This window comes from Stenotrophomonas nitritireducens (assembly GCF_001431425.1).
In the GTDB taxonomy this organism is placed as follows: domain Bacteria; phylum Pseudomonadota; class Gammaproteobacteria; order Xanthomonadales; family Xanthomonadaceae; genus Stenotrophomonas; species Stenotrophomonas nitritireducens.
Window position 1 is genome coordinate 1 of sequence record NZ_LDJG01000001.1, and the last position, 54597, is coordinate 54597.

General features: G+C 66.6%; 54 protein-coding genes, 12 tRNA genes and 1 other RNA gene (1 of these 67 only partly in view). 49 read left to right on the top strand and 18 right to left on the bottom strand.

The window, feature by feature from the left end; genetic code table 11:
• The 3 genes from phoR to ABB22_RS00015 form a co-directional block, all read right to left on the bottom strand.
• On the bottom strand, positions 1–1332 hold a 1332-nt coding region (phoR, locus tag ABB22_RS00005), incomplete at its 3' end, for a phosphate regulon sensor histidine kinase PhoR (RefSeq protein WP_057504993.1).
• Between the two features lie 88 nt (positions 1333–1420).
• Entirely contained in the window at positions 1421–2110 is a 690-nt protein-coding gene (gene phoB, locus ABB22_RS00010; protein WP_055767659.1) for a phosphate regulon transcriptional regulator PhoB, read from the bottom strand.
• A gap of 202 nt (positions 2111–2312) precedes the next feature.
• On the bottom strand, positions 2313–3962 hold the full coding sequence (locus tag ABB22_RS00015) for a M48 family metalloprotease (protein WP_055767662.1): 1650 nt from the start codon (positions 3960–3962) through the stop codon (positions 2313–2315).
• Between the two features lie 140 nt (positions 3963–4102).
• Between ABB22_RS00015 and grxC the strand changes: the two genes are divergently transcribed.
• The 3 genes from grxC to ABB22_RS00030 all read left to right on the top strand — a co-directional run bounded on the left by grxC (position 4103) and on the right by ABB22_RS00030 (position 5911).
• Positions 4103–4390, top strand: coding sequence for a glutaredoxin 3 (gene grxC, locus ABB22_RS00020; RefSeq protein ID WP_425477757.1), 288 nt, complete (start codon positions 4103–4105; stop codon positions 4388–4390).
• On the top strand, positions 4387–4776 hold the full coding sequence (locus tag ABB22_RS00025) for a carboxymuconolactone decarboxylase family protein (protein ID WP_055767666.1): 390 nt from the start codon (positions 4387–4389) through the stop codon (positions 4774–4776). Before grxC ends, ABB22_RS00025 begins: the two co-directional genes overlap by 4 nt.
• 130 nt (positions 4777–4906) lie before the next feature.
• Complete coding sequence (locus tag ABB22_RS00030; RefSeq protein ID WP_055767673.1) at positions 4907–5911, top strand: isocitrate dehydrogenase; 1005 nt, start codon at positions 4907–4909, stop codon at positions 5909–5911.
• 329 nt (positions 5912–6240) lie between these two features.
• Here ABB22_RS00030 and ABB22_RS00035 read toward each other — a convergent pair whose 3' ends face one another.
• Complete coding sequence (locus ABB22_RS00035) at positions 6241–7002, bottom strand: Bax inhibitor-1/YccA family protein (protein ID WP_055767676.1); 762 nt, start codon at positions 7000–7002, stop codon at positions 6241–6243.
• A gap of 133 nt (positions 7003–7135) precedes the next feature.
• Between ABB22_RS00035 and ABB22_RS00040 the strand changes: the two genes are divergently transcribed.
• The 16 genes from ABB22_RS00040 to ABB22_RS00115 all read left to right on the top strand — a co-directional run bounded on the left by ABB22_RS00040 (position 7136) and on the right by ABB22_RS00115 (position 17444).
• Positions 7136–7212, top strand: a tRNA-Pro gene (locus ABB22_RS00040).
• A 44-nt stretch (positions 7213–7256) separates the two neighbouring features.
• Positions 7257–7333, top strand: a tRNA-Arg gene (locus ABB22_RS00045).
• A 34-nt stretch (positions 7334–7367) separates the two neighbouring features.
• Positions 7368–7444 (top strand) — tRNA-His (locus tag ABB22_RS00050).
• A gap of 82 nt (positions 7445–7526) precedes the next feature.
• Positions 7527–7602, top strand: a tRNA-Lys gene (locus ABB22_RS00055).
• Between the two features lie 111 nt (positions 7603–7713).
• A tRNA-Lys gene (locus ABB22_RS00060) sits at positions 7714–7789 on the top strand.
• Between the two features lie 192 nt (positions 7790–7981).
• Positions 7982–8066, top strand: a tRNA-Leu gene (locus ABB22_RS00065).
• A gap of 167 nt (positions 8067–8233) precedes the next feature.
• Positions 8234–9529 carry a trigger factor gene (tig, locus tag ABB22_RS00070; protein WP_055767680.1) on the top strand — a complete coding sequence of 432 codons (1296 nt, stop codon included), beginning with the start codon at positions 8234–8236 and terminating at the stop codon, positions 9527–9529.
• A 66-nt stretch (positions 9530–9595) separates the two neighbouring features.
• A complete protein-coding gene (gene clpP, locus ABB22_RS00075; protein WP_055767683.1) occupies positions 9596–10222 on the top strand; it encodes an ATP-dependent Clp endopeptidase proteolytic subunit ClpP in 627 nt (208 codons plus the stop codon).
• 127 nt (positions 10223–10349) lie between these two features.
• A complete protein-coding gene (gene clpX, locus ABB22_RS00080; RefSeq protein ID WP_055767686.1) occupies positions 10350–11630 on the top strand; it encodes an ATP-dependent Clp protease ATP-binding subunit ClpX in 1281 nt (426 codons plus the stop codon).
• 147 nt (positions 11631–11777) lie between these two features.
• On the top strand, positions 11778–14234 hold the full coding sequence (gene lon, locus ABB22_RS00085) for an endopeptidase La (protein ID WP_055767689.1): 2457 nt from the start codon (positions 11778–11780) through the stop codon (positions 14232–14234).
• Between the two features lie 208 nt (positions 14235–14442).
• A complete protein-coding gene (locus ABB22_RS00090) occupies positions 14443–14715 on the top strand; it encodes an HU family DNA-binding protein (protein ID WP_054663508.1) in 273 nt (90 codons plus the stop codon).
• Positions 14716–14727: 12 nt separating this feature from the next.
• Positions 14728–14802, top strand: a tRNA-Val gene (locus tag ABB22_RS00095).
• A gap of 31 nt (positions 14803–14833) precedes the next feature.
• Positions 14834–14910: transfer RNA gene (locus ABB22_RS00100), tRNA-Asp, on the top strand.
• Positions 14911–14991: 81 nt separating this feature from the next.
• Positions 14992–15068, top strand: a tRNA-Asp gene (locus ABB22_RS00105).
• Positions 15069–15134: 66 nt separating this feature from the next.
• Positions 15135–15211 (top strand) — tRNA-Asp (locus ABB22_RS00110).
• A 262-nt stretch (positions 15212–15473) separates the two neighbouring features.
• Positions 15474–17444, top strand: coding sequence for a peptidyl-prolyl cis-trans isomerase (locus ABB22_RS00115; protein WP_055767692.1), 1971 nt, complete (start codon positions 15474–15476; stop codon positions 17442–17444).
• A gap of 112 nt (positions 17445–17556) precedes the next feature.
• Here ABB22_RS00115 and ABB22_RS00120 read toward each other — a convergent pair whose 3' ends face one another.
• Both ABB22_RS00120 and gloB read right to left on the bottom strand, forming a co-directional pair.
• On the bottom strand, positions 17557–18768 hold the full coding sequence (locus ABB22_RS00120) for a lytic transglycosylase domain-containing protein (protein ID WP_055767695.1): 1212 nt from the start codon (positions 18766–18768) through the stop codon (positions 17557–17559).
• Complete coding sequence (gene gloB, locus ABB22_RS00125; protein ID WP_057504972.1) at positions 18765–19529, bottom strand: hydroxyacylglutathione hydrolase; 765 nt, start codon at positions 19527–19529, stop codon at positions 18765–18767. The genes ABB22_RS00120 and gloB overlap by 4 nt, the downstream gene beginning before the upstream one ends.
• Positions 19530–19786: 257 nt before the next feature.
• Here gloB and ABB22_RS00130 point away from each other — a divergent pair, with 257 nt between their 5' ends.
• Genes ABB22_RS00130 through dnaQ form a run of 3 tightly spaced genes read left to right on the top strand, consistent with a single transcriptional unit; the run spans position 19787 to position 21401 of the window.
• Positions 19787–20194: a class I SAM-dependent methyltransferase gene (locus tag ABB22_RS00130; RefSeq protein ID WP_235504273.1), complete on the top strand. Its 408-nt coding sequence runs from the start codon at positions 19787–19789 to the stop codon at positions 20192–20194.
• Positions 20195–20215: 21 nt separating this feature from the next.
• The gene (rnhA, locus tag ABB22_RS00135; protein ID WP_055767704.1) at positions 20216–20668 is read left to right on the top strand and encodes a ribonuclease HI; all 453 of its coding nucleotides are present in this window, start codon (positions 20216–20218) and stop codon (positions 20666–20668) included.
• 7 nt (positions 20669–20675) lie between these two features.
• The gene (gene dnaQ, locus ABB22_RS00140) at positions 20676–21401 is read left to right on the top strand and encodes a DNA polymerase III subunit epsilon (protein ID WP_055767708.1); all 726 of its coding nucleotides are present in this window, start codon (positions 20676–20678) and stop codon (positions 21399–21401) included.
• A gap of 85 nt (positions 21402–21486) precedes the next feature.
• On the opposite strand, the gene ABB22_RS00145 is transcribed toward dnaQ, so the two are convergent.
• Positions 21487–22191 carry a PP2C family protein-serine/threonine phosphatase gene (locus tag ABB22_RS00145; protein WP_055767711.1) on the bottom strand — a complete coding sequence of 235 codons (705 nt, stop codon included), beginning with the start codon at positions 22189–22191 and terminating at the stop codon, positions 21487–21489.
• A gap of 213 nt (positions 22192–22404) precedes the next feature.
• On the opposite strand from ABB22_RS00145, the gene ABB22_RS00150 reads away from it, so the two are divergent.
• Together ABB22_RS00150 and ABB22_RS00155 are read left to right on the top strand one after the other, a co-directional pair.
• Positions 22405–22495: transfer RNA gene (locus ABB22_RS00150), tRNA-Ser, on the top strand.
• 123 nt (positions 22496–22618) lie between these two features.
• Positions 22619–23017: a DUF6165 family protein gene (locus ABB22_RS00155; protein WP_055767714.1), complete on the top strand. Its 399-nt coding sequence runs from the start codon at positions 22619–22621 to the stop codon at positions 23015–23017.
• 109 nt (positions 23018–23126) lie between these two features.
• Here ABB22_RS00155 and ABB22_RS00160 read toward each other — a convergent pair whose 3' ends face one another.
• Complete coding sequence (locus tag ABB22_RS00160; protein WP_055767717.1) at positions 23127–24173, bottom strand: glycosyltransferase family 9 protein; 1047 nt, start codon at positions 24171–24173, stop codon at positions 23127–23129.
• Positions 24174–24195: 22 nt separating this feature from the next.
• Between ABB22_RS00160 and ABB22_RS00165 the strand changes: the two genes are divergently transcribed.
• Both ABB22_RS00165 and ABB22_RS00170 read left to right on the top strand, forming a co-directional pair.
• Positions 24196–24945, top strand: coding sequence for a 3-deoxy-D-manno-octulosonic acid kinase (locus tag ABB22_RS00165; RefSeq protein WP_055767719.1), 750 nt, complete (start codon positions 24196–24198; stop codon positions 24943–24945).
• Entirely contained in the window at positions 24945–25709 is a 765-nt protein-coding gene (locus ABB22_RS00170; RefSeq protein ID WP_055767722.1) for an MBL fold metallo-hydrolase, read from the top strand. Before ABB22_RS00165 ends, ABB22_RS00170 begins: the two co-directional genes overlap by 1 nt.
• Before the next feature lie 154 nt (positions 25710–25863).
• Here the strand turns inward: ABB22_RS00170 and ffs are convergent.
• An RNA gene (gene ffs / locus ABB22_RS17600) (signal recognition particle sRNA small type) lies at positions 25864–25960 on the bottom strand.
• A gap of 249 nt (positions 25961–26209) precedes the next feature.
• Here ffs and ABB22_RS00175 point away from each other — a divergent pair.
• The 12 genes from ABB22_RS00175 to ABB22_RS00225 all read left to right on the top strand — a co-directional run bounded on the left by ABB22_RS00175 (position 26210) and on the right by ABB22_RS00225 (position 35970).
• Positions 26210–27502, top strand: a complete 1293-nt coding sequence (locus ABB22_RS00175) for a tyrosine-type recombinase/integrase (RefSeq protein ID WP_057504973.1) — start codon at positions 26210–26212, stop codon at positions 27500–27502.
• Between the two features lie 260 nt (positions 27503–27762).
• Positions 27763–28011 carry a helix-turn-helix transcriptional regulator gene (locus ABB22_RS18660; RefSeq protein WP_057504974.1) on the top strand — a complete coding sequence of 83 codons (249 nt, stop codon included), beginning with the start codon at positions 27763–27765 and terminating at the stop codon, positions 28009–28011.
• A 41-nt stretch (positions 28012–28052) separates the two neighbouring features.
• Complete coding sequence (locus ABB22_RS00185; RefSeq protein WP_057504975.1) at positions 28053–28433, top strand: hypothetical protein; 381 nt, start codon at positions 28053–28055, stop codon at positions 28431–28433.
• A complete protein-coding gene (locus tag ABB22_RS00190) occupies positions 28430–30793 on the top strand; it encodes a primase-helicase family protein (protein ID WP_057504976.1) in 2364 nt (787 codons plus the stop codon). The genes ABB22_RS00185 and ABB22_RS00190 overlap by 4 nt, the downstream gene beginning before the upstream one ends.
• An 8-nt stretch (positions 30794–30801) precedes the next feature.
• On the top strand, positions 30802–31305 hold the full coding sequence (locus ABB22_RS00195) for a hypothetical protein (protein ID WP_057504977.1): 504 nt from the start codon (positions 30802–30804) through the stop codon (positions 31303–31305).
• Between the two features lie 535 nt (positions 31306–31840).
• Complete coding sequence (locus ABB22_RS00200; protein WP_057504978.1) at positions 31841–32443, top strand: recombinase family protein; 603 nt, start codon at positions 31841–31843, stop codon at positions 32441–32443.
• The gene (locus ABB22_RS00205) at positions 32431–32850 is read left to right on the top strand and encodes a hypothetical protein (protein ID WP_057504979.1); all 420 of its coding nucleotides are present in this window, start codon (positions 32431–32433) and stop codon (positions 32848–32850) included. Before ABB22_RS00200 ends, ABB22_RS00205 begins: the two co-directional genes overlap by 13 nt.
• On the top strand, positions 32840–34228 hold the full coding sequence (locus ABB22_RS00210; RefSeq protein ID WP_057504980.1) for a phage terminase large subunit: 1389 nt from the start codon (positions 32840–32842) through the stop codon (positions 34226–34228). Before ABB22_RS00205 ends, ABB22_RS00210 begins: the two co-directional genes overlap by 11 nt.
• 14 nt (positions 34229–34242) lie before the next feature.
• The gene (locus ABB22_RS00215) at positions 34243–34545 is read left to right on the top strand and encodes a hypothetical protein (protein WP_152983970.1); all 303 of its coding nucleotides are present in this window, start codon (positions 34243–34245) and stop codon (positions 34543–34545) included.
• Positions 34546–34627: 82 nt separating this feature from the next.
• On the top strand, positions 34628–35386 hold the full coding sequence (locus ABB22_RS00220) for a hypothetical protein (RefSeq protein ID WP_057504982.1): 759 nt from the start codon (positions 34628–34630) through the stop codon (positions 35384–35386).
• Complete coding sequence (locus ABB22_RS18870; RefSeq protein ID WP_267914013.1) at positions 35383–35505, top strand: hypothetical protein; 123 nt, start codon at positions 35383–35385, stop codon at positions 35503–35505. The genes ABB22_RS00220 and ABB22_RS18870 overlap by 4 nt, the downstream gene beginning before the upstream one ends.
• A gap of 198 nt (positions 35506–35703) precedes the next feature.
• Positions 35704–35970, top strand: coding sequence for a hypothetical protein (locus ABB22_RS00225; RefSeq protein WP_057504983.1), 267 nt, complete (start codon positions 35704–35706; stop codon positions 35968–35970).
• A 4-nt stretch (positions 35971–35974) separates the two neighbouring features.
• Here ABB22_RS00225 and ABB22_RS00230 read toward each other — a convergent pair whose 3' ends face one another.
• From ABB22_RS00230 to ABB22_RS00240, 4 genes are all read right to left on the bottom strand, one after another.
• Positions 35975–36706, bottom strand: coding sequence for an NADAR family anti-phage protein (locus ABB22_RS00230; protein WP_333783563.1), 732 nt, complete (start codon positions 36704–36706; stop codon positions 35975–35977).
• A complete protein-coding gene (locus ABB22_RS17605; RefSeq protein ID WP_082592128.1) occupies positions 36615–37655 on the bottom strand; it encodes a phosphoribosyltransferase-like anti-phage protein in 1041 nt (346 codons plus the stop codon). Before ABB22_RS17605 ends, ABB22_RS00230 begins: the two co-directional genes overlap by 92 nt.
• Positions 37656–37680: 25 nt before the next feature.
• On the bottom strand, positions 37681–38508 hold the full coding sequence (locus ABB22_RS18665) for a hypothetical protein (protein ID WP_244481322.1): 828 nt from the start codon (positions 38506–38508) through the stop codon (positions 37681–37683).
• A gap of 188 nt (positions 38509–38696) precedes the next feature.
• Positions 38697–38789: transfer RNA gene (locus ABB22_RS00240), tRNA-Ser, on the bottom strand.
• A 140-nt stretch (positions 38790–38929) separates the two neighbouring features.
• On the opposite strand from ABB22_RS00240, the gene dnaX reads away from it, so the two are divergent.
• From dnaX to ABB22_RS00265, 5 genes are all read left to right on the top strand, one after another.
• Positions 38930–40846, top strand: coding sequence for a DNA polymerase III subunit gamma/tau (gene dnaX, locus ABB22_RS00245; RefSeq protein ID WP_055767725.1), 1917 nt, complete (start codon positions 38930–38932; stop codon positions 40844–40846).
• Positions 40847–40852: 6 nt separating this feature from the next.
• Positions 40853–41173, top strand: a complete 321-nt coding sequence (locus tag ABB22_RS00250; RefSeq protein ID WP_055767728.1) for a YbaB/EbfC family nucleoid-associated protein — start codon at positions 40853–40855, stop codon at positions 41171–41173.
• A 93-nt stretch (positions 41174–41266) separates the two neighbouring features.
• Entirely contained in the window at positions 41267–41866 is a 600-nt protein-coding gene (recR, locus tag ABB22_RS00255; protein WP_055767730.1) for a recombination mediator RecR, read from the top strand.
• Between the two features lie 204 nt (positions 41867–42070).
• On the top strand, positions 42071–42424 hold the full coding sequence (locus tag ABB22_RS00260) for a histidine triad nucleotide-binding protein (protein WP_055767733.1): 354 nt from the start codon (positions 42071–42073) through the stop codon (positions 42422–42424).
• Between the two features lie 97 nt (positions 42425–42521).
• A complete protein-coding gene (locus tag ABB22_RS00265) occupies positions 42522–43781 on the top strand; it encodes a hypothetical protein (protein ID WP_055767736.1) in 1260 nt (419 codons plus the stop codon).
• A gap of 122 nt (positions 43782–43903) precedes the next feature.
• Here the strand turns inward: ABB22_RS00265 and ABB22_RS00270 are convergent, their stop codons facing one another.
• The 4 genes from ABB22_RS00270 to ABB22_RS00285 all read right to left on the bottom strand — a co-directional run bounded on the left by ABB22_RS00270 (position 43904) and on the right by ABB22_RS00285 (position 48380).
• A complete protein-coding gene (locus tag ABB22_RS00270) occupies positions 43904–44431 on the bottom strand; it encodes a Slp family lipoprotein (protein WP_055767738.1) in 528 nt (175 codons plus the stop codon).
• Positions 44428–46404 carry a transglutaminase TgpA family protein gene (locus ABB22_RS00275; RefSeq protein WP_055767741.1) on the bottom strand — a complete coding sequence of 659 codons (1977 nt, stop codon included), beginning with the start codon at positions 46402–46404 and terminating at the stop codon, positions 44428–44430. Before ABB22_RS00275 ends, ABB22_RS00270 begins: the two co-directional genes overlap by 4 nt.
• 67 nt (positions 46405–46471) lie before the next feature.
• Positions 46472–47416, bottom strand: a complete 945-nt coding sequence (locus tag ABB22_RS00280) for a DUF58 domain-containing protein (protein ID WP_235504284.1) — start codon at positions 47414–47416, stop codon at positions 46472–46474.
• A 13-nt stretch (positions 47417–47429) separates the two neighbouring features.
• On the bottom strand, positions 47430–48380 hold the full coding sequence (locus ABB22_RS00285; protein ID WP_055767747.1) for an AAA family ATPase: 951 nt from the start codon (positions 48378–48380) through the stop codon (positions 47430–47432).
• A gap of 40 nt (positions 48381–48420) precedes the next feature.
• On the opposite strand from ABB22_RS00285, the gene ABB22_RS00290 reads away from it, so the two are divergent.
• Entirely contained in the window at positions 48421–50268 is a 1848-nt protein-coding gene (locus tag ABB22_RS00290) for an ArnT family glycosyltransferase (RefSeq protein WP_055767751.1), read from the top strand.
• A 48-nt stretch (positions 50269–50316) separates the two neighbouring features.
• Complete coding sequence (locus ABB22_RS00295; protein WP_152983971.1) at positions 50317–51630, top strand: hypothetical protein; 1314 nt, start codon at positions 50317–50319, stop codon at positions 51628–51630.
• Between the two features lie 19 nt (positions 51631–51649).
• On the opposite strand, the gene ABB22_RS00300 is transcribed toward ABB22_RS00295, so the two are convergent.
• Positions 51650–52222, bottom strand: a complete 573-nt coding sequence (locus ABB22_RS00300) for a Maf family protein (protein WP_055767756.1) — start codon at positions 52220–52222, stop codon at positions 51650–51652.
• A 114-nt stretch (positions 52223–52336) separates the two neighbouring features.
• Between ABB22_RS00300 and ABB22_RS00305 the strand changes: the two genes are divergently transcribed.
• From ABB22_RS00305 to ABB22_RS00320, 4 genes are all read left to right on the top strand, one after another.
• Entirely contained in the window at positions 52337–52846 is a 510-nt protein-coding gene (locus ABB22_RS00305) for a YceD family protein (RefSeq protein ID WP_055767760.1), read from the top strand.
• A gap of 106 nt (positions 52847–52952) precedes the next feature.
• Positions 52953–53147: a 50S ribosomal protein L32 gene (rpmF, locus tag ABB22_RS00310; RefSeq protein WP_055767762.1), complete on the top strand. Its 195-nt coding sequence runs from the start codon at positions 52953–52955 to the stop codon at positions 53145–53147.
• Between the two features lie 88 nt (positions 53148–53235).
• Positions 53236–54201: a beta-ketoacyl-ACP synthase III gene (locus ABB22_RS00315; protein ID WP_055767764.1), complete on the top strand. Its 966-nt coding sequence runs from the start codon at positions 53236–53238 to the stop codon at positions 54199–54201.
• Between the two features lie 71 nt (positions 54202–54272).
• Positions 54273–54597: the beginning of a BUD32 family EKC/KEOPS complex subunit gene (locus ABB22_RS00320; RefSeq protein ID WP_055767767.1), read on the top strand. It continues 458 nt past the right edge of the window; only the first 325 of its 783 coding nucleotides appear in the window; it begins with the start codon at positions 54273–54275; the stop codon falls past the right edge of the window.

Sequence of the window (54597 nt, forward strand, 5' to 3'; positions counted from 1 at the left end):
GAAGTCTTCCGTGGATGGGGGCGAGGGGAGGGCGCTGCGCGGACGCACGTGTTCGGCATCGAAATGGCAGGCGAAGGTGCTGCCCTGGCCGACTTCGCTGCGGATTTCCAGCCGCGCCTGGTGCAGGCCGAGGATGTGCTTGACGATGGACAGGCCCAGGCCGGTGCCGCCGCTCTCGCGCGAACGGCTGCTGGACACGCGGTAGAAACGTTCGGTCAGGCGCGGCAGGTGGTTGGCGGGAATGCCGTAGCCGGTATCGGTCACCGCCAGCACCGCGCCCTTGCCGTCGCGGGCGAAGGTCAGGGTGATGCGGCCGCCGGCCGGGGTGTAGCGCACCGCGTTTGTGACCAGGTTGGAGAACGCGCTGTGCAGCTCCTTGTTGGAGCCGGCCAGGTCGACGCCCGCGGTGTCTTCGACGGTGATCGTGTGGCGGCCCTGGCTGTGCGCTTCGGCCTCGCGCCGCAGCGAGGCGAGCATCGAGGTCATCGCCACGGTTTCCAGTTCGGTGTGCTGCTGCGATTCGAGCCGCGACAGGGTGAGCAGGTCTTCCACCAGCTGCGCCATGCGCTGGGACTGCTTGCGCATCTCCGCCAGCATCGGACCGGTATCGGGGAAGTCCTCCGGGTCCATCATGTCCAGGTAGCCGTGAACCACGGTCAGCGGCGTGCGCAGTTCATGCGAGACATTGGCGACGAAATCGCGGCGCACCTGTTCCAGGTGCAGCAGCTTGGTGACGTCGCGCGCCACCAGCAGCCAGTGGTGGTCCGAATACGGGATCAGGCGCAGGTGCAGGCGGATGCCCGGATCGACCGGCGAGTTGGCGTCGAGGATCGGTTCGGCGTTGCGGCCGCCGGCCAGCCAGTGTGCCAGCGGCAGCGGCAGCAGGCGTTCGACCAGCGGTGCGTCCATGTCGGCCGGATGCTGCAGGCCGAGCAACGCGGTGGCCGCTTCGTTGAACCACTGCACGCGCTGGGTGTTGCGGTCCACCACCACCACCGCGTCGGGCAGCGCCGCGGCGGCGGCGCGGTAGCTGCGCAGCATGTCGATCAGGCGCCGCTTGCGCGCGCGCATTTCCTGCTGGTTGCGGTGCAGCAGGCGATCCAGTTCATTCCATACGCCGGTGCCGCTGGCCGTTTCCCAGCGCTGGCGCGCGGTCAGGCGCAGCAGCACCTGGCGCAGCCGCCAGTAGTGCCAGGCCAGGACGCCCAGCGCCGCCAGGGCCACCACCAGCGAAGGGAAGCCTAGCAGGGTGCCGATCAGCAGGGCCGACAACAGCAGCACGGCCACGGTGGCCAGTGTCTTCAACCAGGCGGATCGGAATTGGCGGGGCATTGCGCTCTCGGGTGTTGCGGATGGATCCGTTGGAACTGTGACCGTTTGTTATAGCAGGAAGCACCGGGGCCGGCCGCGACCCCGGAATTCAGGTCGAGGCCGAAAAGCGATAGCCGGCGCCGCGCACGGTCTGCACCATGTTTTCCGCGCCGAACGGTTCCAGCGTCTTGCGCAGGCGGCGGATGTGCACGTCGATGGTGCGTTCTTCCACGTACACGCTGCCGCCCCAGACGTGGTCCAGCAGCTGCGAACGGGTATAGACCCGCTCGGGGTGGGTCATGAAGAAATGCAGCAGGCGGTATTCGGTCGGGCCGATCGAGACCGGCGCATCGCCGGCGAACACGCGGTGCGCGGCGCCGTCGATGCGGATCGGGCCGATCGCCACGCTGCCGTCCTCGTCGTCATCGCGGGTACGGCGCATCACCGCGCGGATGCGCGCCAGCAGTTCGCGCGCCGAGAACGGCTTGACCACGTAATCGTCCACGCCGGCTTCCAGCCCGCCTACACGGTCGTTCTCCTCGCCGCGGGCGGTGAGCATGATGATCGGCACGTCGCGGGTCAGCGTTTCCTTGCGCCAGCGCCGCGCCAGTTCCAGCCCGCTGGTGCCGGGCAGCATCCAGTCCAGCAGGATCATGTCCGGCACGCGGTCGGCGATGGCGGTCTGCGCCTCCAGCGCGTCGCCGGCATGCACCGGCTCGTATTCGCCCTTGCGCAGGGCGAAGGCGACCATGTCGCGGATCGCCGGTTCGTCATCGACGATAAGGATGCGTTTCTGCACGAGTTGCCTGCCGTAAAGCCCATCAGGACCGGGATGTGCCCAGTAGACTACGGTTTGATGACGGGTTTGTGACAGCGCGGGCGGTGGCGGTTGCTGGCCGGCAGCCGCGGGAATGCATCGGCGATGCAGCCTGGCCGGTCCGCCATGGCCCGGGGTGTCCCGGTGCTCCGGCATGCGGCCGTCGGGAGGGTTTGGCCCCGGCCTACCGACGCTGCATGTCCGGGTCGCGCACGCCCAGCCGGCGCATTTCCAGCACGGTGGGCATGATCGCCTCGATCCGCGCATCGACCCGCGAGCGGCTCACGTAGTCCAGGTCCGGCTGCTTGAGCAGCGCCTGGAACTGGAGCAGGGCCTGCTCCGGGCGTCCATTCAGGTAAGCCGCCTCGGCATAGGCCTCGCTGGCGCGGACGGTGTCGCCGGCCAGTTCGCAGGCGCGGGCGAAGGTGCGCTGGAATACCGGGTCGTCGCCGGCGCGGGCCAGCAGCGGGCGCAGCATGGCCTGGGCGCGCTTGCCGGCCTCCACGCCGCCCTGCTCGTTGAGTACCTGCGCATAGGTCAGCGCCACCGGCCGGCTCTGCGGCAGTTTCTGCAGCAGGGCGTCGAAGCGGCGGTTGGCCTCGGCGTGGCGGCCGCTGCGAGACTCGGCCTCGCCCAGCGCCAGGTTCACCCACAGGTTGTCCGGATGCTCGGACTGCAGCTGCTGGAGTTCCTGCAACGCCTGCTGGACCGCGTTGCCGCCGTCGCGCAGCTGGGCGATGGCCACGCCATAGCGCTGCGGGTCGCTCAGGCCGTTCTTCTGGCTACGGCGCAGGTCCTGGTATTCGCGGACCAGTTCGGACGGAGTGGGGGCGCTGAGCACGCGCAGGCGTTCGCGCGCCCAGTCGAACTGGCCGCTGGGGCCGCTGGGCAGGCCGATCGACGGCAGCGACAGCTGCATCGAGCCGGGCAGCAGCGGGTTGCCGCTGGCCTTGATCGGGTCGGTGCTGGGCTGGGTGGGGTTCACCCGCTCCTGGCGCACGCCGGTGGGCGTGGCCGTGGTCAGCAGTACCGTGTCCTTCTTCATCTGCTCGGCGCGGGACTTGGCCTCGCTGATGCGGGTGACGGTGACCGGGTGGGTGCGCAGGAAATCCGGCGTGGAATAGCCGCCCTCGTTGCCGCGCATCGCCGCCGACATGCGCTCGAAGAAGCCGGCCATCGCATCGACGTCGTAGCCGCTGCGGGCCAGGGTACGGATGCCGAGCCGGTCGGCCTCCGATTCGTTGGAGCGGGTGAAGTTGATCTGCAGCTGCTGCATCAGGCCCATGCCCGAGGTGATCGCCGCGATGGTGGCGTCGCCGGAGGAGTTGCCGCCGGCCTGCTGCGCGGCGACCACCGCCGCCAGCATGCCCAGCAGGATCGGGATCTGGTCGCGCTGGGCCTTCTCCACGCTGCGCAGCACGTGCTGCTGGGTGACGTGCGAGATCTCGTGCGACAGCACCGCCGCGACCTCGTCCTCGCGCTCGGCGGTCAGCACCAGGCCGGCGTTCATGCCGATATAGCCGCCCAGCGTGGCGAAGGCGTTGATCTGCCGGTCCTTGAGCATGAAGAAGGTGAATTTCTGCTGCGGCTGGGCGCTGTTGGAGCCCAGCCGGGTGCCCATGGCCTGCAGCCAGTCGTCGATCAGCGGGTCGTCGACCAGATAGCCGTAGTTGCGCAGCTCGCGCAGCATCATGCCGCCGTACTCGGCCTGCCGCGCCGGAGTGAGCAGTTCGCCGGCGGACGAACCGATGTCCGGCAGCTTGCTTTCCTGGGCCCGGGAAAGAGGCGTGGCCAGGGCCAGGGCGACGGCGGTGGCGAGCAGCAGGGTACGCAAGCGTTGGGGCTCCGGTGGGGCTGGGCGGAGGATGACGGGGAAGCGCGGGCGCGGTGTGAAGCACAGGTTAACCCGCAGTGTTCCAGCGGTGACCGATGCGATCCGGCGCGCCGGTACCATATAGGGACATCGTTTCCCGCGTGGAGTTTCCCGTGAGCAGCCAGACACCCGAGATCACCCTGTATTCCACCGCCGTGTGCCCGTACTGCGTGGCGGCCAAGAACTTCCTCAAGAGCAAGGGCCAGACCTGGAACGAGGTGCGCATCGACCTGGACCCGGCCGAGCGCGAAAAGATGATGGCGCGCACCCGCCGCACCAGCGTGCCGCAGATTTTCGTCGGCGACGTCCACGTCGGCGGCTACGACGACATGATGGCGCTGCACCGCGCCGGCAAGCTCGAGCCGCTGCTGGCGGGGCAGGGCGGATGAGCGGCGGCGACAAGGACCGCCTGGCCGAATTCACCGAATTCCGCCAGCGCATGAACCAGCGCATCCTCGCCGAGCCGAACCAGGTCGTGCGGCGCTTCTTCGCGCTGGATACGCAGACCTACCAGGCCGGCGCGCTGGATGTGAAGACCAAGGAGCTGCTGGGGCTGGTGGCCTCGCTGGTACTGCGCTGCGACGACTGCATCAGCTACCACGTGGCCCAGTGCAAGGACGCCGGGGTCAACCGCGAGGAGTTCTTCGAGACCTTCTCGGTGGGGCTGGTGGTCGGCGGTTCCATCGTGATCCCGCACCTGCGGCGCGCGGTGGATTTCCTGGACCAGCTGGAGTCCGGGGCCGTGCAGGCGCCGGCCGGGCACGACCACGGCTGAACCTGCGACCTTGGTCCAGTTGGGGCGGGGCGGGCGGATCGGGCATAATTGACAGCTGAAACTTTTGGATGCGCCTGATCCCGGGCAGCCGGCTGGCGCGCGCTCCCCCACACTGTTCGGAACCCAAATCATGACGCAGACAATCACCGTCATCCGCGGCGATGGCATCGGCCCGGAAATCATGGACGCCACCCTGTTCGTGCTGGACAAGCTCGGTGCCGGGCTGTCCTACGAATTCGCCGACGCCGGCCTGGCCGCGCTGGAAAAGCACGGTGAGCTGATCCCGGCCGGCACGCTGGAATCGATCAAGAAGAACAAGGTCGCCCTGAAGAGCCCGCTGACCACGCCGGTCGGTGGCGGTTTCAGCTCGATCAACGTTGCCCTGCGTCGCCAGTTCGACCTGTATGCCAACGTGCGCCCGGCCATCTCGTTCCCGAACACCAAGTCGCGCTACGAGAACATCAACATGATCACGGTGCGTGAGAATACCGAAGGCGCCTACCTGGCCGAAGGCCAGGAAGTGTCGGCCGACGGCGAGACCGCGTTCTCCGGCACCCGCATCACCCGCAAGGGCTCCGAGCGCATCGTGCGTTACGCCTTCGAGCTGGCCAAGAGCACCGGCCGCAAGAAGGTCACCGCCGTGCACAAGGCCAACATCATCAAGTCGACCTCGGGCCTGTTCCTGGACGTGGCGCGCGAAGTCGCCGCCAAGTACCCGGAAATCGAGTTCCAGGAAATGATCGTCGACAACGCCTGCATGCAGCTGGTGATGCGTCCGGAGCAGTTCGACATCATCGTCACCACCAACCTGTTCGGTGACATCATCTCCGACCTGTGTGCTGGTCTGGTCGGCGGCCTGGGCCTGGCCCCGGGTGCCAACATCGGCGTTGACGTGGCCATCTTCGAAGCCGTGCACGGCACCGCGCCGGACATTGCCGGCCAGGGCAAGGCCAACCCGGTCGCGCTGCTGCTGGGTGCTGCGCAGATGCTGGACCATGTCGGCCAGCCGGAAAACGCCGAGCGCCTGCGCAAGGCCATTGTTGCCACGATGGAAGCCAAGGATTCGCTGACCGGCGACCTCGGCGGCACCGGCACCACCATGGGCTTCGCCCAGGCCATCGCCAGCCGCCTCTGATTGCAGCTGCGGTAGTTGGTGTTGCAGAAAACGGAGCGCGAAAGCGCTCCGTTTTTGTTGATGTGGTGCCGAGCCATGCTCGGCAGGGGCATTGCCGACAATGCATCGGCCCATCGGCATCTTGTAGGGGGGGGGGCGTCAGCCGCAAAGCTGGCTGCAATGAAATCGCAGCCGGCGCTGGGTCGGATTGATCGTCGACTTCGCGGCTTATGCCGCTCCTGCAAGCTGGATCCTTGCGGAAGCCCCAGCCGAGCATGGCTCGGCACTACAAATCAGCACGGGCGCCTTCGGTTCACAAAGGCGCCCTTTTCATGCCGCCTGCAACAGCCTCAGTTGCGTGACTGCAGCTTGGACAGCAAACGCAGGAACTCGATGTACAGCCATACCAGGGTGACCATCAGCCCGAACGCGCCGTACCACTCCATGTACTTTGGCGCACCGGCTTCCACGCCGCTCTCGATGAAGTCGAAATCCAGCACCAGGTTCAACGCGGCGACCACCACCACGAACAGGCTGAAGCCGATGCCGACCAGCCCGGAATCGTGGATGAAGGGAATGCGCACGCCGAACAGGCCCAGCACGATGGTCGCCAGGTAGACCAGCGCGATGCCGCCGGTAGCCGCCACCACGCCGAGCTTGAAATTTTCGGTGGCCTTGATCAGCCCGCTGCGATAGGCGAACAACAGTGCGAACAGGGTGCCGAAGGTCAGCAGTACCGCCTGGAACACGATGCCGTGGAAGCGCGCTTCGTAGATCGCCGAGATCGTGCCCAGGAACAGGCCTTCGGCCAAGGCATACAGCGGCGCGCTCACTGGCGCCCAGTTCTTCTTGAAGACGGTGACCATCGCCAGCACGAAGCCGCCGATCATGCCGCCCCACAGGTACAGGCGCGCACCGTTGGCGAGTTCGCCGGTGCCGGTCAGGGTGTGGTTCCATGCGAAGGCGGCGGTCAGCACGGCCAACAGCAACAGCAGGCCGGTCTTGTTGACGGTGCCGTTGAGGGTCATCGCATCGGCGCCGCGGGAGACCACGGTGCCACTGCCCAGGTCGAGGAAGGTGGAGTCGGAGAGGGCGGGGTTGCCGCTGCGCATGAGGGGCTCCTGGAGAGGCGGGAATGCCGGCAGCATAACCAACCGCCGTCGCGATGAAATCCGCCGTTGACAGACTGCTCCACAGTTCCGACAATAGCCGACCTTTCGGGGGGAACCTCGGGAGATTCACCGCCGGGGTATAGCGCAGTCTGGTAGCGCGCCTGCTTTGGGAGCAGGATGTCGGGGGTTCGAATCCCTCTACCCCGACCATCCGATGCGACCAGCGCGCGTTGGAGTGCGACGATCCGGTCAGAGCGCCCGTAGCTCAACTGGATAGAGCACCGGCCTTCTAAGCCGGCGGTTACAGGTTCGATTCCTGTCGGGCGCGCCAATCGGTGCAAGCGGTAGGTTGCAGGTTTTCAGTGGTGGCTGTAGCTCAGTTGGTTAGAGTACCGGATTGTGATTCCGGTGGTCGGGGGTTCGAATCCCCTCAGCCACCCCACTGAACAACAAAGACGTCGGAATGTGTATTCCGGGGTTGAAAGAACTGAAGGGTGCGGGTAACATTCGCTCCCTGATTTTCAGGGCCGTTAGCTCAGTTGGTAGAGCAGTTGACTCTTAATCAATTGGTCCAAGGTTCGAATCCTTGACGGCCCACCAATAAGAACAGCCACCTGGTACGCCGGGTGGCTGTTTTCCTCTCAAGGTGAGGATCCTGCGTTTTCCAGCAGGAGTCCGGTGTCGCATGTGGTAACGCGCGCCGTTGTTTCAGGGCTGTTAGCTCAGTTGGTAGAGCAGTTGACTCTTAATCAATAGGTCCAAGGTTCGAATCCTTGACAGCCCACCAGACAAGGGCATCCGCTGCGGCGGGTGCCCTTTTCTTTGCCTCCTCGCTGGCGAGCCGGACCGGATCTGCAGGCGCGCTGTGCGGCAACCGGCGCCACCACTCGGGCGGGTTGTATCGCGGGCGATCGCTTGCGCGACCAGGGGCTGTTCCGGGGGTTTTTTGCCCGCAGGTCTGCAACAATGCCGGCCGGACGCGAAAGTGGCGGAATTGGTAGACGCCCTGGATTTAGGTTCCAGTGCCGCAAGGCGTGGGGGTTCGAGTCCCCCCTTTCGCACCATCCGTGAGTCGGCCGGATGGTCCTTGGGCGCGCCTGTCCGGCGGCAGGCTGGAAGCGCCAGCCGGAATCGGCGAAACTACAGGGCTGCGGCGGAATCGTGTCCGTCGGAAACCGTTCATCTTCCACATCGTACCGGGGCCTGGGCGCCACCGGTGGCAGGAGTCCACATGCAAGCTTCGATCGAATCCACCGGCAACCTGGAACGCCGCCTGACCTTCTCCCTGCCGGAGGAGCGCCTGCAGAGCCACATCAGTGGCCGGCTCGGCGAGATCGCCCGCACCGTGCGCATCAAGGGCTTCCGTCCGGGCAAGGTGCCGGCCAAGGTGGTCGAGCAGCGTTTCGGCCAGCAGGTGCGTGCCGAAGCGATGGACGGCCTGCTGCGCGAGACCTTCGATGCCGCGCTGCGCGAGCATGAGCTGCGCATCGCCGGCAACCCGCGCATCGACAAGGCTGGCGAAGGCGAGTTCGATTTCGTCGCCACCGTCGAGCTGGTGCCGGATTTCGGCGATGTCGACGTGACCAAGCTGACCGTGGTGCGCCACGCCGCCGAAGTCGCCGACACCGACATCGATCAGATGATCGAGAACCTGCGCCAGCAGCGCCGCAGCTGGAAGGCGGTCGCGCGCGGCGCGCAGGAAGGCGATCTGGTCGCGCTGGAAACCTGGTCGCAGGCCGGTGACGAGCGCCTGCCGGCCGAAGGCGTGGAGCAGGGTACGATCATTGTTGGCCAGGGCATGATGTTCGAGCAGATCGAAAAGGGTCTGGTCGGCCTGGCCAAGGGCGAAGAGAAGACGCTGGACGTCGAATTCCCGGCCGACTGGCGCGTGCCGGCGCTGGCCGGCAGGAACGTCAAGGTCACGGTCAAGGCCACCGAGGTGTCCGAGCCGGTGGTGCCGGAAGTCGACGCCGCCTTCATCAAGAGCTTCGGCGTGAAGAACGGCGGTCTGGAGCAGTTCCGCGCCGACATCCGTTCGAACCTTGAGCGTGAGCTCAAGGGCGCGCTGATGAACCGCCTGCGCCGCGAAGTGGGCGAGCAGCTGATCGCCGCCTATGCGTCGGTCGAACTGCCGCCGCGCCTGGTCGAGAGCGAAGCCCGCGCCATGCTGGCCCAGCAGATCGACGCGATCCGCCGCCAGGGCGGCAATCCCGGCAATGTGCCGGCCGATGCGCACGAAGGCTTCAAGGACGCCGCCTCCAAGCGCGTGCTGGTCGGCCTGCTGGTCGGCGAGGTTGCCCGCCGGAACGACCTGCGCCTGGACCCCAAGCGCCTGAACGAAACCATGCGCCTGATCGCCTCGACCTACGAAGAGCCGGAGCAGGTCATTGAGATGTACCGCAACGACCCCCAGCTGATGGGTAGCCTGCAGAACCGCGTGATGGAAGAGCAGGTCATCGACTGGATCGCCGAGCGTGCCCAGCACACCGAGCAGGCGCTGTCGTTCCAGGAAGCGATCCGCCAGTAAGGCGGCCGCTCCATCCGCCCCGCGCTCCGGCGCGGGGATGTTTTCCGTCAAATACAGGTGCCTCACATGGACAACCGAACCACAGCCTTGAACATGGTTCCGATGGTGGTCGAACAGACCAGCCGCGGCGAGCGCGCCTACGACATCTATTCGCGCCTGCTCAAGGAACGGATCATCTTCCTGGTCGGTCCGATCGACGACCACGTCGCCAATCTGGTGGTCGCGCAGATGCTGTTCCTCGAGGCGGAGAACCCCGAAAAGGACATTCATCTGTACATCAACTCGCCCGGCGGCGTGGTGACGGCGGGTCTGGCGATCTACGACACGATGCAGTTCATCAAGCCCGACGTCAGCACCATGTGTACCGGCCAGGCCTGCAGCATGGGGTCGTTCCTGCTGATGGCCGGCGCCAAGGGCAAGCGTTTCGCGCTGCCCAACTCGCGGGTGATGATCCACCAGCCGTCCGGTGGCGCGCAGGGGCAGGCGACCGACATCGAAATCCATGCGAAGGAAATCCTCTACCTGCGCCAGCGCCTGAATGGGCTGTATGCCCAGCACACCGGGCAGCCGCTGGAGCGGATCGAGCGCGACATGGAGCGCGACCGTTTCCTGAGCGCGGAAGCAGCGAAGGAATACGGCCTGGTCGACCAGGTCGTGGATCGTCGATCGGAAGAGTCGATCCAGCCGGCGTGACCGGTACAAGTAGCCGAAAACACGGTGTTTTCTGCAGGGTCGGAACTGGACTGGCGTCCATCCGGCCCTGTGCTATTCTCGAAATCGAACCCCCTGTTCACGGGGGGAGCAACTGGGTAAGCGAAGCATGAGCGAAGACCGGCAAGGTCGTTCCGGAGACAGCGGCAAGATTCTTTACTGCTCGTTCTGCGGCAAGAGTCAGCATGAAGTACGCAAGCTGATCGCGGGTCCGAGCGTGTTCATCTGCGATGAATGCGTGGAGCTGTGCAACGACATCATCCGCGAGGAACTCGAGGAAAAGGCGCAGTCGGCGCGCAGTTCGCTGCCCAAGCCGCGCGAGATTCTCGAGGTCCTGGACCAGTACGTGATAGGCCAGAACCGCGCCAAGCGCACGCTGGCGGTGGCCGTGTACAACCATTACAAGCGCATCGAGAGCCGCCAGAAGAGCGACGACGTCGAGCTGTCCAAGTCCAACATCCTGCTGGTCGGCCCGACTGGTTCGGGCAAGACGCTGCTGGCCGAAACGCTGGCGCGCCTGCTCAACGTGCCGTTCACCATGGCCGACGCCACCACGCTGACCGAAGCCGGTTACGTGGGCGAGGACGTGGAGAACATCATCCAGAAGCTGCTGCAGAAGTGCGACTACGATGTCGAGAAGGCGCAGCAGGGCATCGTCTACATCGACGAGATCGACAAGATCTCGCGCAAGAGCGAGAACCCGTCGATCACCCGCGACGTGTCCGGCGAAGGCGTGCAGCAGGCGCTGCTGAAGCTGATCGAGGGCACCGTGGCCAGCGTGCCGCCGCAGGGCGGGCGCAAGCATCCGCAGCAGGAATTCCTGCAGGTGGACACCAAGAACATCCTGTTCATCTGCGGCGGCGCGTTCGCCGGGCTGGACAAGGTGATCCAGGCGCGCTCCAGCGACGCCGGCGGCATCGGCTTCGGCGCCAAGGTCAAGAGCAGCGAGCGCAAGCAGGAAGTGGGCAAGGTGCTGGCCGAGGTCGAGCCGGAGGACCTGATCAAGTTCGGCCTGATCCCCGAGTTCGTCGGCCGCCTGCCGGTGGTGGCGACGCTGGAGGAACTGGACGAGGCGGCGTTGATCAAGATCCTGACCGAGCCGAAGAACGCCATCACCAAGCAGTTCAAGAAGCTGTTCGAGATGGAGAACGTCGAGCTCGAGTTCCGTCCCGACGCGCTGTCGGCGATCGCCAAGAAGGCGCTCAAGCGCAAGACCGGCGCGCGCGGCCTGCGCACCATCGTCGAGTCGGTGCTGCTGGACACCATGTACGACCTGCCGTCGCAGGAGAACGTGAGCAAGGTGGTGGTCGACGAATCGGTCATCGAACACAAGTCCGAGCCTTACGTGATCTACCAGACGCCACCGGCCAAGGCCGCGTCGGGCGACTGAACGGGCGGCACGGAGTGCCCTGTCGAGGGCCTGTGAAGCCCGGTTCAGGCCTCGCCCTCGACCCCACTTGCATCACCCCGCCGATGGCCCCATAACGGGGCCATCGGCTTTTTTCATGGCCGCCCCCGAATCCAAGTGGAGCCCCCCATGGCCAAGTCCCAAACCGAAGTCCTCGACCTGCCGGTCCTGCCGCTGCGCGACGTGGTGGTGTTCCCGCACATGGTCATTCCGCTGTTCGTCGGGCGCGACAAGTCCATGCAGGCGCTGGAGCGGGCGATGGAGGCGGACAAGCGCATCCTTCTGGTCGCGCAGAAGTCGGCCGAGACGGACGATCCCGCCGCTGCCGACCTGTACACCGTCGGCACGCTGGCGCAGGTGCTGCAGCTGCTGAAGCTGCCGGACGGCACCATCAAGGTGCTGGTCGAGGGCCTGGCGCGCGTGGCCGTTGACAAGATCCACGAGCAGGATGGTGCGCTGCAGGGTGCCGGCACGGAACTGGAATCGGATGAATCGCGCGAGCCGCGCGAGATCGAGGCGATCGCACGTTCGCTGATGTCGCTGTTCGAACAGTACGTCAAGACCAACCGCAAGCTGCCGCCGGAACTGCTGCAGACCCTGAACGGCATCGAGGAGCCGTCGCGGCTGGCCGACACCATCGCGGCCCACATCGGCGTGCGCCTGGCCGACAAGCAGAAGCTGCTGGAAACGCTGCAGATCGGCAGCCGCCTGGAAATGCTGGTTGGCCTGGTCGATGGCGAGATCGACGTGCAGCAGCTGGAAAAGCGCATCCGCGGCCGCGTGAAGTCGCAGATGGAGAAGAGCCAGCGCGAGTACTACCTCAACGAACAGATGAAGGCCATCCAGAAGGAGCTGGGCGACCTGGACGACGCGCCGGGCGAGCTGGACGAGCTTGCCCGCAAGATCGCCGAGGCCGGCATGCCGAAGGCGGTCGAAACCAAGGCCAGGAACGAACTCAACAAGCTCAAGCAGATGTCGCCGATGTCGGCCGAAGCGGCGGTCGTGCGCAACTATCTGGAGTGGTTGCTGGGCGTGCCGTGGAAAAAGCGCACCAAGGTCCGCAAGGACCTGAAGGTCGCCCAGGACACGCTCGATGCCGATCACTACGGCCTGGACAAGGTCAAGGACCGCATCCTCGAATACCTTGCCGTGCAGTCGCGGGTGAAGCAGATGAAGGGTCCGATCCTGTGCCTGGTCGGGCCGCCGGGCGTGGGCAAGACCTCGCTGGGCCAGTCCATCGCCAAGGCGACCAACCGCAAGTTCGTGCGCATGAGCCTGGGCGGCGTGCGCGACGAGGCCGAGATCCGCGGCCATCGCCGCACCTACGTCGGCTCGATGCCGGGCCGCATCGTGCAGAACCTCAACAAGGTCGGCAGCAAGAACCCGCTGTTCGTGCTCGACGAGATCGACAAGATGTCGATGGACTTCCGCGGCGACCCATCGTCTGCGCTGCTGGAAGTGCTCGACCCCGAGCAGAACAATGCGTTCAACGACCACTATCTGGAAGTGGACCTGGATCTGAGCGAAGTGATGTTCGTGGCGACCTCGAACTCGCTCAACATCCCGGGCCCGCTGCTGGACCGCATGGAAGTGATCCGCATCCCCGGGTATACCGAGGACGAGAAGCTCAACATCGCCACCCGCTACCTGGTGCCCAAGCAGCTCAAGGCCAATGGCCTGAAGGTTGAGGAACTGGCCATCGAGGAGGACGCCATCCGCGATATCGTGCGCTACTACACGCGCGAGTCGGGTGTGCGCAACCTCGAGCGCGAAGTCGCCAAGATCTGCCGCAAGGTGGTCAAGGAAATCGCGCTGGCCGGCCCGCAGCCGGCCAAGAAGGTGACCAGGAAGAACGCGAAGAAGCCCAAGGCGCTGGTGGTGGTCGACGCGGCGACCCTGGACCGGTACCTGGGCGTGCGTCGCTTCGACTTCGGCCGTGCCGAGGAGGAGAACGAGATCGGCCTGGTCACCGGCCTGGCCTGGACCGAAGTCGGCGGTGATCTGCTGCAGATCGAGTCGACGCTGATCCCGGGCAAGGGGGCGGTGACGCTGACCGGCCAGCTGGGCAACGTGATGAAGGAGTCGGCGACGGCGGCGCTGTCGGTGGTGCGCGCGCGCGCGCAGACGCTGGGCATCGACGTGGACTTCCTGCAGAAGCACGACGTCCACCTGCACGTGCCCGACGGGGCTACGCCGAAGGACGGCCCCAGCGCCGGCATCGCCATGGTCACCTCGCTGGTGTCCACGCTGACCAAGGTGCCGGTGAAAGCGGACGTCGCGATGACCGGCGAGATCACCCTGCGCGGTCGCGTCACCGCGATCGGCGGCCTGAAAGAAAAGCTGCTCGCCGCGCTGCGTGGCGGCATCCGTACCGTGATCATCCCGGAAGAGAACCGCAAGGACCTGGCCGACATCCCGGCCAACGTGACCCGCGACCTGGACATCATTCCGGTGAAGTGGATCGACGAGGTGCTGGACATCGCGCTGGAGGCGCCGCTGGCCCCGAAGAAGGCCAGGAAGAGCGGCCAGCGCGTCGCGGTGCGGGGCCGGCCGAAGGCAGCTCCGGCGGCGCGCGTCAAGCATTGATGATGAACGCAAAATCCCTTGAAACCCGCGTCGTTATTGGCTTTTCGGCTTGCGTGGGTAGGGGGGCGCTGGTATAAAAGTGCGACTCACGCGCCCGCTCGACGAGCGGGCGATGTGTTTGCAGGATCTTACGGTTGCCGCCGCTGCTGTAACGGGCGACGACCAACCCAATCTATTCCGCGGGTTGCCGCATAGGGAGTTTTACATAATGAACAAGACCGAATTGATCGATGGCGTTGCCGCTGCTGCTGACCTGTCCAAGGCCGAGGCCGGCCGTGCGGTCGATGCCGTCGTCGCCGAGATCACCAAGGCGCTGAAGAAGGGCGACGCCGTGACGCTGGTCGGCTTCGGCACCTTCCAGGTCCGCGAGCGCGCCGAGCGCACCGGCCGCAACCCGAAGACCGGCGACACCATCAAGATCGCTGCTTCGAAAAATCCTGCCTTCAAGGCTGGTAAAGCCCTGAAGGACGCTGTAAACTAAGCGGCTCACCGGGGGTGCTTAGCTCAGTGGTAGAGCGTCTCCCTTACAAGGAGAGGGTCGGGGGTTCGAAACCCTCAGCACCCACCACGTAAAAGCACCGTCGAGCAGTATTGAAAGTGGAGCGGTAGTTCAGCTGGTTAGAATGCTGGCCTGTCACGCCGGAGGTCGCGGGTTCGAGTCCCGTCCGCTCCGCCAGTTTCAAGAAGGCCCCTGAGCGATCGGGGGCCTTGCTTTCTCTCCACCCGCGGGTGGAGGCGAAGGCGAACAATCAAGTGCGGAGCGGTAGTTCAGCTGGTTAGAATGCTGGCCTGTCACGCCGGAGGTCGCGGGTTCGAGTCCCGTCCGCTCCGCCAGTTCCATCCGCCACTGCATGCAGTGGCACCCGGTCGCGATGTCGATCGGTAACAGTTTCAATATGCGGAGCGGTAGTTCAGCTGGTTAGAATGCTGGCCTGTCACGCCGGAGGTCGCGGGTTCGAGTCCCGTCCGCTCCGCCATTGATTCCAAGCCCCGGGCCATAAGCCCGGGGTTTTTTTATTCCCGCCCGCCATGAGGGATCGCTCGGGCCGTCGGCGGGCGATGGCAAAAGCCGCTCCCGGCGTTTCTTACCCGCTGCCCGGGCAATGGCCGGGCGGATCCGGGATGGCACCGGCACTGCGGGAGGTTTCCGCCGGGACCGGCGTGCGGCCGGGCCGGCTGGGAGTCAGGCGGGAAGCGGGTTACACTGCCCGGCTCGCCAATCAGGCCTTGATTTCTCCCATGCTGCAGAAACTCCGCGACAAGACCTCGGGCTGGATCGTGACCGTGATCCTGGGGCTGCTGATGATTCCGTTCCTGTTCGTGATCGACAACAGCTATCTCGGCGGTGTCGGCGCGCAGAACGTCGCCAAGGTGTCCGCACCGCCGTCGTGGTGGCGTTCGGCGCCGTCGTGGTGGCCGATGTCGTTCCTGTGGAACCACCATGAGATCAGCGTCGAGGAGTTCCGTACGCGCTTCGAACAGGCGCGCATGGAAGCCCGCGAGCAGCAGAGCGACAACTTCGATCCGCGCCATTTCGAGACGGTCGAGAACAAGCTGGCCGTGCTCGACCAGATGATCGACGAGCAGGTGGTCCGCCTGGCGGCCGACGATGCACGCATCGTGATCGGCGACGCGGCCGTGCGCAGCTACATCGCCAGCATCCCGGCATTCCAGCGCGACGGCAAGTTCGATCCGGAGCAGTACCGCCTGGTGCTGGCGCAGAGCCAGCCACCGCGCACCCCGGCGATGTTCGACCAGGTGGTCCGCACCAGCCTGCAGCAGTCGATCATCCCGACCGCGCTGGCGCAGTCGGGCTTCGCCACCAAGGGCGAAAGCGAGCGGCTGCTGAAACTGCTGGGCGAGACGCGCGACGTGGAGTTCGCGATGCTGCCGGCGCCGGAGGCAGACACCTCGGCGGTGGACGACGCGCAGATCAAGCAGTGGTACGACGCGCATGCGCGCGACTTCCTGCAGCCGGAAAGCGTGTCCATCGAATACGTCGAGCTGGATGCGTCGCACATGCCGGCGGCCGCGCCTGCGGACGAGGCGGCGCTGCGCCGTCGCTATGAAGAAGAGAAGGCGCGCTTCGTGGCCCCGGAACAGCGCCTGGCCTCGCACATCCTGATCAGCGCCGGCAGTGATGCCGCCTCGCAGAAGGCCGCCGAAGCCAAGGCCGCCAAGCTGGCCGAAGAAGCCAAGCAGCCGGGTGCCGACTTCGCCGCGCTGGCCAAGGCCAACTCCGACGATCCGGGTTCCAAGGCCGAAGGCGGCGACCTGGGTTGGGTCGAGCATGGCGTGATGGTGAAGCCGTTCGAGGATGCGCTGTTCGCCATGCAGCCGGGCCAGGTCAGCGGTCCGGTGAAGACCGAGTTCGGCTATCACGTGCTGAAGCTGCGTGAGGTCAAGGGCGGCGAAGGCCGTCCGTTCGAAGAAGTGCGCGACCAGCTCGCGGCCGAGCAGATGCAGGCCGACAACGAGCGTGCGTTCAACGACCTGAGCGGCCGCCTGGTGGACCAGGTCTACAAGAATCCGACCGTGCTGGATTCGGCGGCCAAGGAAGTGGGGTTGCCGGTGCAGACGCTGGGGCCGTTCACCCACGCCACCGCCAGCGGCATCGCCGCCAATCCGGCGGTGTTGCGCGCCGCGTTCTCCGATGCGCTGAAGGAAGACGGCACGGTCAGCGACCCGATCGAACTGGGCCCGAACCACAACGTGATGATCCGGGTGACCGCGCATACGCCGGAGCAGGCCATCCCGCTGGCGCAGGCGCGCGAGAAGGTGATCGCCGCGGTGCATGCGCATCGCGCCGAGGAAGCGGCGAAGAAGGCCGCCGATGCGCTGCTGGCCAAGCTGCAGGGCGGCCAGACGCTGCAGGCGCTGGCCGAGGGCGAGAAGCTGCAGCTGATGCCGATGCCGGGCCTGCCGCGCACCGCGCCGATGCCGACCGCCGCTGCCAATCGGGCCGTGTTCAGCGTGGCGCCGCCGGCCGGCGACAAGCCGAGCTATGGCAAGGTGGAGCTGGATGGCGGCCGCTACGCGGTGTTCGCGGTGACCAAGGTCACCCCGGGCGATCTGAAGGAAGTGCCGGAGCCGCAGCTGGCGATGCTGAAGCAGCAGCTGAGCCAGATCGACGGCGCGGCGGCGGCCAAGGCCTTCGTGGACGGCCTGCGCAAGCGCTTCAAGGTGCAGGTGCAGGAATCCCAGCTCTGAAACGCAGACCGAACCGGGGCATTCCCTGAGGAATCCCCGGTTTCCATGAAGCAGAAAGCCCGGTTTGCAGCCGGGCTTTCCTGTTTCTGGCGCCTGGAGAGCCGAAGCCGCGTCAGCGGCTTTCTTCGTAGCGCAGCACCATGCCGGGCTTGAGGACCGCGTTGGCGTCCAGGTTGTTGCGGGAAAGCAGGGTCTTGACCGGAATGCCGTAACGGCGCGCGATCGACCAGGCCGATTCGCCGCTGCGGACCGTGTGGCGGCGCCCGCTGCTACCGGCGCCCAAGGCCGCCACGGTAGTGGTGGCGACATCGATCGCGGCGGGGGCGGGGAGTGCGGGCACGCTGGCGGAGGGCGCCATGGCCATGCTTTGGGTGTCCATGCCCGTATCCGGCAGGGCCGGCGCCAGCACCCGCGTGCCGGCGCGCTTGCCGGTGACGGCGGGGTTGAGCCGGGCGACGCGCGCCGGGTCCAGCGCATTGCTGGCCGACCAGTCGGCCAGAGTGGTGCCGGCGGGCAGCGCGTGCCCGCGCAGGACCGGTACCGGGCGGTCGAGGGCCGCCATCAGGTCCGGCTCCTTCTCCGCCTGCTCAAGCACGCAGGCCAGGGCGTGCAGTTTCTCCACATAGGCGTGGGTGATCGGGGACAGGCCCGGCAGTTCGGCCGGGCGCGCGTTCTGCGCATTCATGCCGCCACGGCGCAGGGCCTGGAGGACGCGGTATTCCCCCGCGTTGTAGGCCATGACCGCCAGCTGCCAGTCGCCGCCGAACATGCCATACAGCGTTTTCAGGTAGCGCACCGCGGCCCGGGTCGAATCCACCGCCGAAAGCCGGCCGTCGTAGCCGCTCTCCATCGGTACCCGATGGTTGCGTGCGGTGGTGGCGATGAACTGCCACAACCCGGCAGGGCCGCTGGCATTGCGCGCGCCGGGACGATAGCCGCTTTCCACGAAGGGAATCAGCGCGAATTCGGTGGGCAGGCCGGCGCCACGCAGTTCGTCCACCACGTAGCCGAACAGCGGCAGGGCGTCGTCCTCGACATTGCCCAGCCGCGAGGGCGCATGCGCGAACTGCTTGCGCCAGCGCGGGCTGGTCGCGTCCGCATCGCATTGCGCCACGGCCAGTCCCTCGCGGAAGCTGGTGAATATCTGGTGGCCGTTGCGGGTAAGCGGCGCCGGCAGCATGGCCGGATCGGTCGGCAGGGCCGCGAGCGAAGCGATGTTCTGGGTCAGGCCGGCGCTGGCCGGCAGCGACTGTGCGCCGGCGGTGACGCCGGCACCGGCGCCGAGCAGCAGCCCCAGCGCCAATGACAGGCCGCGCCGCTTCACGCGCGGAAACCGTCTTTCCAGCGCCGTAATTCGGCGAACACTTCCGCTGCGTCCATCGGCGCGCGGCCCAGCCGCGCGGCAACGGCCTGGCGCACGGGTTCGGCATGCGTGCGCAGGAAGGGATTGCATTCCAGTTCGCTGGACAGCAGCGAGGGGACGGTCGGGCGGGAACGGCTGCGCATGTCCATGGCTTCCTGTTGGCGGCGGTGCAATGCCGCGTTGGTGGGATCGACATGCCGCGCGAACACGGCATTGCCCAGCGTGTACTCATGCCCGCAACAGACCCGCGTCTGCGCCGGCAAAGCTGCCAACCGCTCCAGCGAGGCCAGCATCCGGGCGGGCGTACCTTCGAACATGCGTCCACAGCCCAGGCTGAACAACGTGTCGCCACAGAACAGATGACCGTGGCCATGGAAGGCGATATGGCTTCGGGTGTGGCCGGGAACGGACAGCACGGTGAAATCGAAGCCGGCCGATTGTACCCGGTCGCCTTCGCCGACCCTTTCACATTCCAGGTGAATTCGTTCATCTTCCGGGGCGAAGACTGGCAGGGCGGGCCAGCGTTCCCGCAGTTCCGCCACGCCGCCGATGTGGTCGTCATGGTGATGGGTGAGCAGGATCGCCGCCGGCTGCATGCCCTGCGCGGCCGCGTCGAGCACTGGTTGCGCCTGGCCCGGATCGACGAACAAGGTGCTTCCATCGGGCGCCTGCAGCGCCCAGATGTAGTTGTCCTGGAATGCAGGCAGGGCGGTCAGTCGCATAGAATTGGACCATGCCTGCCGCCCCGTTCCCCCGTCAAGCTGCAGTCTCGGCCTGGTTTGAGAAGGCTGGAGTGGGGGCGATGCGGGCAGCGGAGCAGCGCCATCTGCTCGATCAGGTGCGGAGTTTCCCTGCGCAGCCCTGGTTGTGGCTTGCTCCCTGCGCGACCTGGCTGCCGGAAGAAGCGCCCAATGGGCGTGGAGTGCGGTTGCACCGGGCCGCCGACGGGCGTGGCTGGGGAGGGGACGTGTGCTGTGCCTTGCCGCTGCCGCTGCCTTCGGAGGCGGTCAACGCCATCGTCCTGCAGCACGTCGCCACGCTGGAGCTGGAGCCGCTGTTGTCCGAGGTCGCGCGCGTGCTGATGCCCGGTGGCAGGCTCTGGATGACCCTGCTCAACCGCTACAGTCCCTATCGCGCGCGCTGGCAATGGCAGGGCGCGCGGCCGCCGTCGGCCACGCATTGCCAGCTCCGGCTGCAGCGTGAGGGGCTGCGGGTCCGCTCGATACGCCACTTCGGGCCGTTGTGGAGCGAATCAGGGCGGGCCGGCGGCAAGGCATTGCCGGGATTGCGCGCGGTCTGCGTGCTGGAATTCGAGAAGCGTGCCGCGGCCTTCATCGGCCCGGAACCCGTGCGGCCGGTGGGCTGGCGCGGGCCGCTGGCGACCTGACGCTTCATTCAACGGAACGACATGAAATCGATTGAAATACATACCGACGGCGCCTGCCTCGGCAACCCGGGGCCGGGCGGCTGGGCGGCGTTGCTGCGCTACAAGGCGCATGAGCGCGAACTGTCCGGTGGCGAGGTCCATACCACCAACAACCGGATGGAATTGATGGCGGCTATTGCCGGGCTGGAAGCGCTCAGCGAACCCTGCGAGATCATGCTGCAGACCGATTCGCAGTACGTGCGCCAGGGCATCACCGAGTGGATGTCCGGTTGGGTACGGCGCAACTGGAAGACCGCCGGCGGCGACCCGGTGAAGAACCGCGACCTGTGGGAACGCCTGCATGCCGCCACCGGGCGCCACCAGATCGAATGGCGCTGGGTGAAGGGGCACAATGGTGACCCCGACAACGAACGCGTGGACCAGTTGGCCCGCGATGCGGCAATCCGCGTGCGCGACGGCGCCGCTAGCAACTGAGGCAGCCATGCGCCAGATCGTCCTTGATACCGAAACCACCGGCCTGGAATGGAAGAAGGGCAACCGCGTGGTCGAAATCGGCTGCGTCGAACTGCTCGAACGCCGTCCCAGCGGCAACAACTTCCACCGCTATCTCAAGCCTGACTGCGAATTCGAGGCGGGGGCGCAGGAAGTCACCGGTCTGAGCCTGGAGTTCCTGGCCGACAAGCCGCTTTTCGAGGAGGTCGTCGACGAGTTCCTGGCCTACGTGGACGGCGCCGAGCTGATCATCCACAACGCCGCCTTCGACATGGGCTTCCTCGAAAACGAGATGCAGCTCTTGGGGCGTGGGCGGCTGGGCGAGCGGGTGACGGTGACCGATACGCTGGCAATGGCGCGCGAGCGTTTCCCCGGGCAGCGCAACTCGCTGGACGCACTGTGCAGGCGGCTGGGCGTGGACAATTCGCATCGCCACCTGCACGGCGGCCTGCTCGATGCGCAGATCCTGGCCGATGTTTACATCGCACTGACCTCGGGGCAGGAGGAAATCGGCTTCGGGCTCCCGGAGGCCGAGGCCGCGGGCGCTGCCGGCATGGTGCAGGCCTTCGATGCCGCGGTCCTGCTGCCGCGTCCGCGGGTGGTGACCACCGCATCGGAGCTGCAGGCGCACGAGGCGCGCCTGGAACGCCTGCGCAAGAAGGCCGGCCATGCCTGGTGGGATGGCGCGAAGCCTGAAGAAGTGGTCGGCGCGTAAAGCGGGGAGGAGCGTCGGCCGCCGGCCGGTATCACGCGCGGTATGGGATGCCCGCGGCAGCCGGCTGTCTATCCGCGCGCCGCGCTCAGTGGCAGCGGACCAGGATGGCGGTGATGTTGTCCGAACCGCCGCCATCCAGCGCTGCGGCCACCAGCGTATCCACGCATTCCTGCGCGCTGCTGTCGGCCTGCGCCAGCGTCTGCGCCAGGCTGTGGTCGTTCACTTCCTCGGTCAGGCCGTCGCTGCATAGCAGCAGCTGCATGCCCGGGCGCAGTTCGCCGGTCATGGTGGCCACGTTGAGATGGGCCGGGTCGGTCACGCCGAGCGCCTGGGTGACGACGTTGCGGTGTGGGTGGGCGCGGGCCTGCTCGGCGGTCAGCGAGCCCTGGGCGATCAGTTCCTGCACATAACTGTGGTCCTGGCTGAGCTGGGCCAGCTTGCCGTCGCGCCACAGGTAGGCGCGGCTGTCGCCGACCCAGGCCACCTCGAAGCGGTTGCCCTGCACGCGCGCGGCGACCACCGTGGTGCCCATCGGCAGGCTGTCGTTGCGCCGGCGCGAGGCACGGATGATCTCCTCGTCGGCGATGCGGATGGCCTGTGGCAGCGCGGTGCCGTTGCGGATCTCGCGGACGATGGTTTCGCGCGCCAGCGCGCTGGCGACCTCGCCGCAGGCATGGCCGCCCATGCCGTCGGCGATCAGCCACAGTCCCAACTCGCCGTCACCGTAATAGGTGTCCTCGTTGAGCTGGCGGCGCAGGCCGACATGGCTGAGGTGTCCGAATTCGATCATGGGTGCCCGCAGGGGGCCGTTTCCAGCGGAAAGGTTTTTCATGATCGCGTTCACGCAGGTGCACGGCAAGAGCCGGCGTCGTGCCCGTCGGGAAGGCCGATCGGGGGCAGGGTGGGGGGAGCGGGAAGCAGGCAGGCCGGTACGCTGCAAAAACAGCTTGTCCGCGCAGCCAAGGCCCCGTATCATTCGCAGCCCGGTACGCCGGGAACCACCGGGAAGGTGGCAGAGTGGTTGAATGTACCTGACTCGAAATCAGGCATGCGTTTATAGCGCATCGGGGGTTCGAATCCCCCCCTTCCCGCCAGATTTGAAAACGGCCCCGACGGGGCCGTTTTCGTTTCCGGGCTCATGGGCCGCACGCAGCGCTGCCGTGCCGGCCTTCGGCCCCGGCCGCTACACTGCTCCCCTCGTTCCCCTGGTGTCCGTCATGTCCGAAATCCTGGTGCCCGTCTCCTTCGGCGAACTACTCGACAAGATCTCGATCCTGCAGATCAAGTCCGAGCGGATGAGCGATGCGGCCAAGCTGGCGAACGTGCGCAACGAACTGGCCGCGCTGGAGCGCACCTGGAGCGCGCACCCGGCCGCGGCGCGGGAAATCGATGGCCTGCGCGCCGAGCTGAAGGCGGTGAACGAGCGGCTGTGGGACATCGAGGACGACATCCGCCTCAAGGACAAGGCCCAGGCCTTCGACGCCGGTTTCGTCGAGCTGGCGCGCAGTGTCTACTTCCAGAACGACGAGCGCGCGCGGATCAAGAAGGCGATCAACCTCGCGCTGGGCTCGGGTTACGTGGAAGAGAAGTCCTACTCGGACTACCGCGCCCGCTGAGTCTTGAACTCCGTAGGAGCGACGTCAGTCGCGATGGGGCCTTTTCCAGGAAAGCCCCATCGCGACTGACGTCGCTTATGCAGGCGTTCCAGCGGCCTGCTTTTGCGCTTCAGTCGAGCTGGTCGGCCACGTAGCGCTCGAACGCGGCGATGGCATCGTCCACGGCGACCAGTTCCATCACCCCGTCGAATTCGATCTTCGTACCCCATTTCAGCCCGGTGGCGGGCTGGTGCAGGAAGCGCCTCGCCGCCGCATCGTAGCGGTCCACGCAGTAGCGGCGGTCCGAATACGGGCCGCTGCGCTCCGGGTTGCTGGCCGCATGCAGGCCCAGCACCTTGGTGCCGACCGCGTTGGCAATGTGCATCGGGCCCGAATCGGGCGTCATCAGCAGGTTGGCGCGGGCCAGCAGGGCGGGCAGCTGCTTGAGCGTGTCCTTGCCGACCAGGTCCAGCGCCGGCGCGCGCATCGCCGCCAGGATCGCGTCGGCGGTGCGGCGTTCCAGATCACTGCGGCCGCCGCACAGCACCACCCGCCAGCCGCGTGCGGCGGCGTGGTCGGCGACCGCCGCATAGCGGTCGGCGTACCAGTTGCGGCGTTCGTGGCTGGAACAGGGCGAAATCATCAGCACCGGTCGGCCATCGTCATCCCACTGCGCGCGCGCCCAGTCGTGGGCGTCGGCGGGCGTGGCCATGTCCCAGCTCACCTCGGTCTGCTTCATCCCCAGCGGCTCGCAGAAGCTGCCGATCGCGTCGAGCACATGGATGCCGGGACGGTCGGGGATGCGCTCATTGACGAACAGCCCGTGCAGATCCTTGGAGCGCGAGCGGTCGTAGCCGATGCGGCGCCGGGCGGGGATGAAAGCCGACAGCACGTTGGCGCGGAAGGCGACCTGCATCTGCAGCAGTGCGGCGAAACCCGTGGCGGGCAAGCCGCGGCGCAGCGCGCGCATGCCGGCCAGGCCGGATTTCTTGTCATAGACATGGAACGCCACGCCGGGCAGTCCTTCCAGCAGGCGATGCCCGGCCTTGTCGATCACCCAGTGCAGTTCCACGCCTGGCCTGGCCTGTTGCAGCGTCCGCACCAGCGGGACCACGTGGGTCACATCCCCGAGCGCGGACAGGCGCAGGAGGCACAATGGGGAGGACGCTGAAGGCATGGTGTTGTTAGACTCGCGGTGAATGGTCGCTTTCGACGCCACTGAAGCGCTGACGCCTTGCCGCGAAGGCCGCGGCTATGGCGCCATTCTGTTCGACCGCCAACATCTGCGGCAAGCCGAAACCACCTTGTTTTCGCCTGCGCACTGGGGCGGCAGGGCGCGTCCGGTGGGCGAGGGCGGACGGGGCGGGGCGTGGTTCGTGGACGCGCCGTTCGGGCATTGCGTGCTGCGCCACTACCTGCGCGGCGGTGTCGCCGCCAGGCTCAGCCGCGACCGCTACCTGTGGCAGGGCGCCGACCGTACCCGCAGCTTCGCCGAGTTCCGGCTGATGCGGAAGCTGATCGCATTCAAGCTGCCGGTGCCGCGGCCGCTGGCCGCGTTCTACATGCGCCAGGGCGCGACCTACCGTGCGGCGATCCTGATGGAGCGGCTGGACGGCGTGCGTTCGCTGGCCGACCGGGCGCTGGTCGCCGGGCGCGGTGCGCCTTGGGAGGAGACCGGACGCCTGATCGCGCGCTTCCACCGTGCCGGGCTGGACCATGCCGACCTCAACGCGCACAACATCCTGTTCGATGCCGGCGGGCACGGCTGGCTGATCGACTTTGACCGCGGCGTGCTGCGCATTCCCGCCACGCGCTGGCGCGAGCGCAACCTCAAGCGCCTGCTGCGTTCGCTGCTCAAGCTGCGCGGCGAGCGCAGCCGCGAGGACGTGGAGAAGGACTTCGCGCGCCTGCGCCGCGCCTACGATCTGGCCTGGAACCGGGGCGTGTGATGGAGTGGTCCTTGCGCTTTCTCGGCGTCGGCAACGCCTCGGCGGTCGAACTCGGTTCGCCGATGGCGGTGATCGAGCGCGATGGCCGGCCGTGGCTGACCATCGACTGTGGCGGCGAAGGCCTGACCGCTTACCGCGCCCATTACGGGGCGATGCCGGACGCGTTGTTCGTCACCCACGTGCACCTGGACCATGTGGCCGGGTTCGAGCGGCTGTTCGTCGATGCCTATTTCAATCCGCGCCGCCGCGGGCGGGTGCGCCTGTACGTGCCCGCGCCGGTGGTGCCGCTGCTGCACCGGCGCGTCGGCGACTATCCGAACGTGCTGGCCGAGGGTGGCGCCAATTTCTGGGATGCGTTCCAGCTGATTGTGGTCGGCGAGGCGTTCTGGCATGACGGCGTGCGCCTGGAGGTGTTCCCGGTGCGCCATCACTGGCCGGAGACCGCCTGGGGCCTGCGCCTGCAGGGCGCGCTGGTCTGGAGCGGCGATACCCGGCCGATCCCGGAAATGCTCGCCCGCCACGCGGATGATGGCGAACTGGTCGCCCACGACTGCGGCCTGCATGGCAACCCGTCGCATACCGGCGTGGACGATCTGGAGCGCGAGTACCCGGCGGAACTGCAGGCGCGGATGGTGCTGTACCACTACGCCAGTGCGGCCGATGGCCAGGCATTGCGCGCGCGCGGCCACCGTGTGGCCGAGCCGGGGGAGTGCGTGTTGCTGGCCGAGCCGACCGCGCCACGCGCGGTGCCGTTCGCGGGTTGAGCCTCGGCCGGCAGGACTGCCGGCAGACTGGCCGCGCGTTCATGGTGAAACAATGCGAAGCGGGACGGGTCTTCCGTCGCGCGGGCCGCCTGCATGCGCAGCGTGCGCCGGGGCTTGCGGCACGCAACGGCGTGCCTGGGCCGAAAAGGTGGCGGCCCCGCCGGCTGACCTCGGCGCCCGCGTCGATCGATACCGTTGCTGCCTTCCGGCCCTGGCGGGATTTTCGACCTAGCGTCGCGAGGGGCCGACGGGGCCACCATAGACGCGGGCCGCGCATCGCGCGGCCCGGGTTTCTCTGTTCCGGGCGGAAACCGGAATCGTGAATCTGGCGGAGAGAGGGACCGCGCTTGGGTGGTCTTAGCTCATCTCGCTAAGTCTCTATTCTCGCTGTACCTGCATGTTTCGGCAAGGAGTTTTCGTCTCGGGTGGTCTCGCCCTCTATCGCTACATCGCTCATTCATAGTAGGGTAGGTGGTAGGTTAATACTCGATGGGCGCGCCATGCCTCGCAAGGCAAAAGAACTGACAGACATAGCGGTGCGGAACCTGAAGAAGCCCGGATACTACGCTGTGGGTGGGTCTGTCTCGGGCCTCCTGTTGCAAGTTACCGCGACCGGAGCCCGGAGCTGGGTGCTTCGCTATACCGCCGGTGTGAAACCCGGAACAGGCAAGCCGTGGCGGCGCGATCTTGGGCTGGGTGGCTATCCCGACGTGTCGCTGTCCGAAGCACGGCGCAAAGCAGCCGAGGCGCGCGAACTGCTGTCAAAGAACATCGACCCGATCACCGCCAAGCGTGAGGCCCGGAGCGCGATGCTCGCGGCGCGGCTTGCTGAGATCACCTTCGAGAAGGCCGCGCACCAGTTCATCGAGGCCAAGTCCGCTGAATGGAAGTCGGGCGGCAAGAGTGCCGACCAGTGGACCAGCTCGCTCGAAGCCTATGCCTTTCCGGTGCTGGGCTCGCTCCGCGTCGCCGATATCGACCGGGCGCACGTCCTGCGCGTCCTTGAGCCAATCTGGACCGACAAAAACGAGACGGCGAACCGGGTGCGCCAGCGCATGGAGTCGGTGTTGGACTGGGCGAAGGTCCGCGGTTTCCGCGAGGGCGACAACCCGGCGCGCTGGAAGGGCTACCTGGACAAGGTCCTGCCTGCGCCCGGGAAGGTGCGGGACGTGCAACACCATCCGGCGCTTCCCTATGCCCATATGCAGCCGTTCATGCTGGACCTCCGCACGCGGAATGGCATGGGCGCGCGGGCGCTTGAGTTCGCGATCCTGACCGCGGCCCGGTCGGGCGAAGCGCGTGGCGCGCGCTGGGACGAAATCGACTTGGATGCGAAGGTCTGGACGGTCCCTCCCGAGCGGATGAAGTCCAGCAAGAAAGAACACCGAGTGCCGCTCTCGGACGCGGCAATCAACATGCTCAAGGCACTGCCGCGGATCGAGGGAACGGACCTCGTTTTCACGCCGCAGCGTGGCAAGAATCCGCTGTCCGACAACACGCTGACGAAGCTGCTGGGCGATATGCACGATGCCAGCGTCAAGCGTGGCGGCGCTGGTTACATCGACCCGAAACAGGGCAAGGTCATCACCGCGCATGGGTTTCGCTCGACCTTCCGTGACTGGGCATCAGAAGAGACGCACGCTGCACGCGACGTGGTGGAAATGGCGCTGGCTCACACCATAGGCAACAAGGTCGAAGCCGCCTACCGTCGCGGCGATCTTTTCGAGAAGCGGCGGACACTTATGGCGGAGTGGGCCAGGTTCTGCTCCCCAAAAAGTAAAGTAAGCGACTGATCTACAAGACTATTTGCTAGACGACGGTCGTCTTACTCGGCTATAGTTCCTCTCGATTGATCGTAGAACGCAGAGGCGAGGGGAGCTGCCCTGAAGGCGGCTTTTGATCTGCGCGGAGCCAACAAGCCCGCCCGAGCGTTCAAATTTCTCTGCGGGACAGCGAGGAAGCGACAAGAGGTCACCCGTCCGCGGGTGCATCGCTTGCGCTGCCTCGTTCTTGTTTCTGGCAGCGCGAGCCATCTGGCTCAGGAACCGCTGTCATGAAGCATCAAACGATCACCTTGCCTGCCTTGAAGCAGGCTGTCTCCGATGAACTTGCCCGCCGCAAAGAGCGGCGCTATGCCCGTCCGACAGGCGCAGCCCAGTATTTGGGCGTCAGCCTGGCGACACTCTGGCGCTGGAATGCCGAGCGCGACGACTTCCCAAGGCCGCGCAAGATCGGGCCACGCGCAACCGTGTGGGACCTCAACGAAATCGATGCTTGGCTCGACGCCCAGCAGGCGAAGTGAGGGCACACGTCATGAGTAATAGCGCAAGTGACGTCCCCGAAATGACGCCGCAGAAGGCACGCGAAGCGGCCAGCCTCGTTTCATACCTGCTCGTCACCGACGCCGAGAAGTTCATGCGGGAGTTCTTTCCGCAGGGCTTGGAGCCACGCCCGCAGCAAAGTGACTTCAACAACGAGGACCTGCATACCTACGACATGACCTGCGGCATGCTGGGTTCGCTGAAGGCGACGCTGCATGAGGTCGATGACGGCACCCCAGAATTCATGGACTACAAGCGCCTGCTCTGGTGGTGCGACAAGGTCCTTGAAGGTGAAACGTCTTTCCCTTCGCAGCACGCCGCCCAGTGCAACGATGCTTGGGCACGCTGGGCGCGGGTCCGCGGGATCAAGCGTGGCATCTACCGCGGAGGTCGCCGCGGATGAAGCCGAAGATCGAGCACGACACCCGTGCCGCCATCGAATTCCTCAAGAAGTGGAGCCCGGAAGGGTCTTGGGTGCTGACCGCGATTGTCCCGGACGGCAAGATTGAGACAACGACGTTCCAGCCCGCGGAGTGGGTCGAAGCGGCCCAGTGGATCGAGGAGCGGCAAGGCGTCGCCAACCAATACTTCCATGTAAACCCAGTCCGGCGCGAGCTGAAGAACAAAGCCTCCAAGGAGGACGTTGCCGCGCTCGCTTGGCTGCATGTGGACATAGACCCGCGTGCAGGCGAAGACATTGCCGAGGAACAGGACCGTGCCCTGCGCCTGCTGCGTGACCACTCGCCGAAGCCAACCGTGATCCTTTTCAGTGGCGGCGGATACCAAGGTTTCTGGAAGCTCGCACCGGATGACCGGCTGGTCATCGACGGCAACGTGGCGAAGGCGCAGGAACTGGAGGCATACAACGTCCAGCTCGAAAAAGTCTTTCAGGCAGACCATTGCTCGAACTGCGACAGGATCATGAGGCTGGTCGGGACGGTGAATCTTCCGACAGCCAAGAAGCGCAAGAAGGGCCGCATGCCTGCACTGGCAACACTGGTCGAATGGGACGATGCCGCCGTCTATTCCATCGACCAGTTCACCCCGGCAGCGAAGGCGACCGCTACGCCACCGCGCGCAGCGCGTAGGCAACGGGTGTCCCCGCCGGTGGCCGGAGGTACAGGGGTCGGCGTCGATGAGCTTACGGCGTGGGCGACGGCCAACGGCAAGACCATCAAGGAGTCGACGCTGGCCCTGATCGCAACCGGCACGGACCCTATCGACCCGACCAAGTACACCTCACGGTCGGAACCCCTGTTCCGGGTCTGCTGCGACCTGGTGCGCGCCGACGTGCCGGACGACATGATTTTGGGCGTTATCACTGGGCCGAACGAGATTGCCGCGAGCGTCAGGGACAAGCCGGACTGGAAGGGCTACGCGCTCCGGCAGATCGAGCGCGCGCACGAGAACGCCGTTGATCCGTGGCTCCTCAAGCTCAATGATCAGCACGCGGTCATCACTTCGGGCAAGGTTCGCATCGCTGGCTGGCGGCGGACGCACCCCGAGCTGGACCGCGAAGCCCTCGATCTACAGTCGTTCGATGACTTCCGGAACCGCTATCGCAACCAGAAGGTAATTGTCGGCTTCGCTGAGAACGGCCAGCCGATCCAGAAGGCTGTCGGAAGCTGGTGGATTGACCACCCGCAGCGGCGCGAGTTCGACAATGTGATCTTCATTCCCGGCAAGGCCGAGGAGATCAATGGATTCCTGAATCTCTGGCGCGGCTGGGGCGTGGCTCCTGCGCCCGGCGGCGACTGGTCCCTGATGCGCGAGCATATCCACTTCCTTTGCGGCGGCTCCGACTACGGACTGAAGTGGCTGGCTGACGCGGTGCAGCGTCCGGATCGCCCAGCGGGCGTCGCGCTGATCCTGCGGGGCAAAGAAGGCACCGGCAAGGGCGTATTTGGTCGCGCAGCCAAGGAGCTTTTTGGGCGGCACGGCCTCCAAGTCACCAACGCGAAACACGTCACAGGCAACTTCAACCTTCATCTGCGGGACTGCTGCCTGTTGTTCGCGGACGAAGTGACCACGCATGGCGACAAGACCGCGGACGCAGTGATGAAAACCCTCATCACCGAGGACACGCTGGTCATCGAAGGGAAAGGCGCTGACGTGGTCACTGCGCCGAATTACGCCCATATCATCATGGCGTCGAATGAGCGGTGGATTGTCCCGGCGGGTGCGAACGCCAGGCGCTTTGCAATCTTCGACGTGCCCGACGACCACATGGAGGACTACGCCTATTTTGCGGCCATCGAGAGGCAGCTTTACGCCAAGTCACCGAACGGCACGCTGATCCCCGGAGCCGGGCTGGCGGCCATGCTTTACGACCTGATGAAAATGGATCTTGGTGATTGGCGTCCGTCGCACAATCTTCCAAAGAACATGGCGCTTTCGGAGCAGAAGGCGCGCAGCCTGCCCGGCCTGTCTGCCTACGTGTTCGACATGCTGCTGACCGGCAACCTCCCACCGAACACGGAGGAATCCGGCGGCGTGCCGTGGGTGGCTACGTCGGACCTGCGTGCCGCTGCCGACAACTGGCTGAAGCCACGCAAGGGTGACAACCACTTTGCCGACAACGACATTCAAATCCTGCTGGCGAAGCGGCTCAAGGCCCGGAAGAAGCGGCGTGGCGGTCGCAACGGCTACTTCCTCGACCTGCAACGCATGCGCGCCGAATGGGACACCTGCCCCGACTTGTTTACATGGGGTGAATGGCCTGACGATAGCGAGGACGATTCGGACCCGAAGCCGCCGTTCTGAGGTCACTCATGAGCATCCAGCAGGGTTGGCGACAACGTGGATTGCCCCACAAGGGCTGGCGGCTGATCGCCGTGTATGACTCGCGTGATGCGGAGTCGCACGGCGATTCACCGCGGTATGAGGTTTGCCAGATGTGCGGCAACGAGCAGGTTCGGTACGTCCATGTCCTGGACCACGATGACGTGGCCGAATCCATCGAAGTCGGCTGCGTCTGCGCGGAGAACCTCTGCGAGGACTACAGCGATAGCGGGCCGCGTGCCCGCGAGCGTCGGCTGGTCAACCGGGCGGCGCGCCGGAGCAAGTGGCTCAAGCGCAAGTGGCGGCAGTCTGCGAAGGGCAACGACTTCCTCAACGTCGAGGGAAACAATCTAGGCGTCCACCAGCAGAAGAATGGCCGCTGGGGATACCGCATCAACTCCACCTTCAGCGTCACCAGCTATCCAACTGAGGACGCGGCCAAGCTCGCCCTGTTCGACCGACTCTGGCCTGCGGACCCGGAAAGCACGCAGTAGTGCGCCGATCCGGCTGACCTAGCCGACCTCATACTGACCTCCGCGATGAGGTCAGCCTGTTCTAGGCCCAGTAATCCGTGGGCTTTAGCTGACCTAGCTGACCTAGCTGGCCTTTTCGTGCGTACTTGCCCGAGAAAATCTCGGCGGTGTGCCTGCTGGCAGAAGGCCCAGAGGTGCAGCGTCGGAGCGTCGCTGACCGCCGCAATTTCTCTTTCTCCTCCTAAAAGGTCAGAAAGGTCAGCTAGGTCAGCCGAAACCCAGTAACGGATGGGGCTCCCGACTAGCTGACCTCGCGCTGACCTCGCTGGGCGGTCAGCTAGGTCAGCTAGTGCGACGCCGACGCTCCTCTGGGCAGGAGGCAGCGCACCGCCCCTCACATACAAGATCCATCCAATCTGAAATCGGGTCCGGAAACCCACTTCCGGCACCCCACGATTTTCCAACTCGCTGATCCCAGTGAATTTTTATCCGTTCGCGGCCCTTTTCGGATGCGTGCCGGCCAGTTATGGTCTCGCCGTCTCACAGGAGATTGAGAATGGCTCGCGTAGCCCTGTACGTCCGGGTGTCCACCCACAAGGACCAGACCGTTGAAAACCAGTTGATCGCGCTGCGGGAGTGGGCCCGGGCCAGCGGCCACACCATCGCCGCTGAGTTCGCCGACGAAGGCATCAGCGGCGCGAAGGGTCGCGACAAGCGCCCGGCGCTGGACGCGATGCTCAAGGCCGCCACGCGCCGCGAGGTGGATATGGTCGCGGTGACGGCGCTGGACCGGCTGGGCCGTAGCCTGCCGCACCTCGTGTCGTTGGTCGCCGAGCTGGAAGCCCTGCGGGTCGGGCTGTTCGTTCGCAACCTCGCGATGGACACCTCCACGCCCGCCGGGCGGCTGATGTTCAACGTGATGGGTTCGCTCGCCGAGTTCGAGCGCGAGCTGATCCGGGAGCGCACGCTACTGGGCCTAGAACGTGCCCGGCGGCAAGGGAAGAAGCTCGGCAGGCCGAAGGTGCCGCCCGGGGTCGAACACCGCATAGCGGCACTCCTAGAGGCAGGGACCCCCGCCAACCGCGTCGCCCGCATGACCTGCGTGGGGAACGCCGCCGTCTATCGCATCAAGCGGGAGCTGGAAGCATGTCGCGCCTGACCTTGCCCGACCTCACGACAAAGGCCATCGACGCAGCCCGCCTCCTCGCGCAGGAGGGATGCCGGGAACACACTATCCGCCGTGCCCTGGGCCTGACCGTGCCGCAGTGGAAGGCTCTCAAGGAGGACACCGAGGCGGGCGAGTTGTCGCCACTGGCGCTGGCCTTGGAGGAAGGCCGCGCCGAAGGTGCCGGGGACATCATCGCCTTCATGAAGAAGCGCATGGGCGAAGGCAGCGAGCGCGCCGCCGAGTTCCTCGCCGACCGGGTATTCCAGCTTGGCCGCGGCGACGGCAACGCCGACGTGCCGAGGGTCGCGATCTTCATCCAAGCCGCCATGTCGCCCGATGAGTACGCGCGCGTGATCGCCGTCCAGCAGCAGCCGGGAGTCCTGACCCATGAGCGTTGAGATTCGCCCGACGCCGTTCCAGTCGCAGGTCCTGACCGTGCCCGAGGATCACTTCATGTTCTTGGGTGGTGGTCGCGGTGGCGGGAAGTCGATGGCCGTGCAGTTCCTGATCCTGCGCCATTGCGACCAATACAAGAGCCGCGCCCGGGTCCTTGTGACCCGCCGCCGCTTGAAGTCCTTGGGCCAGTTTGCCGAGGAACTGCGCCAGCTTCTGCGCTCTGCCTACGGGCGCGACATTGCCTACAACCAGAACGATGCGATGTTCCGCTTGCCGAACGGGGCGACGATCCAGCTCACGCACGTTGAATCGGCATCGGCTCTGTCCGACGTGGCGCAAGGTATGTCCTACACTTTGATCGCGTGCGATGAGGCGGGCGAAGGTCCCTCCATCGAGGTCATCGACCAGCTCGGCATGAGCCTTCGCGGTAACGGCACGCCGCTCCGGCTCGTGCTCGCCGGAAATCCTGGAGGCCAAAATCACGGCGCGCTCGCCGAGCGGTACGTGACGGGTCGCGAGCCGTGGGTGCCGTTCGAGTTCGAGGGCAATACGTGGGTCTATGCGCCGTCGCGTCTCGATGACAACCCGTATCTGCCGGAGGCATACCGGCGGAACTTTGAGGTCTTGGCCCGCACCGACCCGGCCTTGTACCGCGCGATGCGCTTGGGCGACTGGTCCGCACTGGTCGGTGATTTCTTCCAAGGAATATGGAACGCGGACAAGATGGTCATCGACCATCACGACGTGCCGCTGGATTGCTTCGCCTCGCTCAAGCTCTCCATCGACTGGGGCAGCGCCGCGCCGTGTGCGACGGTCCTTGTCGGGCAGCTCGCCTATGCCGTGCGCCTGCCGGATGATCGCGTGATGCCGCGGGGCGCGTGGGTGGTGTTCGATGAGCACGCCGAATGCGATCCGCGGAACATTTCCCGTGGTACGGGCCGCACCCCGGGCCAGATTGCGCCGTCGCTACATGCGATGGCCGCGCGCAACGGTGTCCGGGCGCGTGGGGTGATCGACTCCGCCGCCGAGGCGCGGCAGATGGGCCGGGCGGAGGCGTCTATCGCCGACCTGTTCCGTGAGGCCGGGGTGCGCGTCTCGCCCGCCAAAAAGGGCGCGCGTGTCCCACGTTTCGAGCATCTAAAGCAGCTCATGGTGAACGGCGAGTTCTTTGTCGCGTCACGGTGCCGCATGTGGCTGGCGACGGTCCCGAGCCTGCCGCGCGATTCGCGCGTTCCGGATGACTGCGACAGCGCGGCAAATGACCACATGCTCGACGCGACCAGCTACGGCATCGCGGGCGAGTCCGGCGGGCGTGTCCACCAGCGCGGGTTCCTGCCCGAAGCGCGGATGCCGCGCGAGGAACGGATTGTTTGGATTTGATGGGAGAAATGGCGATGAAGCGTTCCTACAAGTACCTGATGCTGGCCCTCGTGATCGGCAACGCGCAGGCGGCGCAGCGCGAATTGTTCAACGCCCGCGAGACGTTGGAGCGGGCGAAGGTCGGCACCTACTCGCCGCGCGCGCAGCCGCCGGTTCGCGTGGAGGTGGAGCAGCCCGCGCGGTTTCGCGCGACGGGCCACGGAAACCGCCAGATTCAACAACGATTCGAGCGGATGGACTGCCGTTGGCAGGACGCCACGAATTCCATGCGCTGCGTGCCGTTTCCAGCCGAAGAAGTAAACCGACCCAAGAAATAACACTCGCGCGGGGCAAATCCGGTCCATATGGTCGGGAGCGAGCGGCTCCACTGGCTGGGCCGCACGCTGAGGAATAGCCCCCATGCCCAACGTCAACTTCAAGACCATCCCCACCGATGTTCCGCTGACCGTGGAGAACATCGACCGGCTCGCGAATCGCGCCGCCGAACTCGCCACCGCCTTCGGTGCGCGCATCGCCAACATCCAGCAGCAGGTCGCTGACGCCCGCGACCGTTTCAGCCGCGACGGTGACGACCTTGTCCGTGAGACGGACGCCGCCAATCGCGCCGTTGCCAAGCAATTCGCACGTCGCCAGCTCGCCTCGCGCATCGCCAAGTTCCGTCTGACCATCGTGGAATCGAGCCGTGGCCAGCGCGAAGAACTCCTGCGCCCGCTGGCGAAGGTCGCCGCCGATGCCGCGTTCCTCCTGACCCTGTGCCAGTCGCCCGCGCAGATGCTCGGGCGCGTTGCTTTGGGCGATGCCCGGCGCACGCAGTACCAGATGCAGCTCGAAGGCGCAGGCCCGGTCGAGCTGGAAACCGCCGCGATCACCGCGATTGCCACCGGGGACATGCCTCTGGCTGCCGCGGTCGCGACCGTGGTAGACCGCCGCCCTTCGGATCGCCGTCCGTTCTCGGTGGCGGCGTTTGCCGAGAGGGTGTGGGGTGCGCAGCACGCCGAGGTCACGGCCAAGCTCAAGGGCGTCCTGCTGGCCGAGCGTACCGCGCGCGCGGCCAATGACGAGTTTGTGCGCGGCAAGGCCGACCCCATCGCCAACCTGAGCAACCAGCTCGCCGCCCGGGCCATCGCCGAGGCGTCGGGCGAGGAGGACGAAGCATGAAAGGCGCGGTTCCCAACGTCCGGAAGGCCAAGGCCATCCACGAGAAGAAGCAGGCCGAGCGCAACGCCACGGCCAACAAGATGAAGAAGCGCGCGGCGACCACTCGCCGCGGTCGCTGATCGAATCGGGGTGTCCCGGCGGTGACGTATCGCGCCCGCCTCGTGCCGCCGAGGCACCCTGACCAACCAGCGACCCCCGGCGCGGACGGGAACGACGGTGACGGGGCGACCGCGCCGGGGGAAGCTGCCTCGCGACAGGCAACCGCGACGCGCGAGGCAATGGCCCGCCTATGGGCTGATCCTGACTACCGCGCACGCATGTCCGCGCAGATGAAGGCCAGGTGGGCGGACCCTGCTTACCGGAAGCGGGCCGCAGGCAACAATCGCGACGAACGCGCCTACCGTTGGCAGCACATCGAGTCCGGGCGGATCGTCTCCCGGACCAAGCTCGAAATGCGCGAGGAACACGGCTTGCGTCCCGATTCACTGGACGGCCTCGTGGCTGGGCGCATCCAGACCTCGCGGGGCTGGCGGCTCGCGCCGCGGTCGCTGCTGGGCGAGGGGCCGCGGTGGATCTTTCCGTGATGGGCTAGAGCAGAGGCGGCTGCTCGCCCAGTTCCTGAGGCTCGTCGCTGGAAACGGTGGTTCCCGGCGCTCCAATCGCTTCGATGGGCTCGCCGTAGAGCGAGAAGTTCGGAATCCGCAGCGGCGGCACGAACCGAAGTTGCTCGTCAGTGTCTTTTTTCAACGCCTCTCTAAGCTCCATGAGGAGGCGGCCGAGTACATTTTCGCCCATCAACGTTTCGCCGTCCTGCAGGAGGATTGCGCCCCAGTACTCGTCCTTTCTCGACTGCTCAACGATGGACTTTTCCTTGGTGGCGAGGAGTAGGCGACCAAACTCCTTGTAATGCTGTGCGAGCTTCACTCTCAAGCACCAGCGCATCACATTGTGGCGCACTTTGTCCCAGTCGCTACGGGTTGCCTTCCTGTGGGGCTTCCCCTTCATCTTCGCGGTCATGGGGCTATGTTGAGCAATGATCTCTCGCTGCACATCGGGCAGGTCGGGGAATCGACATGCTTGGTAGAGCGCCTCACTTGTCGGAATCCTGAACCCGTTTATGCGGAGGGGGAAACCCGCGGCCATATTGGACAAGCCGCCGAAAGCCTCCTTGGTCTTGTGAACGACGACAGACTCCGCGCGCACATACGTACGGAGTCTTGCGTTGGGTTCAGAGTTCGTCAAAGTCATTGAACACGTTTTCTGCCGATGCGTATGTCTTGCGCTGAAACAGTGGGTACCAATGCAATGCCCCTGAGTCATCGTCGGGATTGCCCCACCACATAGCTAGGGGGCAATTGTTTGGGCAATTGCGGTGCGTGACGATAGTTGATCCGAATCCTACTCCGAAGCTGCCGCATCCGAGTGGGCGGTAGAAGTCGAGTAAGTTCTGCGCCAAGGACCTGATCTTTACTCCCGCAATGAGAAATTCCTGTTCAAGGAGGTTCCTTCCTGCCTCAGAAGAGAATATCCCTAGAGTTCCAAGGTTTCCTGCGGTCCGGAGCTGAACTTGTTGAGTCGCTACGTAGGCTTGTACCGCTGCATCGTTCGGGATTGAGGTGGGCCACAGAACGTCGGAAGTGTTCTTGGAGTAGAGTCGATTCTCGAAATTGAACAGCCTCCAGAAAGTTATGCGAATGTTCTTTCCTGAGCGGGCTATCGCTTCGCGTAGCTTTCTCGATTCGATGTAGTAATGGCCGCTTGTATGCAGGGCAATTGTGATCACCTTGACTACAGCATTGTTTGGTGCGGGACCCTCTATCCAAGCGGTCAAATCGGTCGAGATTCGTCCTCCGGTAAACAAGACGTCATCAAGGTAGATGAATTCTCCCTGCGGGCTTCCTGAGCGCGTGATATCAAGACCCAGCCTTTCGGCAAGCCTTTCTCCCATTAGTGAAACCATTTGTTTCTGGCTCTGGCCTCGCCTCTGGATTTTGAGGAAGTTTGCGTTGGCCCAATACACGCCCGGGTTCGATCCGGCGAGAGCGGTGTTCGTCAGAAGGCCGTCTAGGAACTGGACAAAATTATCTTTGGTTATGAATGTCTGCTTGATTACGTGATTGAACTCGCGAAGAAACGCAACTTGATTCGCTGGCGTGAACTGACTCGCCCATCGGTCTACGTGCTCTGGTGTTGGCTGAGCTATTTCGCCTTCGCGATACGTCTTGATCTCGTTTGCGATTGAAACAAGAAGGTCCCTTCTCTCGCTCATCTTCGCTCCCCCTGTAGAGCACTATTTATGGCTTCTTCTTGGCTTTCGGTTTGTCCAGCTTTTTCATTTCACGGTCAACTTTCTTGAGGCGCTTCTGGACGCCCTGAACGTCCTCCTCAATAGCGAGGTGCTCAGGCGCGGTGCCGCTGTTCTGAATCATCATGCGGCGCACTTCGCTGCCTACGTCTTGTGCGGTGCGCTGTAGGCTGTTCAGCCCGCTGACGTTCTTGCTCTTGATTCGGGCTGCTGTCTGCGTCACGCGGAACAGGTTGCCGGCAAGCTCTTCCAACCCCATGAAGTCATACAAGGTCTTGCCTTGTGGCATCCCCTTGTGGGCTTGGAGGTCGCGCAGACTCATGTTGTACATGCCACGGAAGCCGGCGTCCTTGAAGATGCCGAACTCGGTGGTCTGCAGTCCACCGTCGCGGGCTGCCCCGGTCATGGCCTTCTCGGCAATCTTGAGGTCCTCACGAGTTTCGAGACGAGCGAGGTCCGCAGATTCGACGCGCTGTTGGATGAGGGTGTCTGCGATGGCGGCAAGTGCGGCCTTGGCTTCCGCGACCTCCGGCTTCTTCGAGTCGGCGGTCATCGAGACCAGCAGGCACGCAAACCGAGTGAGCCGATACGTCTTGACGGTTTTCCCGCCTTCGATCACTTCTTCGCGGGTGAACGCTTCGGTCGGATCGAGCCCAAGGCGAGTACAGGACCCCATCGCCTTGGTGATAACGCCTTGGAACGACTGCCAAGAGTCGTACCCGAGCCAGCCCATGAGCTGATGGGCGTACCAGAAGCGGGAATCGCCGCCGTCGTGGGCGCTATCCTCGAATGCCTGAAGCGAGAAGTTTGTCGTCATCGGTTTGCTGCCATATATGCTGAATGCATCATAGGACAGCGCCCACGAACTCGCAGCGGCAGGGCAACAAAAAGGCCACCTCGACGGGTGGCCTTTTTGCCCACCTAGCCCAGCACATCAGGCGTAGTAGGTATTTTAGTAGGGTAGTTCCGGAACTGCTTGGCCGGAGCCACTACCTATTGGATAACTGGCGGAGAGAGGGGGATTCGAACCCCCGAAGCGCGGTTTAGACGCTTACACACTTTCCAGGCGTGCTCCTTCAACCACTCGGACACCTCTCCGGGACCTGCCGCCACCCGAAGGCGCTGCAGGGGCGCAGATTCTATAGGGCGGAAGCGCAGGCCACAAGCGGTAACCGCACGGATGCGGTCGATGGGGCGGGGCGTGGCACAATGGCGGCTCAGATGAAGACGGTTGCCTGATGTCCTATCTCGTCCTTGCCCGCAAGTGGCGCCCGAAGCGTTTTGCCGAGCTGGTGGGCCAGGAACACGTGGTCCGCGCGCTGAGCAACGCGCTGGACAGCGGCCGCGTCCACCATGCCTTCCTGTTCACCGGCACCCGCGGCGTGGGCAAGACCACCATCGCCCGCATCTTCGCCAAGTCGCTGAACTGCGAGCACGGCACCAGCGCCGACCCGTGCGGCCAGTGCGCGGCCTGCCTGGACATCGACAGCGGCCGCTACATCGACCTGCTGGAGATCGACGCGGCGTCCAATACCGGCGTGGACGACGTGCGCGAGGTGATCGAGAACGCGCAGTACATGCCTTCGCGCGGCAAGTTCAAGGTCTACCTGATCGACGAAGTGCACATGCTGTCCAAGGCGGCGTTCAACGCGCTGCTGAAGACGCTGGAGGAGCCGCCGGAACACGTGAAGTTCCTGCTGGCCACCACCGACCCGCAGAAGCTGCCGGTCACCGTGCTGTCGCGCTGCCTGCAGTTCAACCTCAAGCGGCTGGACGAGGAGCAGATCCGCGGGCAGATGACGCGCATCCTCGGCGCCGAGCAGATCGAGTTCGAGGACGGCGCGATCGCGCAGCTGGCGCGCGGCGCCGACGGTTCGCTGCGCGACGGCCTGTCGCTGCTGGACCAGGCCATCGCCTATGCCGGCGGCGCGCTGAGCGACGACGTGGTGCGGGCGATGCTCGGCACCGTCGACCGTACCCAGGTGGCGGCGATGCTCGATGCGCTGGCGGCCGGCGACGGCGCGCGCCTGCTGCAGGTCGTCACCATCCTGGCCGATTTCTCGCCGGACTGGAGCGGCGTGCTCGACGCGCTGGCCGAAGCCCTGCACCGCATCCAGGTGCAGCAGCTGGTGCCGGGCGCCACGACGCCAGGCGATGGCATCGATGCGGCGGCGTTCGCCTCGCGGCTGCGCCCGGAAGTGGTGCAGCTCTGGTACCAGATGGCGCTCGGCGGCCGTCGCGACCTGCACCTGGCGCCAAGCCCGCGCGCCGGGTTCGAGATGACCGTGCTGCGCATGCTGGCGTTCCGCCCGGCTGGTGCAGTGCCGGCGGTGCCGGAGGGCGACGGGCCGAATGCAGGGGCGTCGTCGTCGGTGGGCGGTTCCACGCTTGCAGCGTCGGCTGCCGCCGCTGCGTCGGCAACGCCGGCGCAGGCCGCGCCCACGCGTGAATCCGCTCATGGTGACGTGGCTCCCGAGCGGAAAGAAACTGCCCCCTTGGCGGTGCGCGAACCGCACGTCGAGCCCATGCCGGTGGTTGCCCCGGCTCCGCCAGCGAAACCCGTCCAGGCGCGCAGCGACGACGACCTGCCGCCGTGGATGGTGGAGGACGCCGAAGCCGCACGCGATCCATCGCCTGTGGCAAGCCATGCGATGCCTGAACCGATGCCCGAACCGGTACGGCAGGCGCCACCGCCGCGCCCGGCCGGTATCGCTATCGAACCGGCGAAGCCGGTTGCGCCTTCGCCCGAAGGTGGCGCGGTGCGCGCGCTGGAAAGCGCCGAGCAGTGGCTGGACCTGGTCGCTGCCAGCGGCCTGTCCGGGCCATCGCGCGAACTGGCCGCCAATGCCGCCTTCGTCGGCTACCGCAACGGCGTGCTGCGGCTGGCGCTGCTGCCGGGTTTCGAATACCTGCAGTCCGAGCGTTCGCTGGGCGCGCTGGCGCAGACCCTGGCGCAGGCGCTGGGCAGCGCGCCGAAGATCGTGATCGAGACCGGCAACGCCGAGGCCGAAACGCTGCACGAGCGCGCCGACCGCCGGCGCGGCGAACGACAGAACGCGGCCGAGGCCGTTTTCATGGCCGACCCCCAGGTGCAGCACCTGCTCGCGCAGGGCGCCCGGGTCGTGCCCGATTCCATCCGTCCCTTTGAAGAGTAGGAAGCCATGCGCGGCAACATCGCCCAACTGATGCAACAGGCCCAGAAGATGCAGGAAAACCTGCAGAAGGCCCAGGAAGAACTGGCCAAGCTGGAAGTCACCGGCAGCGCCGGCGGCGGCATGGTCAGCGTGACCCTCACCGGTACCAAGGAGTGCCGCAAGGTGCGCATCGACCCGTCGGTGCTGTCCGACCAGGAAATGGTCGAGGACCTGATCGCCGCGGCGTTCAACGATGCCTCCAACAAGATCGACAGCGAATCGCAGAGCCGCATGGGTTCGGCCACGGCCGGCATGAAGCTGCCGCCGGGCATGAAGCTGCCGTTCTGATGACGGCGGGCCGGCCTTGCCCGGCCGCCTGTTCCATCCACGCCGCGAAGCCCACGGGCTTCGCGCGTTGGTTTCGACGATGAGCACGACGCGATGAGCCTGCCGCTGCTGGAACAACTGATCGAAGCCTTCCGGGTGTTGCCCGGCGTCGGCCAGAAGACCGCCCAGCGCATGGCTTACCACGTGCTCGAACGCGCGCGCGATGGCGGCCTGCGCCTGTCCGCCGTGCTGGCCGAGGCGATCGAACGGATTGGCCACTGCGCGCAGTGCCGCGATTTCAGCGAGACAGCGGTCTGCCCGCTGTGCGCCAGCGCCAGCCGCGAACGGCAGACGCTGTGCGTGGTGGAATCGCCGGCCGACCGCCTGGCCATCGAGCACGCCACCAGTTATCGCGGCCTGTATTACGTGCTGCAGGGGCGGTTGTCGCCGCTGGACGGCATCGGTCCGCGCGAACTGGGCCTCGACCAACTGGAAGCGCGGCTGGCGCAGGGCGAGGTCACCGAGCTGATCATCGCCACCAACTCCACCGTCGAAGGCGAGGCCACCGCGCATTATCTGGCGCAGCTGGCGCGCCGCCACAAGGTGCGTCCGAGCCGGCTGGCGCAGGGACTGCCGCTGGGCGGCGAGCTGGAGTACGTGGATCGCGGCACGCTCTCGCACGCCTTCGGCAGCCGCAGCGAAATCCACGATTGAGGCAGTGCCGGTCGTTGGCCGGCAGCTGCATGGATGGCCGCGGATGCGGGGTTGCCCGTCAGCAGCTGCTACTGCCCGGCAGGAGCGCACTCCAGTGCGCGATCAAGCTCTGACGACAAGGCTTCATCGCGGGGGGGCATGCGTTGGCCGGTACCGATGGCCACTGCGTTAAGCTCCCGCCAGTCCCGATTTCCAAGGCAGGCCATGAGCAACGACACGATATTCGGCAAGATCATCCGCCGCGAGATTCCAGCCGCCATCGTCTATGAAGACGAGGATGTGCTGGGCTTCAGGGACATCGCGCCGCAGGCGCCGGTGCATGTGCTCTTCATCCCGAAGAACGAGGTCATCCCGACCCTGGACGACCTGCAGCCGGCGCAGGCGCACCTGATCGGCAAACTGGCGCTGGCCGCGGCCGGATACGCGCGCCGCGAAGGTTTCGCGCAGGACGGCTACCGCATCGTGATGAACTGCCGCGAGGACGCCGGGCAGACGGTATTCCACATCCACATGCACCTGCTGGCCGGCGCGCCGCTGGGGCATTTCGGCGCGGCTTGAGCGGCCATTGCTGCCGGTGCGCGGGCTCTGTTTCCGCCTGGCGGGAGGACTGACGATGCGGCGAACTGTCCGCCGATATCTCTGCCTGGCGCTGCCGATGGCCGTATCGGCCGCCGCGATGGCACAGGCGCCACTGCAGCCGGCCGTGGCGACGGCGGCCTTCCAGCGCATGCAGGCGCTGTGCACGGCCGATGCGGGAAAGGCGTGGGGTGCGGAGCTGTGCGGTCCCACCCTGCTGGCGGATCCGGCGACGCGGCGGTTCATGGCGAACATGGACGGGCTCGAGACTTCCCTTGAGCGGGACGGGGCGATCTTCCGTGGACGCCTGCCCGATACGGTTCCGGTCGCCAACACCGCGGTGAAATGGAACGGGCGCACCTGGACCATGCTGATGCTGCCCCTGCCGCAAGGGGAGCCGGCGCTTTCGATCCTGCTCATGCATGAAGCCTGGCACCGCATCCAGGGGCAGGTCGGCCTGGCGGCGGTCCACGCCGACCAGGAGCAACTGGAGACGGAACAGGGACGGTTGTCGCTGCGCCTTGAGCTGCGCGCGCTGGCGGCCGCCGTCGCCGCCACGGATCCGCAAGACCGGCTGCGCGCGACACGGGATGCACTGACCTTCCGGGCCTGGAGGCAGGCACGGTTCCCGGAGGCGCGGCCGGCCGAGGACGCGATGGAGCGGCACGAGGGCATCGCCGAGTACACCGGCCGGCTCCTGTCGCAGGACGCCGCGATGGCCGCGCATCTGGCCGATCACCTGCGCAAAGGCGACGGCGTCGCCGCCTATGCCCGTTCCTTCGCCTATTACACGGGGCCCGCCTATGGGGTACTGCTGGACAGCGCGTCGCCGGGCTGGCGGACAGACTGGAACCGGCGCGATGGTTTGCCGGCGATGCTCGCATCGGCCCTTGGCCTGAGGGTTTCTCCCGACGATGCGGTCTTCGCGCAGAGCGGGGCGCGTTACGGCATGGACGGAATACGGGCCGAAGAAACCGCCCGGGCCGTCAGGCAGGCCACGGTCGTGGCGGCATTGCGCGCCCGCCTGGTCGATGGACCGGTGCTCGTGGCGCCGGTGGAGGGCGCCAGTTTCAGCTTCGACCCCAACAGGGTGACGCCGCTGCCGCCGGAGGGCGCGGCCTATGCAACCATCCGCGCGGCAACGGCCTGGGGAGTATTGGAGGTCGAGAAGGATGGCCTGCTTTCGACGGACTGGTCGCGCCTGTCCGTGCAGTACGCGGGCGCGCAGGCGGCTGCCGGTGGCCTGAAGGGGGATGGCTGGTCGTTGGCCTTGAAGCCGGGCTGGGTGCTGGTGCCGGGCGCGCGGGCTGGCGACTGGACGATCCGCGCGCAGGACTGATCCCCGCCTGGAGCTGCCGGCGGGTCCGCCTTTCCCCGGACGGCCATCGCCGATCGAAAAAAGACGCCGCCCGAAGGCGGCGTCTGTCTGTTCGTCACACGTGCGGGATCACGCCCGGCCGGTCACCACCAGCCGCCGCGCCAACCCCAGCCCCAGCCGGGACCCCAGCCCGGGCCCCACGGGCCATACGGGTAGGCCGGCACCACTTCGACCTCGCGCTGCACCGGCCACAGGTACACCACGTCGGCGGCGATCTTCGGCAGCGGGTAGTCGTAGTCGCCGATTTTGGTGGTCTGGTAGCCATCGATGCGGCCGATGAAGGTCACGTCGCGGCCCGGCTCGAATACCGCCGGATCGTAGAAGCCGGCGCGGCAGGCGAGGAAGCGGCCATCGCTGGCATCGGCGGACGTGGCGCTCGGGCGGCCGTTGCCATTGAGCGGGCGGGCGATCATCTGGAAGCAGGTTTCGCCCTGGCCGGGAAGCGTCTCGATGATGCGGCCGCCCCAGCGTACCGGCGTGCCGGTCTGCTTCTGCGCGACGGTATCGCGCGGGGACACCGTACTGAACTGTCCCTGCAGCGGCTTGGGAGCGGTGGCACAGGCGGCCAGGGCCAGGCTGGCGGCGAGGGTGAGGAGGATGCGGGTCTTCATGTTCGTGCTCCGGTTGGTACTCCGGGTTGAGGGCGGTGCCTGTGCAGGTCACGCAATAATGAAGCGAGGTCCGACGAGGCGCCAGCGTAACGCGTCTCGCTGAAACGCTGGCTGAGCAGTACCAGTCCGCTGCCGGGACGCGCCGCTTCCACGCGCGCGGCCCAGCTGCCCGCCGGTTCGTGCGGATGGCGGCCCAGGCCGAGACGGGCATAGCGGCGATCGAGCCGGTGCCAGGCGCGCAGCAGCGGATCGCGTTCGCGCTCGCCGCGCGCCAGCAGCCAGGCCATGGCGGCGACGGCGATGAGCGCGAACGTGGCGAGCAGCCCGATCAGTTGCGCCGGCTCCAGACGCTCGATGCCGAAGGGGCGCAGCAACTGCTGCTGGCGCCGCGCATCGAAGGACAGGACCATGCCGTTCCAGTTGCGGCGCAGCCAGTCGCCGGCCTGCGCGAGCTGCAGCCAGCGCGCCCCGATGTCCAGCCCGGCGCCGCCGGCACCGCTCCGCGCCAGGCGGTCTTCGAGTGTGTCGCGGATGCGTTCGGGTGCTACCGCCGCGGTCGGGTCGACGCGGGTCCAGCCGCGCTGCGGCAACCAGACCTCGGCCCAGGCGTGTGCGTCCATCCTGCGCACCAGCCAGTAGCCGCCGTAGCGGTTGCGGGTGCCGCCGGCATAGCCGGTGACCACGCGGGCGGGGATGCCGGCGCCGCGCATCAGCACCACGAAGGCCGAGCTGAAGTGTTCGCAGAAGCCGGCCTTCCAGTCGAACAGGAACTCGTCGGCGCCGTGCCGGCCGGGCAGCGGTGTGCTCAGGGTGTAGCTGAAGTCGCGGCCGATCCATTGCAGCGCGCGGCGGACGATGGCCGCGTCGTCGGTGCCGGCATCCCGGCGCCATTGCCGTGCCAGCGCCAGCGTGCGTGGATTGAACCCGGCGGGCAGCTGCAGGGCCTGTTCGCGCAGGGCGGGCGGCAGGTCCGGCTGGAAGCGCGCGGGCGGCGCGGAGCGCAGGTGCCAGCGGGTCAGTGCGGTCAACGGGCGGGCGCTCACCAGGGTGTAGTCGGCGTCCAGGCCGGTTTCGTCCGGCGCAGCCAGCGGCAGGTCCAGCGCCACCAGTTCGCGCCGTTCGGTGGGTTCGTACTCGATCTGGTAGTCCCACTGCGGCGGCGCTGTGGCGACAGGCGGCGGCGCGGCGCGGCGCTGGCTTTCCAGCCGTGTCCAGGTGCGTCCGTCGAAGCGGGTCAGTACCGGTCCGCGCCAGTAACGCTGCTCGGGCGCGGGGGCCGCGCCGGCGAACTGCACGCGCAGCGCGGGACTGTCGTCGGTCATCAGGTCCAGCCACTGCCCCGGCGCCATCGTGTCCGACAGGCCGGGTTGTCCTGCCGCCCGTTGCGGGATGCCCCACAACGGTGTCGGCAGCCGCGGCAGCAGCCAGAAGGCGGACAGCGCCAGCGGCAATGCGACCGCCAGCAGCCGGCCGACCATCCGCAACTGGAAGGCGGCCGGCCGCGGCGCCGTGCCGGTCTCGGCGTCGGCCAGGCGCTGCAGGCCGAGCAGGGCGCAGACCACCGCCGCCAGCGCCAGCAGCAGGGTGCCGGGCCCCTGGTCGAGCAGGAAGGCGGCGAACGGGGCGAACAGGGCGAAGCCGAGCAGGCTGCGCGCGTCGCGCAGGGTGCGCAGTTCGCTGGATTTGATCGCCAGCATCGCCGCCAGCAACGCGCAGCCGGTGTCGCGGCCCGGCGAAGCGCCCATCTGCCAGTAGATCGCCACCAGCATGGTGGCCACCAGCAACAGGCGCAGCGGCAGGGGAACCCGGCGTCGCCAGGACAGCGCAGCCACCATCAGCGCCATCGCGGCAAACACGCCGGCCAGCGTGGTGGGCAACTGCAGCAGCAGTGGCAACAGGGCCAGCGCGGTGGTCAGCAGCGCCCAGCCGCGTGCGGCCGGATTCAGCGGTGGAAGAGCGGCCGCGCCGTTCATGGCGCGCCTCCCCGTGCGCCGCTTTTCGGGCTGCGTTGCCGTGAAAAACGGCTGTCCTGTCGTTTCTTCATGCGTCGGGCATCAACGCCAGCGCACGCAGGCACTGGTGGCGGTGGGCATCGCCGGTGGCCGGTCCCAGGGGCGGTTGGCCCGGCAGCAGCAGGCGATAGCGGCGGCCCTCGCGTTCGGCATCATCCACCCAGCGCGCCAACCGTGCGATGCGGCGCTCATGCGGCAGCGGGCCGAGGGCATGCCAGTCCAGCAGCAGCTCGGAGCCGATGGGACGTTCGTATTCGCGCACCAGCAGGGTGTCGCGGCGGGCCGAGTGTTTCCAGGCGATGGTGCGTCGGGCGTCGCCCTGCCGGTAGGGGCGCAGCTGCTGCAGTTCGTCGCCGAGCCGGTGCTGGCGGGTACGGGGCGAGGCGCTGCCGGTGTCGGGCAGCGGTGGAGCGGCATGTTCCGGAGCGGGATAGACCAGCACCGGCGCCGCCGGCCAGACCCAGCTCCAGGCGCGCACCAGCCCCAGCGGCTGGGTGGTGGACAGGCGGATCCGCTGCAGGTCGAGCCAGCCGCGGTGGACGGTGGGCAGCCACAGGTCGATTTCCGTGCGGTCGGTCTCGGCGAGGTCGGCGCAGGCCGTGGCCGGACCGCGGGCCACCTGCAGCCCGCGACGCGGTCGGCGGTCATTGCGGGCCAGCGCCAGGCGCAGCCGCAGCGGCATGCCGGCCGCCACCGGCTCGGCCGATGCGGCCTCCACGCGCAGCCCGGCCAACTGCAGATGCGCCTGCAGCGCGCTGGCCAGCGCGGTGGCCGCGAGCAGCAGGGCCAGCAGCAGTGCCGGGTTGTTGTTGTAGTTCAGCGCGCCCAGCAGCATCACCGCCAGCAGCGCGGCGAGGAACAGGCCGAAGCCGGTGGGCAGGACGTAGATGCGATGGCGATCGAGCGTGACCGGCAGCGATTCGGGCCGGCGCGGCCGCGCGAGTCGTTGCAGGGCCTGCAGGCGGGCGTGCAGCCAGGCGGGCACGTCAGTCGACCTGGACGCCATGCAGGAGAGTCGCGGCCAGAGCCGCGCCCGAGGATGACTCCGCTTCGGCGACGAGACGATGCCCGGCCACGGCGATGAACAACGCCTGCACGTCTTCCGGCAGCACGTGTTCCCTGCCGGCCAGCAGCGCATGCGCCCTGGCCGCGCGCAGCAGGGCGATGCCGGCGCGCGGCGACAGGCCGACGCGGATGCCGGGCTGCTGGCGGCTGCGCGCCAGCAGGCGCTGCACGTAGTCGACCAGCGCATCGCTGGCATGGACCTGTTCGACGGCCATGCGCAGGTCGCGGATGTCCTGTTCGGACAGGCTGGGCAGCGTCTGTGCGATCAGGTCGCGGCGGCTGGCGCCGGCTAGCAGCGCGCGTTCGGCGCCGGCATCGGGATAGCCGAGGGTGAGCCGCAGCAGGAAGCGGTCCAGCTGCGAGTCCGGCAACGGGAAGGTGCCGGACATGTCCACCGGGTTCTGCGTGGCGATCACGAAGAACGGATCGGGCAGCGCATGGGTGGTGCCATCCAGCGTCACCTGCTGTTCTGCCATGGCTTCCAGCAGCGCGCTCTGCGTGCGCGGCGGCGCGCGGTTGATCTCGTCGGCCAGCAGCACGTTGCTGAACACCGGCCCCGGATGGAAACGGAAACCGCGGCTTTCCGCCTCGTAGATGGAGATGCCCAGCACGTCGGCGGGCAGCAGGTCGGAGGTGAACTGCACGCGCTGGAACTGCAGCCCCAGCGTGGAGGCCATGGCATGGGCGAGGGTGGTCTTGCCCAGCCCGGGCAGGTCCTCGATCAGCAGGTGGCCGCCGGCCAGCAGCGCGACGAACGCCAGCCTTACCTCCGCGGTCTTGCCCAGCAGCAGGGCGTTGACCTGGTCCTGCGCCTGCTGCAAAGCCTTGAAGGCGACATCGGTTAGCATTCTTCGTGACGGCATCGGAGCCATGGTCGTCTCGGATCAGGGGTCTAAGGGAGTGTAAGCGGCAATGCAGGTGGGTCAGCGTGCGCGCAATGCGTTCGTCGTGCTTTGGGTGGTGATCACGGCGCTGAAGGCGGTCGTGGCCGCGCGCCTGCCGTTGTTCGTCGACGAGGCGTTCTACTGGCAGGAGGGCCGGCATCTGGCAGCCGCCTATTCGGACCTGCCGGCGCTGACCGCGTGGATGACGCGTTTCGGCGAAGAGCTGGCCGGCCATCACGCCTTCGGCATACGCCTGCCGTTCCTGGTGATGGGGGCGCTCCTGCCGTGGATGGTCGTGCGCATATCCGCACGCTGGTTCGGAGCGCGGTTCGGTTGGCAGGCCGGCTCGCTCACGCTGTTGATGCCGCTCTCGGCGACGCTGGGGATCCTGGCGGTGCCCGACGTGCCCATGGCGTTCGCCGCCGTGCTCTGCCTCGACGCCGGCGCCCGCCTGCTGCGCAATGTCGATGCGGGCAGCGCGTTGATGCTGGCCTCCGGGCTGGTGCTGGGGGCGCTGAGCCACTACCGCTTCATCGGCGTGATCGGGGTCGGTTTCATCGCGCTGCTGCTGTTGCCGGAAGGTCGGCGCACGCTGCGCGATGCACGGATATGGGTGGCGCTGACGGTCGGCATCGTCGCCTGGTTGCCGCTGCTGGCCTGGAACCTGGACAACCAGGACGCGGGCCTGAAGTTCCAGCTGGTCGAGCGCCATCCCTGGGCGTTCCAGAGCAGCGGGCTGTGGTTCCTGGCCATCCAACCGCTGCTGGTGACGCCGTTGCTATGCATCGCCATGTGGCAGGCATGTGTGGCCGGCATCCGCCCGCTGCCGGCGGGCCCGCACCCGGTGCAATGGCGCTATTTCGCGCTGGTGGGCGGTGTCTCCACGCTCGCCATCTTCCTGCTCGGGTTCTTCACCGACGTGGAGCGCATCAGTTTCCATTGGCCGCTGCCGGGCTACTTCGCCCTGCTGGTAGCGGTGCCGCTCATCCTTGGCCGCTGGCCACGCCTCTGGCGGCGGCTCGCCTGGGTGCTGGCGCTGGCCGGCGTGGTCTGCGCGTTCGGCTATTACCTGGTCGCCGCTTCGCCGGCGCTGCGCGAGCAGCTGGCCGGCAACAAGTTCTACCCGCGCAATTTCGCCGGCTGGCAGCCCCTGGCCGATGCGGTGCGCGAGGAACTGGCCGGCATGCCGGAAGGCACCCGGGTGGTGGCCGGCAGCTTCAAGGTTGGCGCCGAGCTGGGATTCCTGCGCGACGATGCGTCCATCCATGTACTGCCGCATCCGCTCAACGACAAGCACGGACGTACCGCGCAGCTGGCATTGTGGAAGCTGATCGGAGAAGACCCGCATCCAGGCCAGCGGCTGCTGGTGCTGGCGCCGGGCGACCAGCGCTATCGCGACCTGCTGGCGCGCTACCACCAGGTGTGCGCGCTGGTGGGGCCGCTGCCGCCACCGCGCGTCGTGTCCACCGACCATGGCTACCAGCGTTTCCTGCTGTTCCGGCTGCCGGCCGGAAAGCAGCAGGGAGCCTGCGTCACCCCGGCGATGGCCTGGGTCAATATGCCGGAACCGGACGCTGTGGTGAGGGGTGTTGTCGACGTGCAGGGCTGGGCGTTCAAGGATGGCGTGGGGCTGGCCGGCGTCGATGTGCTGGTGGATGGCAAGGTCGTGGCCGTGGCCGACTACGGAGCGGACTACGATGTCACCGGCTACTGGAAGGTATCCACCGATCCGTATCATCCGAAGGTCGGCTTCAATGCGCATCTCGATGGCGCTGCGCTGGCGCCCGGCAGACACTGGCTTGGGCTGCGGCTGCGTGGGCGCGATGGCAGCGTCGAGGAATGGCAGGAGCAACCGTTCGAGGTTCCGGCGCGCTGACGCATCGGCGGCGTTGCCCGGCTTGGGTTCGAAGGCAGGTGTCGAGACTTGGGGGATGACATGGAGGCATTGAGCGGAACGCAGGTGACGCGCCGGCAGGCGCGCCTCTGGAGCATTGTTGGGGCACTGCTGCTGGTGGCGGCCACGCTGGCGCTGCACATCGGGTTGCCGCTGTGGGACCACATCGATCTGGTGCCGATTTATCGCGCCTGGCTGGAAGGGGACGTGTCTTCATCCGGGTTCTGGCGGGTGCATGACGGCAGCCATCTGCATACGTCGGCCTATGCGGTCTTGCTGCTGACCACCTGGTTGTCGCATGGGCGGCCCTGGCTGGATTGCCTGGTCAGTGCGCTGTTGATGGTGGGTGTGGCAATGCTGCTGTTGCGCTTGGCGAGCCGTGTGCTGCCGCGCGGATTGGCGCGCGGATGGTGGTTCGTGGTGGGACTGCTGGCGTTCTATCCGGGACATCTGATCAACCTGCAATGGGGGTGGCAGGTTGCCGTCTTCATCAGCCTGGCAGGCCTGGTGGTGCCGGTGGTCCTTTTGACGGCGAGCAGCCTGCGCTGGAGCGGATGGGTGGCGAGCCTGGTGGCCGCAGTGCTCGGCGTCATGTCGTTTGGCACGACGTTGGCGGTATTCCCGGTGGCGGTAGCCTTGCTGCTGTCGCGATCGGACTGGAGCTGGTTGCGGCGGGCAATCGGCGTGTCGTTCTGGTTATTGGCGCTGGCCGGGCTGGTGGCGTGGATGCGTTGGGATCATGCTGGCCAGGCCATTGCGCGGCCGCACCTTGGCGATGCCTTGCTGTATGCGGGCAATTACCTGGGCAGCGGCCTGCTGCATTTCGCGCAGCCATTGGCATTGCCGTGGCTGGGAGTGGCGCTGCTAGTGGCGGCAGTCGTGGCGTGGCGTGCGCCACGGCAGCGTTTGCTGCCTTGTCTGGCACTGATGGCCTGCGCCATGGGTGCGGCGCTGTTGACGGCCTGGGGGCGTGCGGCTCCTTTCGGAGTGGAGCATGGCTTCATGACCCGCTACGTGAGTTACTCGATCCTGTTCTGGTTCGGCTGGTTCATGCTGGTGCTGCCGGCGATGGTCGAACGGCCTGCTTGGCGCCGATGGTTGCGGCCATTGCTGTTGTTGGCTGCGGTGATTGCCACGTTCAACGCCATGCACATGACCAAGAAGGCGATTGGCGTGTCACGCAACGCCAATGCCTATGCCCGGCAGATCGTGAGCCAGTATCCGGACTACGATCCGCAGTTGCTGGAACGCGCCTACGGGCCGGGAAGGGACCAGACAGCTCCAGAATTGCTGGGTATCTGGCGGCAATACGGTTTCGCGCCATTCGAGCGGACGCCGGAATGAATGCCCTGCACCCCGGCGTTCATGGCAGGCGATATCCCGCCTGGCGCAGCAGGTTCGACAGCGCGATCAGGGGCAGGCCGACCAATGCGCTGGGATCTTCGCTGTGGATCGCCTCGAACAGCGCGATGCCCAGCCCCTCGCACTTGAAGCTGCCGGCGCAGTCCAGCGGCAGTTCCGCCTCGACGTAGCGCTCGATCTCGTCCGCGTGCAGCGTGCGGAAGTGGACTCGGGTCAGGTCGGCGGCCTGCAGGTGCCGTTCGCCGTTGCTCAGGCAGATGGCGGTATGGAACAGCACCTCGCGGCCCGACATCGCGGCCAGCTGCGAGCAGGCGGCTGCGCGGGTGCCGGGCTTGCCGAGCGGCGCACCCCCCAGCTCGGCGACCTGGTCCGAGCCGATGACCCATGCGCCCGGGTGGCGCGCGGCCACGACCGCGGCTTTCGCCTGCGCCAGCCGCGCGGCCAGCACGGAGGGCGGTTCGCCGGGAAGCGGGGTTTCATCCGCCTCCGGGGCCGCGCAGCTGAACGGTATCCGCAGGCGGGACAGCAGTTCGGCCCGATAGCGGGAAGTGGAGGCGAGAATCAGGGCTGACATGCGAGAATACCGGCGTGGAAGCCGTATCGAGTCTGCGTTCCCGGCGCCTTCGTGGCAATGGCCGGCGGAGTGGATTTGACAGCGGGTTGGCCTGTCCTTAACATTCTGCAGCTTATGTCCGCGAACGTGCCCGAATTGCTGGATGCTTGGCGGATGGTCGCAGCGCGCAGGCGCTTCGAAGGCCGTGTGCCGTTGTCCGCACTGGCACGCCTGCAGGGGCTGGTCGCCGATGCCGAAGGAGAGTGCAGCTATGCGCTGGAGTTCGGTCGCGACGAGGTCCTGCGGGTCGCCTATGTCGAATTGACCATCGATGCCGCGCTGCCGCTGGTCTGCCAGCGCAGCATGCAGCGTTTCCTGTTGCCGGTGAACATGGTGCAGCGGCTGGGCCTGGTCCGCGACGAAGACGAGGAACAGGCGCTTCCGCCGGATTACGAAGCGCTGCTGGTGCCGGAAGACGGCAGCCTGCGGCCGCTGGATCTGGTGGAGGACGAGCTGGTGATGGCGGTGCCGGTAGTGCCGGTGGCGCCGGGGAGCGAGGCGGTCGAACGCGACTTCTCCGCGACCAGCGAGGAACTGGGCAAGGCCAATCCGTTCGCGGCATTGGCGGCGCTGAAGAAACAATAGCAGCCGGTTGTCGTCGGCGGCTGCGGCGAAAGCAAAACCAGTGCCGGATGTCAGCATCCCGCGCACTGCAACGACGAAACGAACGAACCGAGTTTGGAGCAATCCCATGGCTGTGCAGAAATCCCGTGTTACCCCGTCCCGCCGCGGCCAGCGCCGTTCGCATGACTCGCTGAGCGCCAAGCAGCTGTCCACCGACCCGACCACCGGCGAAGTGCACCTGCGTCACCACATCACCGCCGACGGCTTCTACCGCGGCAAGAAGGTGATCGCGACCAAGACCTCGGTCGTCGAAGAAGATTGATTCGCGGCGACGGCCGCCGCCATGCGGCGGCCGTCGCACCGATTCTTCCGGGTCTGCCGCAGAGCCGGCCCGCGCAACAGGAACCAGCATGAGCAAGCGGATCTACTCGAGGATCGCGGGCACCGGTAGCTATTTGCCCGAGAAGGTGTTGACCAATGAGGATCTGACCAAGATCGTCGACACCAGTGACGAGTGGATCCAGTCGCGTACGGGCATCCGCGAGCGGCACGTCGCCGCCGATGGCGAGACGACCGGCGACCTTGGCTACAACGCCGCGCTGCGCGCGCTGGAAGCGGCCGGCATCGAGCCGTCGCAGCTGGACATGATCGTCGTGGGGACCACCACGCCGGACCTGATCTTCCCGTCCACCGCCTGCCTGATCCAGGCGCGCCTCGGCGCGGCCGGCGCGGCGGCGTTCGACGTCAATGCGGCATGCTCGGGCTTCCTGTTCGCCTTGAGCGTGGCCGACAAATTCATCCGCAGCGGCGACGCCAGGCACGTACTGGTGATCGGTGCGGAAACCCTGACCCGCATCGTCGACTGGAACGACCGCACCACCTGCGTGCTGTTCGGCGATGGCGCCGGCGCCGTCGTGCTCAAGGCCGACGAGGACACCGGCATCCTCAGTACCCATCTGCATGCCGACGGCACCAAGAAGGAACTGCTGTGGCACCCGGTCGGCGTATCCACTGGCCTGGACAAGCCCGGCAAGCTGACCATGAAGGGCAACGACGTGTTCAAGTACGCCGTCAAGGCGCTGGACTCGGTCGTGGACGAAACCCTGCAGGCCAACGGCCTGGACAAGTCCGACCTGGACTGGCTGATCCCGCACCAGGCCAACCTGCGCATCATCGAAGCCACGGCCAAGCGCCTGGATATGTCGATGGAGCAGGTGGTGGTGACCGTGGACAGGCATGGCAATACCTCGGCGGGCTCGGTGCCGCTGGCGCTGGATCACGCGATCCGCTCCGGCAAGGTCGAGCGTGGCCAGCTGCTGCTGCTGGAAGCCTTCGGCGGCGGCTTCACCTGGGGTTCGGCGCTGCTGCGCTATTGATATACCGGATTGGCCGGGGGCATGAGGTTCCCGGCGCGGCCCGATGGCCGCTGTTTCCGGGAGGTATCGTCATGGCTGAACCCATTCTCATCGAAGGGCAGCGCGCATGGCTCAAACATTATGGTGAAAGCAGCCGGGCACTGGCCCTCGGGCTGCTGAATTTCGTCGCGCGCCGTTTCCAGCTCGATGCTTTGCGGCCGCCGCCGCACCGTGGCGGCGCGCAGGCGCGCGCGATCGAGGCGCGGCGCCTGGTCGAGCTCAAGGCGCAGGGCGTCAATGTTCCCGACGTGATCGGGCAGGGCAGGGCCGCGCTGGTGCTCGAGCATACCGGCGCTTCGTTCAATACCTGCCTGCGCGAGGCCGATGCGGCCGGGCGCGATCGCCTCGTGGCGGCCG

Excerpts from the sequence above, each read along its gene's own strand:
- ABB22_RS00030 (WP_055767673.1), top strand. The coding sequence starts at position 4,907 with ATGACGCAGACAATCACCGTCATCCGCGGCGATGGCATCGGCCCGGAA.
- ABB22_RS00300 (WP_055767756.1), bottom strand. The coding sequence starts at position 52,222 with ATGTCAGCCCTGATTCTCGCCTCCACTTCCCGCTATCGGGCCGAACTG.
- ABB22_RS00090 (WP_054663508.1), top strand. The coding sequence starts at position 14,443 with ATGAACAAGACCGAATTGATCGATGGCGTTGCCGCTGCTGCTGACCTG.
- ABB22_RS00305 (WP_055767760.1), top strand. The coding sequence starts at position 52,337 with ATGTCCGCGAACGTGCCCGAATTGCTGGATGCTTGGCGGATGGTCGCA.
- ABB22_RS00025 (WP_055767666.1), top strand. The coding sequence starts at position 4,387 with ATGAGCGGCGGCGACAAGGACCGCCTGGCCGAATTCACCGAATTCCGC.
- ABB22_RS00145 (WP_055767711.1), bottom strand. The coding sequence starts at position 22,191 with ATGATCGAATTCGGACACCTCAGCCATGTCGGCCTGCGCCGCCAGCTC.
- ABB22_RS00155 (WP_055767714.1), top strand. The coding sequence starts at position 22,619 with ATGTCCGAAATCCTGGTGCCCGTCTCCTTCGGCGAACTACTCGACAAG.
- ABB22_RS00170 (WP_055767722.1), top strand. The coding sequence starts at position 24,945 with ATGGAGTGGTCCTTGCGCTTTCTCGGCGTCGGCAACGCCTCGGCGGTC.
- ABB22_RS18660 (WP_057504974.1), top strand. The coding sequence starts at position 27,763 with ATGAAGCATCAAACGATCACCTTGCCTGCCTTGAAGCAGGCTGTCTCC.
- ABB22_RS00115 (WP_055767692.1), top strand. The coding sequence starts at position 15,474 with ATGCTGCAGAAACTCCGCGACAAGACCTCGGGCTGGATCGTGACCGTG.
- ABB22_RS00265 (WP_055767736.1), top strand. The coding sequence starts at position 42,522 with ATGGCCGTATCGGCCGCCGCGATGGCACAGGCGCCACTGCAGCCGGCC.
- ABB22_RS00210 (WP_057504980.1), top strand. The coding sequence starts at position 32,840 with ATGAGCGTTGAGATTCGCCCGACGCCGTTCCAGTCGCAGGTCCTGACC.
- ABB22_RS00220 (WP_057504982.1), top strand. The coding sequence starts at position 34,628 with ATGCCCAACGTCAACTTCAAGACCATCCCCACCGATGTTCCGCTGACC.
- ABB22_RS00205 (WP_057504979.1), top strand. The coding sequence starts at position 32,431 with ATGTCGCGCCTGACCTTGCCCGACCTCACGACAAAGGCCATCGACGCA.
- dnaX (WP_055767725.1), top strand. The coding sequence starts at position 38,930 with ATGTCCTATCTCGTCCTTGCCCGCAAGTGGCGCCCGAAGCGTTTTGCC.
- ABB22_RS00225 (WP_057504983.1), top strand. The coding sequence starts at position 35,704 with ATGTCCGCGCAGATGAAGGCCAGGTGGGCGGACCCTGCTTACCGGAAG.
- ABB22_RS00165 (WP_055767719.1), top strand. The coding sequence starts at position 24,196 with ATGGTCGCTTTCGACGCCACTGAAGCGCTGACGCCTTGCCGCGAAGGC.
- ABB22_RS00285 (WP_055767747.1), bottom strand. The coding sequence starts at position 48,380 with ATGGCTCCGATGCCGTCACGAAGAATGCTAACCGATGTCGCCTTCAAG.
- clpX (WP_055767686.1), top strand. The coding sequence starts at position 10,350 with ATGAGCGAAGACCGGCAAGGTCGTTCCGGAGACAGCGGCAAGATTCTT.
- ABB22_RS00290 (WP_055767751.1), top strand. The coding sequence starts at position 48,421 with ATGCAGGTGGGTCAGCGTGCGCGCAATGCGTTCGTCGTGCTTTGGGTG.
- ABB22_RS00200 (WP_057504978.1), top strand. The coding sequence starts at position 31,841 with ATGGCTCGCGTAGCCCTGTACGTCCGGGTGTCCACCCACAAGGACCAG.
- ABB22_RS00035 (WP_055767676.1), bottom strand. The coding sequence starts at position 7,002 with ATGCGCAGCGGCAACCCCGCCCTCTCCGACTCCACCTTCCTCGACCTG.
- rpmF (WP_055767762.1), top strand. The coding sequence starts at position 52,953 with ATGGCTGTGCAGAAATCCCGTGTTACCCCGTCCCGCCGCGGCCAGCGC.
- rnhA (WP_055767704.1), top strand. The coding sequence starts at position 20,216 with ATGAAATCGATTGAAATACATACCGACGGCGCCTGCCTCGGCAACCCG.
- ABB22_RS00215 (WP_152983970.1), top strand. The coding sequence starts at position 34,243 with ATGAAGCGTTCCTACAAGTACCTGATGCTGGCCCTCGTGATCGGCAAC.
- clpP (WP_055767683.1), top strand. The coding sequence starts at position 9,596 with ATGGACAACCGAACCACAGCCTTGAACATGGTTCCGATGGTGGTCGAA.
- ABB22_RS00260 (WP_055767733.1), top strand. The coding sequence starts at position 42,071 with ATGAGCAACGACACGATATTCGGCAAGATCATCCGCCGCGAGATTCCA.
- ABB22_RS00185 (WP_057504975.1), top strand. The coding sequence starts at position 28,053 with ATGACGCCGCAGAAGGCACGCGAAGCGGCCAGCCTCGTTTCATACCTG.
- ABB22_RS00315 (WP_055767764.1), top strand. The coding sequence starts at position 53,236 with ATGAGCAAGCGGATCTACTCGAGGATCGCGGGCACCGGTAGCTATTTG.
- ABB22_RS18665 (WP_244481322.1), bottom strand. The coding sequence starts at position 38,508 with ATGACGACAAACTTCTCGCTTCAGGCATTCGAGGATAGCGCCCACGAC.
- ABB22_RS00175 (WP_057504973.1), top strand. The coding sequence starts at position 26,210 with ATGCCTCGCAAGGCAAAAGAACTGACAGACATAGCGGTGCGGAACCTG.
- ABB22_RS00230 (WP_333783563.1), bottom strand. The coding sequence starts at position 36,706 with ATGACTCAGGGGCATTGCATTGGTACCCACTGTTTCAGCGCAAGACAT.
- ABB22_RS00250 (WP_055767728.1), top strand. The coding sequence starts at position 40,853 with ATGCGCGGCAACATCGCCCAACTGATGCAACAGGCCCAGAAGATGCAG.
- tig (WP_055767680.1), top strand. The coding sequence starts at position 8,234 with ATGCAAGCTTCGATCGAATCCACCGGCAACCTGGAACGCCGCCTGACC.
- gloB (WP_057504972.1), bottom strand. The coding sequence starts at position 19,529 with ATGCGACTGACCGCCCTGCCTGCATTCCAGGACAACTACATCTGGGCG.
- recR (WP_055767730.1), top strand. The coding sequence starts at position 41,267 with ATGAGCCTGCCGCTGCTGGAACAACTGATCGAAGCCTTCCGGGTGTTG.
- ABB22_RS00160 (WP_055767717.1), bottom strand. The coding sequence starts at position 24,173 with ATGCCTTCAGCGTCCTCCCCATTGTGCCTCCTGCGCCTGTCCGCGCTC.
- ABB22_RS00270 (WP_055767738.1), bottom strand. The coding sequence starts at position 44,431 with ATGAAGACCCGCATCCTCCTCACCCTCGCCGCCAGCCTGGCCCTGGCC.
- ABB22_RS17605 (WP_082592128.1), bottom strand. The coding sequence starts at position 37,655 with ATGAGCGAGAGAAGGGACCTTCTTGTTTCAATCGCAAACGAGATCAAG.
- ABB22_RS18870 (WP_267914013.1), top strand. The coding sequence starts at position 35,383 with ATGAAAGGCGCGGTTCCCAACGTCCGGAAGGCCAAGGCCATCCACGAG.
- ABB22_RS00190 (WP_057504976.1), top strand. The coding sequence starts at position 28,430 with ATGAAGCCGAAGATCGAGCACGACACCCGTGCCGCCATCGAATTCCTC.
- ABB22_RS00195 (WP_057504977.1), top strand. The coding sequence starts at position 30,802 with ATGAGCATCCAGCAGGGTTGGCGACAACGTGGATTGCCCCACAAGGGC.
- lon (WP_055767689.1), top strand. The coding sequence starts at position 11,778 with ATGGCCAAGTCCCAAACCGAAGTCCTCGACCTGCCGGTCCTGCCGCTG.
- ABB22_RS00275 (WP_055767741.1), bottom strand. The coding sequence starts at position 46,404 with ATGAACGGCGCGGCCGCTCTTCCACCGCTGAATCCGGCCGCACGCGGC.
- dnaQ (WP_055767708.1), top strand. The coding sequence starts at position 20,676 with ATGCGCCAGATCGTCCTTGATACCGAAACCACCGGCCTGGAATGGAAG.